This is a genomic window from Sanguibacter sp. TS_SC_8, from assembly GCF_055361235.1.
The window spans coordinates 2512886-2568804 of sequence record NZ_CM143955.1 but is presented as its reverse complement, the minus strand read 5'-3'; the positions used below and the strand labels follow the sequence as shown (position 1 = coordinate 2568804).

At 71.0% G+C, this 55919-nt stretch carries 52 protein-coding genes (1 of these 52 cut by a window edge); 26 read left to right on the top strand and 26 right to left on the bottom strand.

Annotated elements, in window-relative coordinates; translation table 11 throughout:
• Window positions 1–432, bottom strand: the 5' portion of a protein-coding gene (locus ACWA15_RS11685; RefSeq protein WP_464055430.1) for a MarR family winged helix-turn-helix transcriptional regulator. It extends 12 nt beyond the left edge of the window; only the first 432 of its 444 coding nucleotides appear in the window; the start codon lies at window positions 430–432; its stop codon lies off the left edge, out of view.
• Between the two features lie 64 nt (window positions 433–496).
• On the opposite strand from ACWA15_RS11685, the gene ACWA15_RS11680 reads away from it, so the two are divergent.
• The 3 genes from ACWA15_RS11680 to ACWA15_RS11670 all read left to right on the top strand — a co-directional run bounded on the left by ACWA15_RS11680 (window position 497) and on the right by ACWA15_RS11670 (window position 5245).
• Window positions 497–2743, top strand: coding sequence for an MMPL family transporter (locus ACWA15_RS11680; protein WP_464055428.1), 2247 nt, complete (start codon window positions 497–499; stop codon window positions 2741–2743).
• Window positions 2740–3804 (top strand): Gfo/Idh/MocA family protein, encoded by a 1065-nt coding sequence (locus tag ACWA15_RS11675; protein WP_464055427.1) that lies wholly within the window; start codon window positions 2740–2742, stop codon window positions 3802–3804. Before ACWA15_RS11680 ends, ACWA15_RS11675 begins: the two co-directional genes overlap by 4 nt.
• Before the next feature lie 85 nt (window positions 3805–3889).
• The gene (locus ACWA15_RS11670; RefSeq protein ID WP_464055426.1) at window positions 3890–5245 is read left to right on the top strand and encodes a hypothetical protein; all 1356 of its coding nucleotides are present in this window, start codon (window positions 3890–3892) and stop codon (window positions 5243–5245) included.
• A gap of 24 nt (window positions 5246–5269) precedes the next feature.
• On the opposite strand, the gene ACWA15_RS11665 is transcribed toward ACWA15_RS11670, so the two are convergent.
• From ACWA15_RS11665 to lpdA, 3 genes are all read right to left on the bottom strand, one after another.
• Window positions 5270–6196 carry a TIGR01777 family oxidoreductase gene (locus tag ACWA15_RS11665; protein ID WP_464055425.1) on the bottom strand — a complete coding sequence of 309 codons (927 nt, stop codon included), beginning with the start codon at window positions 6194–6196 and terminating at the stop codon, window positions 5270–5272.
• 119 nt (window positions 6197–6315) lie between these two features.
• Window positions 6316–8082 (bottom strand): 2-oxoglutarate dehydrogenase, E2 component, dihydrolipoamide succinyltransferase, encoded by a 1767-nt coding sequence (sucB, locus tag ACWA15_RS11660; RefSeq protein WP_464055424.1) that lies wholly within the window; start codon window positions 8080–8082, stop codon window positions 6316–6318.
• A 29-nt stretch (window positions 8083–8111) separates the two neighbouring features.
• Complete coding sequence (lpdA, locus tag ACWA15_RS11655) at window positions 8112–9497, bottom strand: dihydrolipoyl dehydrogenase (RefSeq protein WP_464055422.1); 1386 nt, start codon at window positions 9495–9497, stop codon at window positions 8112–8114.
• 166 nt (window positions 9498–9663) lie between these two features.
• Here lpdA and ACWA15_RS11650 point away from each other — a divergent pair, with 166 nt between their 5' ends.
• Window positions 9664–9999: an oxidoreductase gene (locus ACWA15_RS11650; RefSeq protein ID WP_464055420.1), complete on the top strand. Its 336-nt coding sequence runs from the start codon at window positions 9664–9666 to the stop codon at window positions 9997–9999.
• A gap of 32 nt (window positions 10000–10031) precedes the next feature.
• On the opposite strand, the gene ACWA15_RS11645 is transcribed toward ACWA15_RS11650, so the two are convergent.
• Window positions 10032–11513, bottom strand: coding sequence for a leucyl aminopeptidase (locus tag ACWA15_RS11645; RefSeq protein WP_464055418.1), 1482 nt, complete (start codon window positions 11511–11513; stop codon window positions 10032–10034).
• An 81-nt stretch (window positions 11514–11594) separates the two neighbouring features.
• Here ACWA15_RS11645 and ACWA15_RS11640 point away from each other — a divergent pair, with 81 nt between their 5' ends.
• From ACWA15_RS11640 to ACWA15_RS11625, 4 genes are read left to right on the top strand one after another with little or no spacing between them, the layout of a single operon-like run.
• Complete coding sequence (locus tag ACWA15_RS11640) at window positions 11595–11957, top strand: hypothetical protein (protein WP_464055416.1); 363 nt, start codon at window positions 11595–11597, stop codon at window positions 11955–11957.
• Window positions 11954–12421: a hypothetical protein gene (locus ACWA15_RS11635; RefSeq protein WP_464055415.1), complete on the top strand. Its 468-nt coding sequence runs from the start codon at window positions 11954–11956 to the stop codon at window positions 12419–12421. Before ACWA15_RS11640 ends, ACWA15_RS11635 begins: the two co-directional genes overlap by 4 nt.
• Window positions 12418–13446: a quinone-dependent dihydroorotate dehydrogenase gene (locus ACWA15_RS11630; protein WP_464055413.1), complete on the top strand. Its 1029-nt coding sequence runs from the start codon at window positions 12418–12420 to the stop codon at window positions 13444–13446. Before ACWA15_RS11635 ends, ACWA15_RS11630 begins: the two co-directional genes overlap by 4 nt.
• Complete coding sequence (locus tag ACWA15_RS11625; protein WP_464055411.1) at window positions 13443–13658, top strand: hypothetical protein; 216 nt, start codon at window positions 13443–13445, stop codon at window positions 13656–13658. The genes ACWA15_RS11630 and ACWA15_RS11625 overlap by 4 nt, the downstream gene beginning before the upstream one ends.
• 4 nt (window positions 13659–13662) lie before the next feature.
• On the opposite strand, the gene ACWA15_RS11620 is transcribed toward ACWA15_RS11625, so the two are convergent.
• A complete protein-coding gene (locus ACWA15_RS11620) occupies window positions 13663–14637 on the bottom strand; it encodes an AraC family transcriptional regulator (RefSeq protein ID WP_464055409.1) in 975 nt (324 codons plus the stop codon).
• A gap of 149 nt (window positions 14638–14786) precedes the next feature.
• On the opposite strand from ACWA15_RS11620, the gene ACWA15_RS11615 reads away from it, so the two are divergent.
• Complete coding sequence (locus ACWA15_RS11615; protein WP_464055407.1) at window positions 14787–15602, top strand: NAD(P)H-binding protein; 816 nt, start codon at window positions 14787–14789, stop codon at window positions 15600–15602.
• Between the two features lie 60 nt (window positions 15603–15662).
• On the opposite strand, the gene ACWA15_RS11610 is transcribed toward ACWA15_RS11615, so the two are convergent.
• Entirely contained in the window at window positions 15663–16679 is a 1017-nt protein-coding gene (locus ACWA15_RS11610; protein WP_464055406.1) for an aldo/keto reductase family protein, read from the bottom strand.
• Between the two features lie 40 nt (window positions 16680–16719).
• Window positions 16720–17319: a DUF3043 domain-containing protein gene (locus tag ACWA15_RS11605; RefSeq protein WP_464055404.1), complete on the bottom strand. Its 600-nt coding sequence runs from the start codon at window positions 17317–17319 to the stop codon at window positions 16720–16722.
• Window positions 17320–17372: 53 nt separating this feature from the next.
• Between ACWA15_RS11605 and ACWA15_RS11600 the strand changes: the two genes are divergently transcribed.
• Window positions 17373–18719 (top strand): M20/M25/M40 family metallo-hydrolase, encoded by a 1347-nt coding sequence (locus tag ACWA15_RS11600; protein ID WP_464055402.1) that lies wholly within the window; start codon window positions 17373–17375, stop codon window positions 18717–18719.
• A gap of 37 nt (window positions 18720–18756) precedes the next feature.
• On the opposite strand, the gene ACWA15_RS11595 is transcribed toward ACWA15_RS11600, so the two are convergent.
• The 3 genes from ACWA15_RS11595 to nadA form a co-directional block, all read right to left on the bottom strand.
• Window positions 18757–19284, bottom strand: coding sequence for an acyl-CoA thioesterase (locus tag ACWA15_RS11595; RefSeq protein WP_464055400.1), 528 nt, complete (start codon window positions 19282–19284; stop codon window positions 18757–18759).
• 51 nt (window positions 19285–19335) lie between these two features.
• Window positions 19336–19935, bottom strand: coding sequence for a DJ-1/PfpI family protein (locus tag ACWA15_RS11590; RefSeq protein ID WP_464055398.1), 600 nt, complete (start codon window positions 19933–19935; stop codon window positions 19336–19338).
• A gap of 76 nt (window positions 19936–20011) precedes the next feature.
• A complete protein-coding gene (gene nadA, locus ACWA15_RS11585) occupies window positions 20012–21214 on the bottom strand; it encodes a quinolinate synthase NadA (protein WP_464055397.1) in 1203 nt (400 codons plus the stop codon).
• Between the two features lie 63 nt (window positions 21215–21277).
• Here nadA and ACWA15_RS11580 point away from each other — a divergent pair, with 63 nt between their 5' ends.
• Window positions 21278–22456: a glycerate kinase gene (locus ACWA15_RS11580; protein WP_464055395.1), complete on the top strand. Its 1179-nt coding sequence runs from the start codon at window positions 21278–21280 to the stop codon at window positions 22454–22456.
• A 120-nt stretch (window positions 22457–22576) separates the two neighbouring features.
• Window positions 22577–22927: a HesB/IscA family protein gene (locus tag ACWA15_RS11575; RefSeq protein WP_093183881.1), complete on the top strand. Its 351-nt coding sequence runs from the start codon at window positions 22577–22579 to the stop codon at window positions 22925–22927.
• Between the two features lie 97 nt (window positions 22928–23024).
• Here ACWA15_RS11575 and ACWA15_RS11570 read toward each other — a convergent pair whose 3' ends face one another.
• On the bottom strand, window positions 23025–23276 hold the full coding sequence (locus tag ACWA15_RS11570) for a sulfurtransferase TusA family protein (protein ID WP_464055393.1): 252 nt from the start codon (window positions 23274–23276) through the stop codon (window positions 23025–23027).
• A gap of 30 nt (window positions 23277–23306) precedes the next feature.
• Complete coding sequence (locus ACWA15_RS11565) at window positions 23307–24509, bottom strand: cysteine desulfurase family protein (protein ID WP_464055391.1); 1203 nt, start codon at window positions 24507–24509, stop codon at window positions 23307–23309.
• A 262-nt stretch (window positions 24510–24771) separates the two neighbouring features.
• Here ACWA15_RS11565 and ctaC point away from each other — a divergent pair, with 262 nt between their 5' ends.
• The 3 genes from ctaC to ACWA15_RS11550 are packed head-to-tail and all read left to right on the top strand — an operon-like array spanning window position 24772 to window position 27835.
• The gene (gene ctaC / locus ACWA15_RS11560; RefSeq protein ID WP_464055389.1) at window positions 24772–25671 is read left to right on the top strand and encodes an aa3-type cytochrome oxidase subunit II; all 900 of its coding nucleotides are present in this window, start codon (window positions 24772–24774) and stop codon (window positions 25669–25671) included.
• Entirely contained in the window at window positions 25671–27440 is a 1770-nt protein-coding gene (gene ctaD, locus ACWA15_RS11555) for an aa3-type cytochrome oxidase subunit I (protein ID WP_464055388.1), read from the top strand. Before ctaC ends, ctaD begins: the two co-directional genes overlap by 1 nt.
• Entirely contained in the window at window positions 27437–27835 is a 399-nt protein-coding gene (locus ACWA15_RS11550) for a cytochrome c oxidase subunit 4 (RefSeq protein WP_464055387.1), read from the top strand. The genes ctaD and ACWA15_RS11550 overlap by 4 nt, the downstream gene beginning before the upstream one ends.
• Window positions 27836–28401: 566 nt before the next feature.
• Here ACWA15_RS11550 and ACWA15_RS11545 read toward each other — a convergent pair.
• The 5 genes from ACWA15_RS11545 to ctaE form a co-directional block, all read right to left on the bottom strand.
• Window positions 28402–29028 (bottom strand): superoxide dismutase, encoded by a 627-nt coding sequence (locus ACWA15_RS11545; protein ID WP_464055385.1) that lies wholly within the window; start codon window positions 29026–29028, stop codon window positions 28402–28404.
• A 127-nt stretch (window positions 29029–29155) separates the two neighbouring features.
• Complete coding sequence (gene qcrB / locus ACWA15_RS11540) at window positions 29156–30868, bottom strand: cytochrome bc1 complex cytochrome b subunit (RefSeq protein ID WP_464055384.1); 1713 nt, start codon at window positions 30866–30868, stop codon at window positions 29156–29158.
• Window positions 30865–31899: a cytochrome bc1 complex Rieske iron-sulfur subunit gene (qcrA, locus tag ACWA15_RS11535; protein WP_464055382.1), complete on the bottom strand. Its 1035-nt coding sequence runs from the start codon at window positions 31897–31899 to the stop codon at window positions 30865–30867. The genes qcrB and qcrA overlap by 4 nt, the downstream gene beginning before the upstream one ends.
• On the bottom strand, window positions 31896–32675 hold the full coding sequence (qcrC, locus tag ACWA15_RS11530; RefSeq protein ID WP_464055381.1) for a cytochrome bc1 complex diheme cytochrome c subunit: 780 nt from the start codon (window positions 32673–32675) through the stop codon (window positions 31896–31898). The genes qcrA and qcrC overlap by 4 nt, the downstream gene beginning before the upstream one ends.
• 62 nt (window positions 32676–32737) lie before the next feature.
• On the bottom strand, window positions 32738–33388 hold the full coding sequence (gene ctaE, locus ACWA15_RS11525; RefSeq protein WP_464055380.1) for an aa3-type cytochrome oxidase subunit III: 651 nt from the start codon (window positions 33386–33388) through the stop codon (window positions 32738–32740).
• A 252-nt stretch (window positions 33389–33640) separates the two neighbouring features.
• Here ctaE and ACWA15_RS11520 point away from each other — a divergent pair, with 252 nt between their 5' ends.
• Together ACWA15_RS11520 and trpD are read left to right on the top strand one after the other, a co-directional pair.
• Window positions 33641–34036 (top strand): response regulator transcription factor, encoded by a 396-nt coding sequence (locus tag ACWA15_RS11520; RefSeq protein WP_464055379.1) that lies wholly within the window; start codon window positions 33641–33643, stop codon window positions 34034–34036.
• Window positions 34033–35088: an anthranilate phosphoribosyltransferase gene (gene trpD, locus ACWA15_RS11515; protein WP_464055377.1), complete on the top strand. Its 1056-nt coding sequence runs from the start codon at window positions 34033–34035 to the stop codon at window positions 35086–35088. The genes ACWA15_RS11520 and trpD overlap by 4 nt, the downstream gene beginning before the upstream one ends.
• A 30-nt stretch (window positions 35089–35118) precedes the next feature.
• Here trpD and ACWA15_RS11510 read toward each other — a convergent pair whose 3' ends face one another.
• Genes ACWA15_RS11510 through ACWA15_RS11500 form a run of 3 tightly spaced genes read right to left on the bottom strand, consistent with a single transcriptional unit; the run spans window position 35119 to window position 39222 of the window.
• On the bottom strand, window positions 35119–35400 hold the full coding sequence (locus ACWA15_RS11510) for an Lrp/AsnC family transcriptional regulator (RefSeq protein WP_464055376.1): 282 nt from the start codon (window positions 35398–35400) through the stop codon (window positions 35119–35121).
• Entirely contained in the window at window positions 35379–37367 is a 1989-nt protein-coding gene (locus ACWA15_RS11505; RefSeq protein WP_464055374.1) for a DEDD exonuclease domain-containing protein, read from the bottom strand. Before ACWA15_RS11505 ends, ACWA15_RS11510 begins: the two co-directional genes overlap by 22 nt.
• Window positions 37368–37410: 43 nt before the next feature.
• On the bottom strand, window positions 37411–39222 hold the full coding sequence (locus tag ACWA15_RS11500) for an AMP-dependent synthetase/ligase (protein WP_464055372.1): 1812 nt from the start codon (window positions 39220–39222) through the stop codon (window positions 37411–37413).
• A 139-nt stretch (window positions 39223–39361) separates the two neighbouring features.
• Between ACWA15_RS11500 and ACWA15_RS11495 the strand changes: the two genes are divergently transcribed.
• Window positions 39362–40306: an ROK family glucokinase gene (locus ACWA15_RS11495; protein WP_464055371.1), complete on the top strand. Its 945-nt coding sequence runs from the start codon at window positions 39362–39364 to the stop codon at window positions 40304–40306.
• Window positions 40307–40334: 28 nt separating this feature from the next.
• Here ACWA15_RS11495 and ACWA15_RS11490 read toward each other — a convergent pair whose 3' ends face one another.
• Window positions 40335–40928, bottom strand: a complete 594-nt coding sequence (locus tag ACWA15_RS11490) for a hypothetical protein (RefSeq protein ID WP_464055370.1) — start codon at window positions 40926–40928, stop codon at window positions 40335–40337.
• Between the two features lie 74 nt (window positions 40929–41002).
• On the opposite strand from ACWA15_RS11490, the gene ACWA15_RS11485 reads away from it, so the two are divergent.
• From ACWA15_RS11485 to ACWA15_RS11475, 3 genes are all read left to right on the top strand, one after another.
• Window positions 41003–41782: a lysophospholipid acyltransferase family protein gene (locus ACWA15_RS11485; protein ID WP_464059490.1), complete on the top strand. Its 780-nt coding sequence runs from the start codon at window positions 41003–41005 to the stop codon at window positions 41780–41782.
• An 83-nt stretch (window positions 41783–41865) separates the two neighbouring features.
• On the top strand, window positions 41866–43089 hold the full coding sequence (locus ACWA15_RS11480) for a pyrophosphate--fructose-6-phosphate 1-phosphotransferase (protein ID WP_464055369.1): 1224 nt from the start codon (window positions 41866–41868) through the stop codon (window positions 43087–43089).
• Window positions 43086–44438 carry a class II 3-deoxy-7-phosphoheptulonate synthase gene (locus ACWA15_RS11475; protein ID WP_464055368.1) on the top strand — a complete coding sequence of 451 codons (1353 nt, stop codon included), beginning with the start codon at window positions 43086–43088 and terminating at the stop codon, window positions 44436–44438. The genes ACWA15_RS11480 and ACWA15_RS11475 overlap by 4 nt, the downstream gene beginning before the upstream one ends.
• A 92-nt stretch (window positions 44439–44530) precedes the next feature.
• On the opposite strand, the gene ACWA15_RS11470 is transcribed toward ACWA15_RS11475, so the two are convergent.
• Both ACWA15_RS11470 and ACWA15_RS11465 read right to left on the bottom strand, forming a co-directional pair.
• The gene (locus ACWA15_RS11470) at window positions 44531–46798 is read right to left on the bottom strand and encodes a Stk1 family PASTA domain-containing Ser/Thr kinase (RefSeq protein ID WP_464055367.1); all 2268 of its coding nucleotides are present in this window, start codon (window positions 46796–46798) and stop codon (window positions 44531–44533) included.
• Window positions 46799–46905: 107 nt separating this feature from the next.
• On the bottom strand, window positions 46906–47922 hold the full coding sequence (locus ACWA15_RS11465) for a lytic transglycosylase (protein ID WP_464055366.1): 1017 nt from the start codon (window positions 47920–47922) through the stop codon (window positions 46906–46908).
• A gap of 186 nt (window positions 47923–48108) precedes the next feature.
• Here ACWA15_RS11465 and ACWA15_RS11460 point away from each other — a divergent pair, with 186 nt between their 5' ends.
• Window positions 48109–48573, top strand: coding sequence for an Rv2175c family DNA-binding protein (locus tag ACWA15_RS11460; RefSeq protein WP_464055365.1), 465 nt, complete (start codon window positions 48109–48111; stop codon window positions 48571–48573).
• Between the two features lie 23 nt (window positions 48574–48596).
• Here ACWA15_RS11460 and ACWA15_RS11455 read toward each other — a convergent pair whose 3' ends face one another.
• Complete coding sequence (locus tag ACWA15_RS11455; RefSeq protein WP_464055364.1) at window positions 48597–49706, bottom strand: polyprenyl synthetase family protein; 1110 nt, start codon at window positions 49704–49706, stop codon at window positions 48597–48599.
• 128 nt (window positions 49707–49834) lie between these two features.
• Between ACWA15_RS11455 and ACWA15_RS11450 the strand changes: the two genes are divergently transcribed.
• The 3 genes from ACWA15_RS11450 (at window position 49835) to ACWA15_RS11440 (ending at window position 53271) form a co-directional block, all read left to right on the top strand.
• Window positions 49835–50968, top strand: coding sequence for a DUF4192 domain-containing protein (locus tag ACWA15_RS11450; protein ID WP_464055363.1), 1134 nt, complete (start codon window positions 49835–49837; stop codon window positions 50966–50968).
• Window positions 50969–51076: 108 nt separating this feature from the next.
• The gene (locus tag ACWA15_RS11445) at window positions 51077–51490 is read left to right on the top strand and encodes a universal stress protein (RefSeq protein WP_464055362.1); all 414 of its coding nucleotides are present in this window, start codon (window positions 51077–51079) and stop codon (window positions 51488–51490) included.
• A gap of 251 nt (window positions 51491–51741) precedes the next feature.
• On the top strand, window positions 51742–53271 hold the full coding sequence (locus ACWA15_RS11440) for an RNA polymerase sigma factor (RefSeq protein ID WP_464055361.1): 1530 nt from the start codon (window positions 51742–51744) through the stop codon (window positions 53269–53271).
• A gap of 82 nt (window positions 53272–53353) precedes the next feature.
• On the opposite strand, the gene ACWA15_RS11435 is transcribed toward ACWA15_RS11440, so the two are convergent.
• On the bottom strand, window positions 53354–53575 hold the full coding sequence (locus tag ACWA15_RS11435) for a DUF7455 domain-containing protein (protein WP_464055360.1): 222 nt from the start codon (window positions 53573–53575) through the stop codon (window positions 53354–53356).
• 143 nt (window positions 53576–53718) lie between these two features.
• Between ACWA15_RS11435 and ACWA15_RS11430 the strand changes: the two genes are divergently transcribed.
• Entirely contained in the window at window positions 53719–55848 is a 2130-nt protein-coding gene (locus ACWA15_RS11430) for a DNA gyrase/topoisomerase IV subunit B (RefSeq protein WP_464055358.1), read from the top strand.
• Window positions 55849–55919 lie beyond the last annotated feature (71 nt).

The window sequence follows — 55919 nt, the reverse complement described above, 5'->3', positions numbered from 1 at the left end:
GTGCGGATCGGCCGTGTTCGCGGTGACCATCGCCAGCAGGATCTCCCGGAGCTGGGTCACCTGCTCGGGGGTGAGCCCGTTGTGGGCGATGCGGTCCCCGACCTCGGGTTGGGCTGCGGCGAGGGCCGCAGTTCGGCCGGCGGTGGTGAGGTGGACCACGCGGCGTCGGGCGTCGTCGTCGTCCGACACGCGGGTGACGTACCCCAGGCGCTCGAGGCGTTCCAGGATCCTGCTCATGGTCTGCTCGGTGACCGAGGAGGCAGCGGCGAGCTCGCGCTGGGAGTGGTTGTTGCCGAGGAGGGCGAGCAGGACGGGCAGGCTGGCGTGGTTGAGGTCCCACGCCTCGAGGTGGGTGTTCCACCCCCGCTCCAGGCCGCGGGCGACGTGGGACAGCAGGCGCCCGGTCGGCCAGGTCGCGGGATCGTCGGCCATGTCACCTCCTGGTGCCGTGCGGTCGGGGTTGCATCACGACGCGATGTCATCAACAATACTCAGCATGCTGAGCAAAAGAGCGTCGGGAGTCATTCGTGGACTGGTCATTCTTGCAGTCCTCGGGATCTGGTTGGGCATCGCCGCCGTCGGTGGACAAGCCCAGGGCAAGCTGAGCTCCGTCCAGACCAACGACGCCGCGGCGTCGCTGCCCTCGAGCGCGGAGTCGACGCGGGCCGCCGAGCTCGCGGCAGGGTTCGTCTCGAACGAGTCGCTGCCCGGCCTGGTCGTCGTCACGTCTGCGAACGGGGGAGCGCTCACCCCGGACCAGCTGGCCGCGGTGGCCGCCTTCACCGAGACGATCGCCGCGATCCCCGTACCGGGCGCCGGCGCCGGGGACCCGCAGACCATCGGGGACACCCTCACCGGGCCGTCCGTCGTCGTGCCGTCCGAGGACGGCGAAGCCGCGCTCATCACGTTCTCCCTCGACTCCGCCCTCGCCGAGGAGCCGCTGGCCGACGGCGAGAGCCTCACCCCGACCGTCGTGGAGGCACTGCGCGCGGCGCTCGCCGCAGACCTCAGCGGCGCGGACCTCAACATCTGGGTGACCGGACCCGCCGGCTTCGTCGCCGACCTCGTGGTCGCGTTCGGTGGGATCGACACCGTGCTGCTGCTCGTCGCGCTCGTCGCGGTGCTCGTCATCCTGGGATTTGTCTACCGGTCGCCGATCCTGCCCTTCGTCGTCATCCTCACCGCGGTCTTCGCGCTCAGCCTGGCCGGCCTCGTCGTCTACCAGCTCGCGGCCGCGGGCACCCTCGTGCTCAACGGCCAGTCCCAGGGGATCTTGTCGATCCTCGTCGTCGGAGCGTCGGTCGACTACTCCCTCTTCATCGTCGCCCGGTACCGCGAAGAGCTCACCCGGGTCGCCCACCCCGCGACGGCGATGCGCCGGTCCGTGCGCGCCTCGATCGAGCCTGTCCTCGCCAGCGCGGGCACCGTCATCGCCGGGCTGCTCTGCCTCCTGCTCTCCGACCTCGCCTCCAACCGCAGCCTCGGCCCGGTCGCCGCGATCGGCATCGTCGCGGCCGTCCTCGCTGCCCTCACCCTCCTGCCGGCCATGCTGCTCATCGGCGGACGCCGCTCCCGCGGGGCGTTCTGGCCGAAGGTGCCCCACCTGCAGTCGCCCGAGCAGAGGGCGGTCTCGACCGACACGATCCCGACCACCGGGCTGTGGGCACGCACCGCCGCCTTCGTGGCCCGCTACGACCGCCGGGTGTGGGTCATCACCGCCCTGGCCCTCGCGGCGTGCGCGGCGTTCGTCCCCACCCTCAACGCCTCCGGCACGAGCCAGTCCTCGGTCTTCCTCACCCAGGTCGACTCCGTGGACGGCGAGAAGGTCCTCGCGGCGCACTTCGACGCCGGGAACGTCCAGCCCGCCACCGTGATCGCCCCCGAAGCCGACCTCGACGCGGTCGTCGCCGCGGCGCTCACGGTCGACGGAGTGGTGAGCGCCGCACCGATCACCGCGGACAGCGGGCAGGGGCAGCCCGGCGCTCCCTCCCAGAGCCCGCCCACCGTCATTGATGGGTCCGTGCGCATCGACGTGTCGACGGCGGCCGCGGCCGACACCCAGGCCGGTGTGGAGACCGTCGCGGACCTGCGCGAGGTCGTCCACGCCGTCTCACCCGACGCCCTCGTGGGCGGCGCGGCGGCCGAGAGCCTGGACACCCAGCGGGCCGGTACCCGCGACCTCCAGGTGATCGTCCCGGTGGTGCTCGCGGTGATCCTCGTCATCCTCATGCTGCTGCTGCGCTCCGTGCTCTCCGCGGTGCTCCTCATGGCCGCGAACGTGCTCTCCTTCGGCGCCGCCCTGGGTGTCTCGGCGCTCGTGTTCAACCACATCTTCGGCTTCGAAGGCGCCGACCCGACCGTTCCGCTCTACGCCTTCTGCTTCCTCGTGGCCCTCGGCGTCGACTACACGATCTTCCTCATGACGAGGGTCCGGGAGGAGACGCTCACCCACGGCACCCGGGACGGGGTGACGCGGGGCCTCACCGTGACCGGGTCCGTCATCACCTCGGCCGGGGTGGTGCTCGCCGCCACCTTCGCCGCCCTGGGCATCATCCCGCTGATCTTCCTCGCCCAGCTGGCCTTCATCGTGGCCTTCGGGGTGCTCGTGGACACGATCATCGTGCGGTCGCTGCTGGTCCCGGCCCTCGTGCACGACATCGGCGGGGCGGTGTGGTGGCCGTCCAAGCTCGACCGTGGAGCCCCAGAGCCGGCCGCCCAGGTGACCGATACCGTGGGGGTATGACGACCTCACCCGTGCCACCCGCCAACCACCGGCCACCGACAGGAGCCGGCCTGCGCGTCGGACTGGTCGGCTACGGGGGAGCCGGGCGCGGCATCCACGCCCGCCTCGTCCGTGCCGCGGGGTTCGCCGTCACCGTCGTGGTCACGCGCTCGCCCGAGCGTCGGGCGCAGGCGCAGGCCGACTGGCCAGGGGTGGTCCTCGTCGACGACCTGGACGAGCTGCTCGATGCCCGCGATGCCTACGACCTCGTGGTGCTGGCCAGCCCCACCCCGCTGCACGAGGAGCACGCGGCCCTCGTGCTCGGGGCGGGCGTGCCGCTGCTCCTCGACAAGCCGATCGCACTCTCCTCGAGCGGTGCCCAACGCCTGGTCGAGGTGGCCGACGCCGGCTCCGTCCCGTTCACGGTGTTCCAGAACCGGCGGTGGGACCCCGAGCAGCTCACCCTGCGCGCCGTGCTCGCCTCCGGTGAGATCGGTGAGGTCCACCGCTTCGAGAGGCGCTGGGAACGGTTCCGCCCGGTGCCCCTGGACCGGTGGAAGGAGAACGACCCCGAGGGTGGGGGACTGCTGCTGGACCTGGGCACGCACCTGGTCGACTCCGCGGTCCAGCTCTTCGGGCCGGTGGAGTCCGTGTACGCCGAGCTGCGTGCGCTGTCCACCCCGACCGAGGACGACGTCTTCCTCTCGCTGCGCCACGCCGGACCGGGCGCGGTGGTGAGCCACCTGTGGGGCGCCTCGGTCGTGGGTGCTCCCGGGCCGCGCACCCGGGTGCTCGGGTCGAGGGGCGCCTACGTGGTGACCACCTTCGAGAACGACGCCTCGCCCTTCGAGTTGATGGACTCCGGCGCGCCCGCCGGCAGCGAGGGCTGGATCGCGCGCGGGGCCGAGAGGACCTTCGTGCCGCGCGCCGACGGGGGGCACGAGGACTTCTACCCCGCGGTCGCCCGATGGCTCCACGAGGGCGCACCGGTGCCCGTCGACCCTCGTGACACCGTGCACACCGCCCGCGTCCTGGACGCTGCCCGCGCCAGCGCGACCACCGGCGCCCGCGTCGGGGTGTAGCCCGTCCCTGTGCAGCCCCGGCCCTGTGTAACTCCGGCCCTGTGGACAACCGCACCGGCGGGCACCGGAGCGGTGTGATGGAGGCATGGACGCCGAGCTCACACCCGAACGGCAGGACCGGCTCACCGAGGCCGGGTACGTGGTCGATACCACGCCCGGACAGGACACGGTCCGGGGCCGGTTGCGGGTGCGCGACGGCGCTGGGCACCCGTTCGACCTCGAGCTGGTGGCCCTGCCCGACGGCGCGCGCGAGGCCTTCGTCGCCCACCTGTCCCGATGGTTCACGATCATCGACTCCGACGTCGAGCGGCTCGTGGACGCACTCGACCTGGACGACGTGATCGGCTACCTCACGGCCCCCGCCGCACCCTCGACCCTCGAGACCTTCGTCGAGGCCGAGGGGAAGCTGGGCGCCGGGCACACGAGCACCATCCTCGTGACCCTGGGGCGCACGCTGGCCCGGTTGCACGCCCAGGGGGTCGAGTACGGTCCGATGGGGGCTCGGGACGTGCTCGTCGTCGACGGACGGGTCGTGCTCACCGTCCCCAAGCCGGACCCGGCCCGGCCGCCGACCCTGGCCTCCTCACCGCAGGAGGACGCCTACCACCTCGCTGCCCTCGCGGACTCGGTGATCGAGGACGTGCACGGCCCGGGGGCTCCGCTGCACCCACCCCCGGGACTGCGCGGGCTGGCCCGGCTCATCATCAGTGCGATGGGGGATGCCGCCGACCGCCCCGGGGTCGGCACCCTGGCCACGCTCAGCCACGACCTGGCTCCGTGCCTCCCGCTCGTCCCGCTCGAGCAGGTGGCCGCGCTGCCGGCCGCGTCCCCGCGGACGGGTGACGGCCGTCGGAGCCTGGACCGCCCCGCACCCCGGCGCAAGGCCTTCCGCGGCGGCACGCGCACCGTGGTGGTCCTCGTGATGTGCGCGGGGGTGGTGGGCCTGGGCGCCGCCGCCGTCGTGCACCGCTCGTCCGGCGCGCCGGCCTCCGCGGTGGAGATCGAGGAACCGGCGGCGATCGAGGAACCGGCGGCCGAGGACCCCGGCTCGGCGGCCACCCGGCTCACCCGCACGCGGATGGAGCGGGTGGTGACGCTGACCAACAGGAGCGCGCCGGCCGAGGACCGCTGGGCGGACGTGCTCCTGCCCGGGTCCGCCGCGCACACCCAGGCGAGCGACCTGGTCGCGCGGCTGCGGGCCGACGGGTCGCAGATCACCGGTCTGTCCGTCGAGACCGAGCCGCCCGTCGTCCGGGCGCAGGCGCCCGCGACCGCGCAGGTCGAGGTGACCTTCGCGGTCAGCGCCTACCGTCTGGTCTCGACCGGCGGCGGTGTGCAGGAGATCCCGGCCGGTGGGTCGAGGACCGCGGTCCTCGACCTCGTCCGCACCGAGGCGGGGTGGCTCGTGGCGGCCGTCAACGAGGTGGAGCCGGGCACTTGACGCGGAGCGCCGTCGTCGGCAGTGTCAGCCGGCCAGCCAGGCCGCGGCCGCATGGATCGTGGGGTGCTGGTAGGTGAACCCCGACGCCTCGAGGACGTCCGGGTGCACCCGCTGGGATCCGAGGATCTCGCCCGCGAAGCCGCCGAGCACCAGCTTGAGGGCGAAGCCGGGCACGCGCAGGACGGTCGGACGGTGGAAGGCGGCCCCCAGGGCCCGGGTCAGGTCCTTGTTGCGGGAGGGTGCCGGCGCGGTGAGGTTCACCGGCCCGCTGACGTCGGCGTCGAGCAGGTGCACGATCGCGGCGACCTCGTCGACCAGGGTGATCCAGCTCCAGAACTGACGGCCGGAGCCCAGCGGGCCGGCCACCCCGAGGCGCAGCAACGGCAGGAGCTTGCCCAGCGCGCCGCCGCCGTGGGCGAGCACGATCCCGGAGCGGATGGTCACCACCCGCACGCCCCCCTGGCGGGCAGGCTCAGCCGCGGCCTCCCACTCCCGCACGACGTCGGCGAGGAACCCGTGCCCCGGCTCGGACGTCTCGGTGAGCACCTCGTCGCCGCGGTCGCCGTAGAACCCGGTCGCCGAGGACTGGATGAGGACGGGCTGGATGCGTGAGGCGTCGGAGGGATCGCGCGCGTCCTGGGCCGCGGCCAGCTTCCGCGCGAGCAGGTCGGTCGTGCTCACCCGCGAGCTGCGGATGAGGTCACGGTGAGTCTTCGTCCAGCGGTGGTCGCCCACCCCGGTCCCGGCGAGGTTGATGACGGCGTCGACGTCGTCGAGGGTGCCGGCCGGGAGGAACCCGGCCGCGGGGTCCCAGGTGATCTCGTCGTCGGTGCGGGAGGTGCGGCGCACCAGCTGGCGCACGACGAAGCCGTGCGCCTTGAGGGCCGGAACCAGGGCTGAGCCGACCAGGCCGCTGCCACCTGCGACGACGACCGTGCGTGGGGATGTCATGGTGTCATCGTGCCACGGCTCGGCTCGGGTGGCCCCACCGTCCGGGCCCCACGCAGAGAGCCCGCGACCGGGGGTCGCGGGCTCTCTTTGCTGCTTTGCTGCTGTGAGGTCCTACCGGGTCAGAGACCGACCTCGGACTCGAACGCACCCTCTTCGATGCGGTTCTTGATGGCCATCAGGTAGCGCGACGCGTCGGCGCCGTCCACCAGGCGGTGGTCGTAGGACAGCGACAGGTAGCAGATCGAGCGGATCGCGATGACCTCGGCGCCGTCGGCGTCCTTGACCACGGCCGGACGCTTGACGATCGTGCCGGTCGCCAGGATCGCGGACGTGCCACCGGGGACGATCGGGGTGTCGATGAGCGCCCCACCGGACCCGGTGTTCGTGATCGTGAACGTCCCGCCGCTGAGCTCGTCGGGTGAGACCTTGTTCCCCCGGGTGCGCGTCGCCAGGTCGGCGATCTTGCGGGCGATCCCGGCCAGGTTGAGGTCGCCCGCATCGCGGATGACCGGAACCAGGAGGCCACGCTCGGTGTCGACGGCGATGCCGACGTTCTCCTGCGCGTGGTAGGTGATCGTGTCGCCCTCGAGCACGCCGTTGACCTTCGGGTGTGCCTTGAGCGCCTCGATCGCGGCCAGCGTGAAGAACGGCAGGAACGTGAGGTTCACGCCTTCACGAGCCTTGAAGCCGTCCTTCGCCTGCGTGCGCAGACGCGCCACGCGAGTGACGTCGACCTCGACGACGGTCGTCAGCTGCGCCTGGGAGTGCAGGGCGTCGACCATGCGCTCGGCGATGATCTTGCGCAGGCGGCTGGCCTTCTCGGTGGTCCCGCGGAGCGGGGACACCGGCGGGACGCTCGCACGGGCCGGAGCCGCTGCGGGTGCAGCGGGTGCCGTGGGCGCAGGAGCCGCAGCGGCCTTGGCCGCCTCGGCTGCTTCAGCGGCCTTGGCGGCGGCCTCGAGGACGTCCTCCTTGCGGACGCGTCCGCCGACTCCGCTACCGACGAGGGTGGAGACGTCGATGCCCTTCTCCGAGGCGAGCTTGCGCACGAGCGGAGTCAGGTACGAGCCGCCACCAGCAGCGGTGACCGCGGGGGCAGGGGCAGCTGCGGCGGGTGCCGGAGCGGCAGCTGCGGCGGGTGCCGGAGCAGCGGGTGCTGCGGCGGGTGCCGGAGCGGCAGGTGCCGGTGCTGCGGCGGGTGCCGGCTCCGCAGCGGGTGCCGGTGCCGCGGCCGGAGCAGCGGCGGGGGCGTCCGAGCCGATGATCGCCAGGACGGTGCCGACGGTGACCGTCTCGTCCTCCTGGACGAGGATCTGCTGGACGATTCCCGCCACAGGGGAGGGGACCTCCGTGTCGACCTTGTCGGTCGAGACCTCGAGCAGCGGCTCGTCGACCTCGACGGACTCGCCGACCTGCTTGAGCCAGCGGGTGACGGTGCCCTCGGTGACGGACTCACCGAGCGCGGGCAGCTTGATCTCTTCGCCGTCGCCGGCCGGAGCGGCCGGAGCCGCCTCGGGAGCGGCGGGCGCCTCGGGAGCTGCAGGCTCCTCGGCTGCCGGTGCCTCGGCTGCAGGCTCCTCAGCAGCGGGAGCCGCCTCGGCCGGTGCCTCGGCCGCGGGTGCCGCGGGCTCCTCGGGGGCCGAGCCGGCACCCGATCCGATCACGGCGAGGGTGGCGCCGACCTCGACGGTCTCGTCCTCCTCGACCAGGATCTGCTCGAGCACGCCGGCGAACGGCGACGGGATCTCGGTGTCGACCTTGTCGGTCGAGACCTCGAGCAAGGGCTCGTCAAGCTCGACCGTCTCGCCGATGGCCTTGAGCCAGCGGGTGACGGTGCCTTCGGTGACTGATTCGCCCAGTGCGGGCATCTGCACGTTGTCTGACATGACCTGTCCGGTCTCCTTCGATCGCTTGGTCAGTTGTGGGCGTGCAGGGGCTTGCCGGCCAGAGCCAGGAAAGCCTCTCCGAGTGCCTCGTTCTGAGTGGGGTGTGCGTGGACGAGTGCGGCGACATCCTCGGGGTAGGCCTCCCAGTTCACGATGAGCTGGCCCTCTCCGATGAGCTCACCGACGCGCGCGCCGATCATGTGGACGCCGACGACGGGGCCGTCCTTCTGACGGACGAGCTTGATGAAGCCCTGGGTCGCGAGGATCTTGCTCTTGCCGTTGCCGGCGAGGTTGTACTCGAGGGTCTCGACCGAGTCGTCGCCGTACTGCTCCTTGGCCTTGGCCTCGGTCAGTCCGACCGAGGCGATCTCGGGGTCGGAGTACGTCACGCGCGGGATGCCGGACTCGACGATGGGAGCCGGGTTGAGCCCGAGGATCTGCTCGGCGACGAAGATGCCCTGGGCGAAGCCGCGGTGGGCGAGCTGGAGCCCGGGGACGATGTCGCCCACGGCCCAGATGTTGCCCACGCCGGTGTGCAGCTTGTCGTCGGTGATGACGAAGCCGCGGTCGATGGTGATGCCCTGGGCCTCGAAGCCCAGGTCAGCGGTGCGAGCTCCACGGCCGACGGCGACGAGGAGGAGGTCCGCGTCGAAGGTCTTGCCCGACTCGAGGGTGACGTGCACGCCGGAGTCGTCCTGGGTGACGCCGGAGAACCGGTCACCGAGGTTGAAGGCGATGCCACGCTTGCGGAACGCGCGCTCGAGCGCCTTGCTCAGCGCCACGTCCTCGTTGGGGACCAGGTGCGGCAGGGCTTCGACGATGGTCACGTCGGCGCCGAAGGAGCGCCAGACGCTCGCGAACTCCGAGCCGATGACACCGCCGCCGAGCACGATGACGGACTGGGGGACGTAGGTGAGCGTGAGCGCCTGCTCCGACGTCAGGACCCGGCCGCCGATCTCCAGGCCGGGCAGCGAGCGGGAGTACGAGCCGGTCGCCAGGACGATGTTGCGTCCGGTGATCCGCTGGCCCCCGACCTCGATGGTGTCCTGGGCGACGAGCGTGCCCCAGCCCTCGAAGACGGTGATGGCGCGGGACTTGATGAGTCCCTGCAGGCCCTTGTACAGACCGGAGACGACGCCGTCCTTGTAGCTGTTCACCCCCGCCATGTCGATGCCCTTGAACTCGGACAGGACGCCGAAGTGGCTACCGTCGCGGGCGTTGTCGGCAAGCTCGGCGGCGTGCAGCAGGGCCTTGGTCGGTACGCAGCCGTAGTGCAGGCACGTCCCGCCAAGCTTGTCCGTCTCGATGAGGGCGACCTTCGAGCCGAGCTGAGCGGCGCGCAGTGCGGTGGCGTAACCTCCGCTGCCTCCGCCCAGGACGACGATGTCGAAATCGGTGCCGGGGGTCTCGGCCACGTGCAACTCCTTAGGCGCAATGGGTTTGGTACCTGCCCATCTTGTCATCAAGGTGGCCCGGTCCAAAGTACAAGTGTGCCGTATGGGCGCGTTGTCGGTGTGATGCTCGAGACATCCCGTCGCAGAGGCCCAGGAAACACGCAGGGGGACGATGTATTCTGCCCCCATGTCTCGACTGTCTCAGTTGTTCAGGCGACGTTCGACCCAGCCCGCCGGCGCGCCCTCGGGGTCTGGGGCGCGCCGCCGGGAGACCCAGGAGCATCTCGCCGAGTTCACCCGCACGCGGGTGAGCGTCGAGGCCTACATCGAACCGCCCGCGGTCGACCAGCCGACCACGATCCTCCTCATCGCCGCTGATGGGGAGTGGACCCGGCGTCGGGTCCCGGACGCGGTCGCGGCCCGCAGGATCGCCGCCGAGCTGTCCATCCCGGTCTACGACGTGAACTTCACCGGCTACCCCCAGCGCATGCGCGACTGGAACTCCGCCCAGCGCAAGCGCTGAGCGCCTGGGCTGGGCGGAGCCGGTCCGCGTCCCTACTTCTTCGCGGTGAAGGTCTCCAGGTAGCCGAGCATCGTGCGGACACCGACTCCGGTGCCGCCGACCGGGGTGTACCCGTGGGCGGACCCCTCGTTGAAGGACGGCCCGGCGATGTCCAGGTGAGCCCACGGCGTCTCGCCGGTGAACTCCTTGAGGAACAGCCCCGCCACGAGCATCCCGCCGAAGCGGTCCCCGATGTTGGCGATGTCGGCGACGGCGGAGTCCATGCTCGCGCGCAGCTCAGTGGGCAGCGGCATCGGCCAGAACTGCTCACCGGACGCACCGGCGGCGGCGGTGACCGCCGCGCGCACGTCGTCGGATCCCATGACCGCCGAGACACGGGTGCCCAGGGCGACCATCTGCGCGCCGGTCAGGGTGGCGATGTCGAGCATGACGTCGGGCTTCTCCTCGCCTGCGGCGACGAGACCGTCAGCGAGGACGAGCCGGCCCTCGGCGTCGGTGTTGAGGACCTCCACGGTGGTGCCGCCCCGGACGGTGATGACGTCGGAGGGCCGTTGCGCGGTGCCTGAGGGCATGTTCTCGGCGAGGCAGAGCCACCCGGTCACGGCGACCGGCAGGCCCAGCTTGGCGGCGGCGAGCACGGTGTGCAGGACGGCGGCCGCACCGGCCATGTCCGACTTCATCGCCTCCATGCCCTTGGCAGGCTTGATCGAGATGCCGCCCGAGTCGAAGGTGATGCCCTTACCCACGAGCGCGACCTTCGCGGACGGGCGGGCGGGGGAGTAGGACAGCTTGACCAGGCGCGGTCCGCGGGTCGAGCCGAGGCCCACGCCGAGCAGGCCGCCGTAGCCGCCGGCCGTGAGGGCCTTCTCGTCGAGGACGGTGACCTTGACGCTGGTGCTCTTGGCGGCGGCCTTGGCGATCTCGGCGAAGGCCGCGGGGAACAGGTCGTTGGGCGCGGTGTTGACCAGGTCACGGGTGGCGTGCACGGCGGCCGCGACGACGCGGGCCCGCTCACCGGCGGCCTTGACGCGGGTCTGGCCGGCCAGCGGGGTCGCGATGGTGACGGAGGTCAGCGGGGTGCCGGCCGTCGCCGCGTCGCCGGTGCGGTAGGTGCGGAAGGCGTAGGCCCCGAGCAGGGCGCCCTCGGCGACCGCCGCGACGTCGTGCTCCTCGGCGGCGGGCAGTGCGATGACCGCCGAGCCCACACCGCCCAGGGTGCGGGTGGCGGCGCCGGCCGCGCGGCGCAGCGCCTCGGGGGTGAGGGACGCGAGGGCGCCGAGCCCGGTCAGCACGATGATCTTGGCGTTCATCCCGGTCCCACCCGGGATCCGGGTGACGGTGTCCGGGGCGCCGGTCACGCCCAGCAGGGTGAGGTCGATGTTCTTGCGGACAGCTTCGGGGAGGGCGTCGCTCGGGCTGAGCGCGGGACCCGCCGGGGTCGCCGCGACGCCGATGACGAGCGCGTCCGTGGTGAGGCTGGACAGGTCTTTGCTGGTGAAGGAGAGGATTGTCACAGGTCGATGATATCCCCGCCGCCGCGTCCGACCAGGGGACCTCGCGCACTCCCGGCCCCGCCGAGCGGTAATCTCGTGCCTGTGCTCGCACCCCTGACCTACCTCATCATGGCCGCGGCGACCGCCCAGGCGGCGTGGGCGGTGTGGTTCGTGATCACGGACCGCGCGGTCGTCCTGCGCCAGCTCTGGGGCGGCGCCGTCGTCGAGGCGCTGCTGGGGATCCAGGTGCTCGTGGCCGCGTGGATGCTGTGGACGGGGGACCACGACATCGCGGTCGGGGAGTTCTGGGGCTACCTCGTGACCGTCCTCATCATCCTGCCCTTCGCGGCCGCCTGGGCCTTCGCCGAGCGGACCCGGTGGAGCTCGGTCGTCATGGCCGTCGCGGCGGTCACGGTGGTGTTCCTGGAATGGCGGCTCGTGCAGATCTGGACCCGGACAGGATGAGCCTCGTGACCCCTGGACCCGCCCCCACGAACGCCGGCTTCGGGCGGCTGCTCGTCCTCGTCTACGCGATCCTCGCCCTCGCCGCGACCGTGCGGGCCCTCTACCAGCTCCTCGCGCACGGCGACCAGGCCCCGCTCGCCTACGCGCTGTCGCTGCTCGCGGGGATCGTCTACATCGTCGCCACGATCGCGCTGGCCCGCACCGGGCCGGGGTGGCGCACCGTGGCCTGGGTCGCCTGCTCCTTCGAGCTGGTCGGCGTGCTCGCGGTCGGGATCGCCACGATCGTCGACGCCGACGCGTTCCCCGAGAGCACGGTGTGGTCCTCCTTCGGTCAGGGCTACGGCTACGTCCCGCTCGTCCTGCCGGTCGTCGGCCTCACCTGGCTGTGGCGCACCCGCGGCGCCGGCCCGCGATCCACCACCTCCGTCCCACCCCCATCTCCAAGGAGCCCGGCACCCTCATGATCTACCGCTTCGTCTTCAGCACGTTCTTCGCCCGGATGGACCCGGAGCAGGCGCACGCCCTCGTCTTCCGGCTGATCTCGGTGGTCGGGCGGATCCCGGTGCTCAGCGGGATCATCCAGGGCGCGCTCGCCCCGTACCTGCGCGAGGGCGGCGTCACGGTCTTCGGCCGCCGGGTCCCGGCGCCCTTCGGCCTGGCGGGAGGCTTCGACAAGAACGCCGAGGCGGTCCGCGGCCTGACGATGCTCGGCTTCGGCTTCATCGAGATCGGGACCGTGACCGCCCACCCCCAGCCGGGCAACGAGAAGCCGCGGATGTGGCGTGAGATCCCGCTCGGCGGGGTGCGCAACCGGATGGGCTTCAACAACGAGGGCGCCGCGGCGGCCGCCGACCGGCTGCGCGTGCTGCGCGCGACGACGTCCGGCCGGGCGATCTTCGTGGGGGCGAACATCGGCAAGACGAAGGTCACCCCCGCCGCAGAGGCTGCCGGTGACTACGCGACGAGCGCCAGCCTCCTCGCCCCGTGGGCCGACTACCTCGTGGTCAACGTCTCCTCCCCGAACACCCCGGGTCTGCGGGACCTGCAGTCCGTCGACGCGCTGCGTCCCATCCTCGTCGCCGTCCGCGAGGCGGCCGACCGCGCGACCGAGGCTGCCGGGCGGCCGCGGATCCCGTTGCTCGTCAAGATCGCCCCCGACCTGGCCGACGACGACGTCGACGCGGTCGCCGACCTCGCCCTCGAGCTGGGCCTGGACGGCGTGGTCGCGGTGAACACGACGATCAGACACGACCTCGGCGAGGGTGGGCTCTCCGGCCGGCCGCTGCTGCCCCGCGGGCTGGACGTCGTGCGCCGCCTGCGCGCGCGCCTGGGGGAAGGCCCTGTGATCATCGGAGTCGGGGGGATCACCACCCCGGCCGACGCCCGTGCCTACCTCGACGCCGGCGCGAACCTCACGCAGGGGTACACGGCATTCATCTACGAGGGCCCGTTCTGGGCCGCTCGGATCAACAAGGAGCTCAGCCGATGATCCCTCCCCAGTGGCTGTGGGAGTACCGCGATGCATCCGGGTCGGTCCTGACCGAGCCGGTGAGCCCCGTCTTCACCAACCAGTACGACGCCGAGCAGTGGCTCGGCCAGACCTGGCGCGAGCTCTCCGCCGCGAGCGTGACCAGCGCCGTGGTGCTGCACTCCGGGGCGCCGGCCGCCCCGCCGGTGGTGCTCTCGACCCAGGTGGGGTGACGGATCAGGGCCGGCGGAGCGCGGACTCTGGCTGCGGTGTGCGGCGGGCCTGGCCCGGGGTCATGCCGTGGTGGCGTTTGAAGGCACGGCTGAAGGCCGCCTCCGACCCGTAGCCGACCCGGGAGGACACCGTCGCGATCGGCAGGTCGGTCCGCACGAGCTCCGCGCGGGCCTGCTCGAGGCGCCAGCTCGCCAGATAGGCCATCGGAGGGGTGCCGACGAGCGCCATGAACCTCTCCGCGAACGCGGACCGGGACAGGTTGACGTCGGCGGCGAGCTCGGCGATCGTCCAGCTGCGCGCGGCGTCGGCGTGCATGCGCGCGAGGGCGCGTCCCACGTGGTGGTCGCCGAGCGCCGTGAGCCATCCGTGCTCCGGCACCCGCCCGTGCGTCAACCACCACCGGATCACCTGGACCACGAGGACGTCCGCGAGGCGGGTCATCATCGTCTCCCCGCCGGGCAGGGTCGTCGTCGCCTCGCGCGCGAGCAGGCGAAGGACCGCACTGAACGCACTCGCCTCGTCGTCGGCCCACCCGTCGACCACGATCACGTCCGGCAGCTCGGCGACCAGCCGACGGGTGAGGACGTCATCCGTGCGCAGCACGGCGTAGGCGACCCGGGTCGGCGCGCCGCCACCGCCGAACCGCATCCGTTCGTAGCGGTCGCTGACCTGGTCGGCGGGCAGATCGAAGAGCGGCACGGTCGGTGCGCTCTCGTCGCTGAACATGATGTGGGTGCGACCGCGGGTGAGCAGCGCGGCGCTCCCGGCCGTCAGCGGGTAGTGCGTCCCGTCGACCTCGAGCACGCAGGACCCGGACAGGACGACCGGGAGCGTGAGAAAGCCGGGAAGGGCAGGCAGCTCGACCGCCCACGGTGCGGTGGCGTCCGCCCGGCAGTACAGCGCACCCGTCAGATGGAGCATGTGCAGCGCATCGCCCAGGGGATCGGGTTCCCCGACGACGCCGCGTGGATTGACCATGCGTCCACGATCCCATGCCGACATGCCGTTCGTCGCCAGGTCTGGACGATCAGCACAGAGACGTGGTGCTGCGGAGATTGTCGCTCCGGCTGAGCCGCTCGATGCTGGAGATGCCGGTGAGGACGGACCTCCCGGCGGAGGAGGCTCTCATGGACACCCAGCTGACCACCCAGACCATCGCCGTCATCGGCGCCACCGGCAAGACCGGCAGCCGGATCGCGGACCGGCTCGAACGGGACGGGCACTCCGTGCGACGGCTGTCCCGCGCGACCACCCCGGCCTTCGACTGGACCCGCCCCCAGGACTGGCCCGCCGCGCTCGACGGGGTCGGGCGTCTGTACATCGCGTTCGTCCCCGACCTCGCCGTCGCCGGCTCCGCCGGCGCGATCCGGGGCCTGGTCGACGTCGCGCGCTCAGCGGGGGTCGAGCGCGTCGTCCTGCTCTCCGGGCGCGGGGAGGACGGGGCCCGCGCCGCCGAGGACATCGTGCGCGGGTCGGCCATCCCGTCCACGATCGTGCGCGCGTCCTGGTTCAGCCAGAACTTCACCGAAGGGATGCTCGCCGCGTCGGTGGCCGCCGGGTACGTCGCCATCCCGGCCGGTGACCGGCGCGAACCTTTCGTCGACGTCGATGACATCGCCGACGTCGCGGTCGCGGCGCTCACCGGCGACGGGCACGCGGGCCGGGTCTACGAGGTGACCGGTCCCGAGCTGCTCGGATTCGCCGACGCCGCCGAGCTGCTCACGGAGTCCTCGGGGCGCCCCGTGGCCTACCTGCCCGTCGAGCTCGACGAGTTCCACGCGGCGATCACGGCGGAGTTCGGTCCGGAGGCGGCGGACATGCTGACCGACCTGTGCCGGGAGGTGTTCGACGGACGCAACGAGAGCCTCACCGACGGGGTGCTCGAGGCGCTGGGGCGCCCGCCGCGGTCGCTGCGGGACGTCCTCGCCGAGGCGGCCGGGTAGCGCCGGGGCCACCACGCACAGAGGTGCCCGACGCCGCGGCGTCGGGCACCTCTGCACACCTCAGACCGGTCGAGAGGCCGGGGCGCCCTCGGCCGTCTTGGCCGGGTCGCGCTCGACGACGCCACCGAGGATCGTGTCGATCCGGGTGAGCAGCTCGGCCGGGATGACGACGCCGGACGCCTTGACGTTCTCGGCGACCTGCTCAGGGTGCGAGGCCCCGATGAGCGCGGCGGCGACGTTGGGGTTCTGCAGCACCCAGGCGACCGCGAGCTGGGCGAGGGACAGGTCCAGCTCCTGAGCGACCGGGGTGAGCTGCTGCACCCGCTCGAGCACGTCGTCGCGCAGGAAGCGCTTGATGAAGGTGGCGCCGCCGCCCTTGGTGTCGGTCGCGCGCGAGCCCTCGGGCAGCGTCGCCCCGGGGGTGTACTTGCCGGTGAGGACGCCCTGGGCGACCGGGGACCAGACGATCTGGGAGATGCCCAGCTCGGCGGAGGTGGGGACGACCTCGTCCTCGATGACCCGCCACAGCATGGAGTACTGCGGCTGGGAGGCGATGAGCTGGAAGCCGAGCTCGGTGGACAGGGCGTGCCCGGCCCGGATCTGCTCGGCCGTCCACTCGCTCACCCCGATGTAGAGGGCCTTGCCCTGGCGCACGATGTCGGCGAAGGCCTGCATCGTCTCCTCGAGCGGCGTCTCGGTGTCGTAGCGGTGCGCCTGGTACAGGTCGACGTAGTCGGTGCCCAACCGGGTCAGGGAGCCGTTGATGGACTCCATGATGTGCTTGCGGGACAGGCCCGTGTCGTTGGGGCCGCCCGGACCGGTCGGCCAGTAGACCTTCGTGAAGATCTCCAGGCCCGCCCGGCGCTGCCCCTTGAGGGCGTCGCCCAGCACCTGCTCGGCCTTCGTGTTCGCGTAGACGTCCGCGGTGTCGAAGCTCGTGATGCCCGCGTCGAGGGCGGCGTGCACGCACTTCGTCGCGGTCTCGTTCTCGACCTGCGAGCCGTGGGTGAGCCAGTTGCCGTAGGTGATCTCGGAGATCTTCAGACCGGAGTTGCCGAGGTATCGATAGTTGACCATCGGTCCACTCTAACCGCGACTCCGGCGGCGACCTGCGGGGTCAGGACGGGTACTGGCCGTGCTTGACCATCGGCTTGGGCAGGCGGGCCCGGCGGATCTGGAAGGCGCGCATGACCGCGTACATCAGCGTCCCGCGGATCACGGCGGCCGCGCCGAACTTCGCCACGAGGCGCTTCTTGAGCATCCGCCACATGATCGCGGAGTCGATGATCGCGACGAGCACGACGATGTAGACCGCGAGGATGGCCACCAGCGCGAGGCCGGGCGCCTGGTTGGCGACGAAGGTCATCATGAGGAAGAACGCGGCGACGAAGAGGAAGTACTCGGCGACGTTGCGGCGAGCGTCGACGTAGTCACGGACGTAGCGGCGCAGGGCTCCGCGGTCGCGCGGGGGCAGGTTCTTCTCGTCCCCGGACTTCATCGCCTGGTACTCCAGGTCGCGGGACTCCTTCTGCTTGGCCCGGGCGGCCTTCGCCGCGGCGCGGCGGTCGTCCGGGACCAGCGGGCGCTTGTTCGCGGCCTCGGAGACCTTCCGCTTGGGCGTGGGGCGCCCCTTGCTGCTCGGCTGCTCGATCGCCGCGGCGGCGGCGATCGGGTCGACAGCGGATTCGACGTCTGAGGACTTCTTCCGTGAGAACACAAGCCCATGCTAATCGACGGCGAGGGTCACCCGGAGCGCGATACGGTGCTGGGATGAGCGATCCTCTCGACCTCCGCGCCCGTGTCAGCCAGCTCTTCCCCGCCCTGCGGGACGACCTGGAGGCTCTGGTCCGCATCCCCAGCGTCTCCGCGCCCGCCTTCGACCAGTCTCAGGTGACGATCAGCGCCGAGGCGGTGGCCGAGCTGCTGCGCGGCGCCGGGCTCGACGACGTCCAGATCCTCACCGCCGGCGGCAGCCGCCCCGCGGTCATCGCCCGTCGCGCGGCACCCGCGGGCGCCCCGACGGTCCTGCTCTACGCCCACCACGACGTCCAGCCGCCCGGAGACCTGGCCGACTGGGCGAGCGACCCCTTCCTCCCGGTCGAGCGCGAGGGCCGCCTCTACGGGCGCGGCGCGGCCGACGACAAGGCCGGGATCATCGCGCACCTGGGTGCGCTGCGGACCCTGGGGGAGGACCTCGCCGTCGGGGTGACGGTCTTCGTCGAGGGCGAGGAGGAGATCGGCTCGCCGTTCTTCGCCGACTTCCTCGCCACCCACACCGAGCTGCTGCGCGCCGACGTCATCGTCGTGGCCGACTCCGCCAACTGGAAGGTCGGCGTCCCGGGCCTGACCACCTCCCTGCGCGGGCTGGTCGACTGCGAGGTCGAGCTCACGACCGGGTGCCACGCGGTCCACTCCGGCATGTTCGGCGGCCCGGTCCTGGACGCGATCACCCTGCTCTCCCGGCTCATCGCCACGCTGCACGACGACGCCGGCGACGTCGCGGTCGCCGGCCTCGCCCACGCCCCGGACCCCTCGGTCGACTACGACGAGGCGGACTTCCGCGCCGACTCCGGGGTCCTGGACTCTGTCGTGCTCGCCGGCACCGGGCCGATCTCGGCGCGCCTGTGGACCCGGCCGGCGCTGTCGGTCATCGGCTTCGACGCCCCCAGCGTCGCCCTGTCCTCGAACACCATCACCCCCAAGGCCACCGCGAAGCTCTCGCTGCGGATCGCCGCCGGGCAGGACCCGGCCGCAGCGCTGGCCGCGCTGCGCACGCACCTGGAGTCCCATGCGCCCTTCGGCGCGCAGGTCGTGGTGCGCGACGGCGAGCTGGGCCGCCCCTTCCAGGCGCCGGTGGACTCCGCTGCCATGCGGGCCGCCCGGGCCGCCTTCGAGCAGGCCTGGGGCACGCCCCCGGTCGACATCGGTATCGGCGGGTCCATCCCGTTCATCGCCGACCTGCTCGAGGTGTTCCCGGACGCCGCGATCCTCGTCACGGGGGTGGAAGACCCCGACTCCCGGGCGCACGGCGCGAACGAGTCGGTGCACCTGGGCGAGCTGGAGAAGGTCGTCCTGGCCGAGGCGCTGCTGCTCGCCGCGCTGGCTGAGCAGGGCTGACCCTGGCTGGTCAGGGCCCACCCCGCCCGCCGGTGGTTCAGGTGCGGTGCGCGACGTCGACCGCGCGTGCCCAAGCATCGACGTCGTCGGGCAGGACGGGGCTGGTGAGGTGGCCGCCCAGCAGGGCGGCGACCTCCGGGGCGGGGACCCGGGACCCGTCCTTGGCCAGGAACCGGCCCGCCACCAGGCCGCGGGCGGACAGCCTCCCACGGCTGGTGATGACCTGCTCGAGGTAGACGACCCGCGGGTCCCAGCCCAGCACCCGGCTGGTCACCTCGACCGGCTGGAACAGGGTGAGGGATCGCTTGTACGTCATCGTCGAGGCCGCCACCACCGGGTACCAGCCGCGCTCGCCTAGCGGCTTCGAGCCGCCGCAGTCGGCGATGAGGTTGCTGCGGGCGGCGTCCATGAGATTGAGGTACACCGCGTTGTTCATGTGCAGGTAGATGTCGAGGTCGCCCGGTCGGACCCGGGTGCGGGTCACCGACGGGTCGAGGATCGAGTGCCCCGGGATCGGGCGACGGGGGCGGAAGGTGGCCAGGGCAAGCTGGATCTGACGGGTCACCGCATCACGTTACTACGAGTAGCTCCGGGGGCCGCCGGGTGCGCGGGCCTCTCACCAGGACGGTGGCGGGGTGTAGTCCAGCGTCCGGGCCGTGGTCTCGGCGGCTGCCCGGCTGTCCAGGCGGGCGACGAGTCGCAGCGCGGCGTCCAGGCCCGCGACGGACCCCGCGGTCGTGATGAGGTCCCCGTCGTCGACGAAGCGCGCGCGGGTGTCCACCAGCGCGCTCGGCTCGGTCGTGGCGAGCAGGTCGAGGCTCCCCGGGTGGGTCGTGCACGCGCGCCCGGCGAGCAGCCCCGCCGCGGCCAGGACCAGCGCCCCGGAGGACACCCCGACGATGAGAGGCACGGTGGCGCGCTGGTCACGGACCCAGGCGAGGTGCTCGGAGCTGCTCATCCGGAGGAGGGCGCCGGGCCCGCCGGGGTAGAGCAGCACGTGCAGCGCCCCGAGCTCGTCGCCGGCCACGTCAGGGACCATGAGCAGGCCACCGGCCAGGCGCACACCCGCGCCGTCGTCGGAGAACGTGACGACGTCGGGCCGGGAGCTGGCCGCTTCCGCCCAGCAGGTGAGCACCGTGTAGGGGCCGACCACGTCGAGCTCGTCGGCGCCGTCGAAGACGTACACGCCGAGACGGAGGGGTCGTTCCGTGCTCACGAAGCCTCCCGGGGTCACGCGTCCGGGGGCGGCTCACGTCGGTCGGCGGACCGCCCCTCACGTCCCAACGTACCGCTCAGAGTCCGGGGAGCGCGAGCATCTGGTCGAGGGCGACCCGGGCCCAGTGGGCGTCGTCGCTGTCGACGACGATCTGGTTGGTCACGCGTCCGGCGACGAGGGACTCCATGATCCACACGAGGTGCGGCAGGTCGATCCGGTTCATCGTCGAGCAGAAGCACACCGTGGAGTCGAGGTAGTGCACGTTCTTGTCCGGGTGGGCCGCGGCGACCCGGCGGACAAGGTTGAGCTCGGTGCCGATGGCCCACGAGGACCCCGGCTCGGCGTTCTTGAGCATCGTGATGATGTACTCGGTCGATCCGACGAAGTCGGCCGCGGCGACGACCTCGTTCTTGCACTCGGGGTGGACCAGGACGTTGATCCCGGGGACCGCGGCGCGGATGTCGGTGACGTTGCGCTCGGAGAACCGGCCGTGCACCGAGCAGTGCCCGCGCCACAGGATCATCCGGGCGTCGCGCAGCTCCTCGGTGGTCAACCCGCCGCCGGGCTTGCGCGGGTCGAAGACGACGCAGTCCGCCGCGGTGAAGCCGAGCTTGATCATCGCGGTGTTGCGCCCCAGGTGCTGGTCGGGCATGAAGAGGACCTTGCCGGTCCCCTCGACCCCGCCCACCTGGTCGAAGGCCCACCGCAGTGCCACCTCGGCGTTGGAGGAGGTGCACACGGTCCCGGCGTGGCGTCCGGTGAACGCCTTGATCGCGGCGGTCGAGTTCATGTACGTGACCGGGAGGGTGATGTCGGCGATCCCGGCGTCGGTGAGCACGTCCCAGCACTCCTCGACCTGGTCGATCGCGGCCATGTCGGCCATCGAGCAGCCGGCGGCGAGGTCGGGGAGGATGACCTGCTGGGCGTCGGTGGTGAGGATGTCGGCGCTCTCGGCCATGAAGTGCACACCGCAGAAGATGATGAACTCGGCCTCGGGCCGGGCCGCGGCCTCCCGCGCGAGCTTGAAGGAGTCGCCGGTGACGTCGGCGAAGTCGATGACCTCGTCGCGCTGGTAGTGGTGGCCGAGGATGAACGCGCGGTCGCCCAGGGCGGCGCGCGCCACCCGGGCCCGGGCGACCAGGTCGGGATCGCTCGCTGCGGGAAGGTCGCCGGTGCACTCCACGCCCCGCTCGGACGACAGGTCTTTGTTCTGTCCCAGGAGCAGCAGCGCCGGTGAGGCGGACGGTTCGGTGAAGGACGAGTTCAACAGTGTGCTCACCGGCCCATGATCTCACAGGGCCACCCGTGCCAATCGGGAACGACGGTAGGTGAAGATGGGTCCATGCATGTACTCCTCGCCCCTGACCGGTTCACCACCGCGGACGCCTCTGGTGCCGATGGTCTGCGCCGGATCGGTGCGGCGCTGGCGGCCGGGTGGCGCCGCGGCGCCGCGCACGACACGGTCGACCTGTGTGCCCTGTCCGACGGTGGACCGGGCTTCACCGCGCTCCTCGCCCAGGCCTGTGGTTGGGCACCGCCCGACGCCGACGGCGTGCTGCTGGCGTCCCCGGGCAGCACCGCCTACGTCGACTCCTCCCTCGGCCTCGCCGCGCACCCCCAGGACGGGTCCGCGGCCGTGGCGGCACAGATCGAGAGTGCGATCGCCGCGGGGGCGACCCGCGTCGTCGTCGGGCTGGGAGCGCCCGCTGACCTGCCCGGCCTGCCCGACGCCGGGGCCGGGCTGCTGACCGCCCTCGGGGTGCGCGGCCTCGTCGGGGATGCTCCCCGACCGGACGGGCTCGCCGAGGTGCTCGATCGGCTGCGCGGGGTCGACCTGATCGCGGCGACGGCCATCGACATCCCCTTGCTCGGCCTGCACGGGGCGAGCGCCGGCGCGGCGGACGCCGCCACCACCACCCGCGAGGCGGCCCAGCTGCGCGAACGCGAGATCGGGCAGCTCGCCGAGGTCCTGTGGCAGGCGCGGGAGCGTGGACGGGCCGGGGAGCACGCCGGACCAGCGGGGCTCCTCGCCCTGGCGCCGACCCCCGGGACTCCGGGGGCCTCGGCGCGGGCCCGCGACCTCACCGGGCTGCCCGGGGCGGGGGCCGGGGGTGGGCTGGGTTTCGCGCTCGCCCTGCTCGGGGCCAGGCTGCTGCCCGGCGCCACGGTCTACGCCCAGGTGGTCGGCCTCGCGGCCCGCACCCGGGCCGCGGACCTGGTCGTCACGGCCCGGGGTGACCTCGACGGCGCGTCCTTCCACGGGTCGGGGGTCGAGCAGGCGGCGCTGGCCGCCAGCGGCTACGGCATCGCGTGCGTGGCGCTGGCCGAGCGCACCATGATGAACCGCCGCGAGCTGGCGGCCGTGGGGCTCAGCGCGTCCTACCCGCTGCGGTCCGAGGGCGCAGGGCCCGATCACGACGGGAACCCCGGGCTGGTGGAGCGGGCGGGCGCGGTCGCGGAACGGGTGGCGCGGTCCTGGTCGCCGTCGTGGTCGCGGGAGGGCGGCCGGGCGAGGGCTTAGGCTGGGGGAACAAAACCCGACGACGCGTGGTTGCTGATGAGCGTGGGCTGTGACGCCAGTTGCATCCATGACGAGACACCGACTGTTCGTCACGAGCTTTCTTCACTGTGGGGAGACACCATGAGCGAGACCACCGAGACTGCAACCCACGGCGTGCTGCTGTCTGACTTTGCCGGCCAAAAGATCCGCGCCCTGCTCGAGCAGGAGGGGCGCGACGACCTGCGTCTGCGCGTCGCTGTCCAGCCCGGCGGCTGCTCCGGCCTGATCTACCAGCTGTACTTCGACGAGCGTGTGCTCGAGGGCGACGCCCTGCGTGACTACGACGGCGTCGAGGTCGTCGTGGACAAGATGAGCGTCCCCTACCTCGAGGGCGCGACGATCGACTTCGCGGACACGATCGAGAAGCAGGGCTTCACGATCGACAACCCGAACGCCGGCGAAGGCTGTGCCTGCGGCGGGTCCTTCGCCTGAGCATCACCCACCCGATCGGGTGGCGGGACGAGCGGGATTCGGGGTGCTGGTCACCCGGGGTCCCGCTCGTGCCATGTCCGGGGGCCGGCCGGGCCGGTCAGCCGCCGATGCGGACCGTGATCGCCTGGAACGGACCGTCGGGGTCATCGACGACGGTCGATTCTTCGATGGCGTGGCCGCGCATCCTGGCCCATGCCGGCACGTCGTAGACGGCGGCGGGGTCGGTCGACCACACGGTGAGGCGCTCCCCGACGGTGAGGGACTGCGCCCGGCGGGCCAGCCGGATCACCGGGATCGGGCAGCGCAGCCCGCGTGCGTCGACGACCGCCGCCGGAGCCTCGCCCGTCACAGCGACTCCACCTTCACAGCGACTCCACGTTCACAGCGACTCCACCCCGAGCACGGCCCGGACCCGGGCAACCGCGCCGGGGAGCGCGGCGAGGAAGCGCTCCACGTCGGCGAGCGTCGTCGTGCGGTCCACCCCGATGCGCACGTTCCCGTGCGTGAGCACGCCCATCGCCGCGAGCACGTGACTGGGCTCGAGGGCGCTCGACGTGCACGCCGATCCTGATCCGACCGCGAAGCCTGCCTTGTCGAGCTCGGACACCAGCGCCTCGCCGTCGACGAACAGGCAGGAGAAGGTCGCCACGTGGGGGAGCCGGTCGAGCGGGTCGCCGACCACCGCGACGTCGGGCACGAGCTGGGGGACCCGGGTCCGGATGAGGTCGACGAGCGCGCGGCGCCGGGTGTCCTGGGCGGACCGGTCCTCGAGGCAGGCCTGGAGGGCGACCGCGGCGGCGAAGGCCGCAGGGACGGAGATGCCGCCGGGGAACCATGAGTCGGAGTCCTCGGGCCAGTCGGCCGCGGACCGGACGCCGCGGCGCACCACGAGCACGCCGACGCCACTCGGCCCGCCCCAGTCCGCGCTGTCCGCGGCGAGCAGGTCCCAGCTGGCGGGGACCTCGACGTGCCCGAGCGCCGCGCCCGCGTCGACGAGGAGCGGGACGCCCGCTGCGCGGGCCGCGTGATGGACGGCCTCGATCGGCTGCAGGGTGCCCACCTCCCCGTTGGAGTGCTGGAGGGCGGCCAGGGCCACCCCGGGTGAGGCGATCGCCCGGGTGAAGTCGTCGGCGTCGACCCGGCCGAGGGTGTCGACGCCGACGATCTCGTGGCGAGCACCGTCCGGGCCGCGCGCAGCGACGAAGGCGGCGGCGTTGAGGACGGCCGCCCGTTCGACCGCCGAGGTGACCACGGTCGTCCCGGTCCGGCGTCGGCCCATCGCGACCGCGCGGACCGCTGCGTGCAGCGCCGCGACGTGCGACGGGGCGAAGTGGACCTCCTCGGTGCGGGCCCCGACCGCCGAGGCGACCGCCTCGCGGGCCCCCCAGGACAGCGCGGCGGCCCGTCGGGACTCTGAGTGCAGGCGGTGCGGGTCGGCCCAGCCCTCGGCCAGGGCCTGGTCGAAGGCCTGGCGCGCGAGGGGATGGAGGCGGGCGCTGCCGCCGGCGTCCAGGTGCACCCGGCCGGGCGGCGCGGGGGAGGGAGCGGAGGTGCTGGCGGGAGAGGTTCCGGGATCGACCACCCACACACGGTAGCGCGGGCGCGGCGTCGGCCGTCTCGGCGCCGGAGGGAGGGACAAACGTCCCTTTCGGTCCGAGGTTCATGACAGACCCGAGAACGGTGTTAGCAAGTTGTCGAGGTGCCACATTTCTCACACTCGACAGGCGTGCTCAGGGCCCGTTCTGTGCCTAACCCGCGATACGCTTCTTGCTATCGAGGACGAAGGTCCTGTGTGCTGTCCGCGCTCGGGTAGTGAGCAGGACGTGAAGTGAAAGGCCCCACCTTTGCGCTCGGAACGCCCCACCCCCAGTCGGAAGACGACCGGACGGCTCGTCGTAGCTGCCGCCGTCGTCAGCCTCGCCGTGTCCGGATGTTCTCCCGAAGCCCAGCGTGGCTTCCTCCCGGGATTCACCGACGGCCCCGTCACCAACCAGACGGACCGGATCACAGACATGTGGGTCGGTTCGTGGATCGCGGCCCTGATCGTCGGCATCATCACCTGGGGCCTCATGCTCTGGTGCGTGGTGGCCTACCGCAAGCGCAAGAGTGACAAGACGCTGCCGATCCAGACCCGCTACCACCTCCCCCTCGAGATCATGTACACGATCGTGCCGATCGTCATGGTCGGCGTCCTGTTCTTCTTCACCCAGCGCGACATCACCGAGATCCGCGCGACCGACGCGGAGCCGGACGTCACGATCCAGGTGATCGGCAAGCAGTGGAGCTGGGACTTCAACTACCTCGACTCCGACGTCTACGAGACCGGCCAGCACGCGGTCGACGTCGGCGGCCTCACCACGGACCTGGGTGCCCCCGGGACCAACGAGTCGTTCCCGACCCTCTACCTCCCGGTCGACCAGGTCGTGGAGTTCCAGCTCGAGTCGCGTGACGTCATCCACTCCTTCTGGATCCCCGCCTTCATCGACAAGATGGACATGATCCCGTTCCGGACGAACGTCTGGCAGGTCACGCCGACCCGCGAGGGAATCTACGCGGGCAAGTGCGCCGAGCTGTGCGGTGAGTTCCACTCCGGGATGCTCTTCAACGTCAAGGTCGTCTCCCAGGAGGAGTACGACGCGCACATGGCCGAGCTCGCGGAGCTGGGTCAGACCGGATCCCTCGGGCTCGACCTCAACCGTCAACAACACGAGGCAGCCACTGCCTCCACGGAGGGTGAGCACTGATGGCCAGCGCAGTAGCTGTGGTCCCCGGGCTGGCGCCCTCGCGCCAGACTCTGGGCCGGACCGTGATCAAGTGGGTCACGTCGACCGACCACAAGACGATCGGGTACATGTACCTGATCACCTCGTTCATCTTCTTCTGCATCGGCGGCCTGATGGCCCTGGTGATCCGTGCCGAGCTCTTCGAGCCGGGCATCCAGATCGTCCAGAGCAACGAGCAGTACAATCAGCTCTTCACCATGCACGGCACGATCATGCTGCTGCTGTTCGCGACACCGCTCTTCGCTGGCTTCGCCAACGTGATCATGCCGCTGCAGATCGGTGCGCCCGACGTCGCCTTCCCGCGGCTGAACATGTTCGCCTACTGGCTCTACCTCTTCGGTGGCCTCATCGCCTCGGCAGGCTTCTTCACCCCCCAGGGTGCGGCCTCCTTCGGGTGGTTCGCCTACGCGCCGCTGTCGAACACGACGTTCAGCCCCGGCCTGGGCGGTGACCTGTGGGTGTTCGGACTCGCGATGACCGGGTTCGGGACCATCCTCGGTGCGGTCAACTTCATCACCACGATCATCACTATGCGCGCGCCCGGCATGACGATGTTCCGGATGCCGATCTTCACCTGGAACACCCTCGTCACGAGCATGCTCGTGCTGATGGCCTTCCCGCCGCTGGCCGCCGCGCTGTTCGCGCTGGGCGCCGATCGGCGTCTGGGCGCGCAGATCTTCAACCCCGAGAACGGTGGGGCGATCCTCTGGCAGCACCTGTTCTGGTTCTTCGGTCACCCCGAGGTGTACATCATCGCGATCCCGTTCTTCGGGATCGTCAGCGAGATCCTGCCGGTGTTCAGCCGCAAGCCGATCTTCGGCTACAAGGGTCTCGTCTACGCGACGATCGCGATCGCCGCCCTCTCGGTCACCGTGTGGGCGCACCACATGTACGTCACGGGCGCGGTGCTGCTGCCGTTCTTCTCCTTCATGACGATGCTCATCGCCGTCCCCACAGGCGTGAAGTTCTTCAACTGGATCGGCACGATGTGGCGGGGCAAGCTCACCTTCGAGACGCCGATGCTGTGGTCGATCGGCTTCCTGGTCACCTTCCTCTTCGGCGGGCTCACCGGGGTCATCCTGTCCAGCCCGGTGATGGACTTCCACGTCTCGGACTCCTACTTCGTCGTGGCGCACTTCCACTACGTGGTCTTCGGGACCGTGGTGTTCGCGATGTTCGCCGGCTTCTACTTCTGGTGGCCCAAGTTCACCGGGCGCATGCTCAACGAGCGCCTCGGCAAGCTGCACTTCTGGTTGCTGTTCATCGGCTTCCACATGACCTTCCTCATCCAGCACTGGCTCGGTGTGGCCGGCATGCCCCGTCGGTACGCCGACTACATGCCCCAGGAAGGGTTCACCTGGATGAACCAGGTGTCGACGATCGGCGCCTTCCTGCTGGCCGCCTCGACCCTGCCGTTCCTGTGGAACGTCTACGTCACGTGGCGCAACGCGCCGATGGTGACCGTTGACGACCCGTGGGGCTACGGCGGATCGCTCGAGTGGGCCACGTCCTGCCCGCCGCCCCGCCACAACTTCACCTCGCTCCCGCGGATCCGATCCGAGCGACCTGCCTTCGACCTGCACCACCCGGAGGTCGCAGCGATGGACATCCACGGCGCGGAGGAGAAGCACCTCGACCACGTCTTCGGCCAGGCAGACCATCGCGGGGAGCAGTCGGCCGCAGCCCAGCGCCTCATCGACAACGCCAACGACAAGGGGAACACCCGATGAAGATCGAGGCCAGACTCTTCACCTTCCTCGCCCCGTTCTTCCTCGTGGTGGCGCTCGCCTACGGGTGGCTCAGCTCCTGGGAGCCGGTCGGAACCGTCACCCTCGTGCTGCTCGTGGGTCTCGTCGCCATGGTGGGCTGGTACCTCATGGCGACCGCGAAGCGGATCGACACGCGACCTGAGGACGACCCCTACGGGGAGATCGAGCAGGGCGCAGGCGAGCAGGGCGTGTACGCCCCGTGGAGCTGGTGGCCGCTGGCCATCGCCTCCGGTGCTGCGGTCTCCTTCCTCGGCCTGGCTGTCGGCTGGTGGGTGTTCGGGATCGGCGCAGTCCTCTCGATCCTCGCTCTCATCGGTTGGGTCTTCGAGTTCTCCCGCGGACAGCACGCGCACTGACCCGAGCACGCCCGAGCACTGCAGAACGGCGGTGGGACGCAGGCCAACAGCCTGCGTCCCCCCGCCGTTCTGCGTTCCCGCCCCACGCCCGGCGCCCCAGGCCCCACTCCGGCGCCCCAGGCCCGGCGCCCCACGCCCGGCGCCCGCCCGCCCGTTGCCGGTCCACCCGGCCCCCGGCGCTCGTCCGCCGCCGGTCCGCCCGGCCCCCGTCGTGGCCCTCCTCGCCGAGCTCGTGAACCGCTCGCTGAACTCGTGAGCCACGGCGCTTCCCTCGCCCGTGGGGGCCCTCGCTCACGAGTTCGGCGGGGCGCTCACGAGGTGGGGGTCGGCTGCGAGGGCCGTCGCTCACGAGCTCGGACGAGGGCTGGGCGCACAGAAGCGCCCTGTGCGGCTTCGCCGGGCGCTGACCGCCCTCGTGGAGGGCCAGTCGCGTCGGGAGGTCGCACAGGGCGCTTGAGGCATCCTGATGACCGTTCCGTGGGGAACGGATAGGGAGATCACGCAGCGATCACGCAGCGATCACGCAGCGATCATGCAGCGATCACGCAGCGTGATCCGGCAGAGAATCAGGCGGGGAGGATGAGTCCGGCCGTCTGCGTGCGCGCGCGCGTGAAGCGGGCGTCGGCGTCGGCCCAGTTGACGATGTTCCACCAGGCCGCGACGTAGTCGGCGCGGACGTTCTGGTAGTCGAGGTAGTACGCGTGCTCCCAGACGTCCAGGAGGACGATCGGGGTCAGACCCATCGGGATGTTGCCCTGCTGGTCGTAGAGCTGGACGATGATGAGCTTGGAGCCGAGGGAGTCCCAGGCCAGGATGGCCCAGCCGGATCCCTGCACGCCGGCGGCGACAGCGCCGAAGTGCTTCTTGAAGGCGTCGAAGGAACCGAAGTCCTCGGAGATCGCCGCGGCCAGGTCACCGGTCGGCTCGCCGCCGCCCTCGGGGGAGAGGTTCGTCCAGAAGGCGGAGTGGTTGACGTGCCCACCGAGGTTGAACGCCAGGTTCTTCTCGTGCAGGTTGACGGCTGCGAAGTCGCCGTTCTCGCGTGCCTCGGCGAGCTTGTCGAGCGCGGTGTTGGCGCCGGTGACGTAGGCCTGGTGGTGCTTGGAGTGGTGCAGCTCCATGATCCGGCCAGAGATGTGGGGCTCAAGTGCTCCGTAGTCGTAGCCGAGCTCAGGCAGTGTGTAGACAGCCATGTTCGATCTCCTCGAGGTATCTCGCAACCGTGATGTCGCGACGTCTATGAAAAGCGGATGGCCCGCGCCGATGTTCCCACAGGGTGGAAGACATCGTCGCAGGCCATCACACAACTCTGCAGCACGATCAGTGCTTGTGCCCAGTGCCGTCCGCGTCGTGGGCAGTCAACGACGACCCGCCGTCGCCAGCCGCGGTGAGCTGCTCCGCCGGGGTGTGGGTCTCGATCTGGTCGTGCTCACCGTGGGAGTGAGCGGCGGCCAGCTCGGCCGGGGTGACCGGCTCCACACGGTCCTCGAAGAAGAACCGGGACAGCTTCTGCAGACCCTGGTCCTTCTTGAAGCCCTTGCGACGGACCCCGCGGGAGTCCTCCCGCGGTGCGATCTCGAGGGGCTTGTGCGCGTCGTAGTTGACCCGCAGCCACCGCTCCTGCTCGTTGAGCGGCTTGTGCACCTCGATGTACTCACCGTCGGCGAACCGGACGATGCGGCCTGTCTCGTGGCCGTGCAGGACCAGCTCTCGGTCCTTGCGCTGCAGGCCGAGGCAGATCCGCTTGGTGATCCAGAAGGCGAGCACCGGTGCGACGAACAGCGCGATGCGGAACGTCCAGGTGATCGCGTTGATCGACAGGGAGAAGTGCGTCGCGATGAGGTCGTTCGAGCCGGCCAGGGCCAGGATGATGAACGCCGTGAGGAACGCGACACCCAGTCCGGTGCGGGTCGGGACGTTGCGCGGGCGGTCGAGCACGTGGTGCTCACGCTTGTCCTTGGTCGCTGCCGCCTCGACGAAGGGGTACACCGCGAGGAACGTGAACAGCAGCCCCGGGATGACCACCGCGGGGATGAGCACGTTGAGCGAGAGCGTGAAGCCACCGATCACGTACTCGGTCTGGCCGGGCATGAGACGCAACGCACCCTCGAGGAAGAGCATGTACCAGTCCGGCTGGGCACCTGCACCGACGGGGGAGGGGTCGTAGGGCCCGTAGTTCCACACGTTGTTGATCGACATCGTGGCGCCCATGAACGCGATCACGCCGAAGACGATGAAGAAGAACCCACCGGCCTTGGCCGCGTAGACGGGGAACAGCGGGAAGCCGACGACGTTGTTGTCCGTGCGTCCGCCACCGGGGTACTGGGTGTGCTTGTGCAGGACGACGAAGAGCAGGTGCAACCCGATGAGCGCGAGGATCAGCGCCGGCACGACGAGGATGTGCATGGTGAACAGGCGCGGGATGATGTCCTCGCCGGGGAACTCCCCGCCGAAGACCATGTAGGACATGTATGCGCCGACGAGCGGGATCGCCTTGATGACGCCGTCGGTGATGCGCAGACCGTTGCCGGAGAGCACGTCGTCGGGCAGGGAGTAGCCGGTGAAGCCGGCGGCCAGGCCCAAGATCATGAGGATGAAGCCGACCATCCAGTTGATCTCACGCGGCTTGCGGAACGCCCCGGTGAAGAACACCCGCATCATGTGCGTGACGATCGCCGCCATGAACAGCAACGCCGCCCAGTGGTGGACCTGGCGCATCAGCAGCCCGCCACGGACCTCGAAGGAGAGCCGGAGGGTGGAGTTGAACGCCTCGGAGACGAGCTGGCCCTTCATCGTCGAGAGCGGGCCGTCGTACTCGACGAGCCCCATCGACGGGACGAAGAACATCGTGAGGAACACGCCCGAGATGAGCAGCACCACGAAGGAGAAGAGGGCGATCTCCCCGAGCAGGAAGGACCAGTGGTCCGGGAAGATCTTGCGGGCGTAGCCCTTGACCACGGTGCCGATGCCGGTGCGCTGGTCGAGGTAGTCGACGGCACCGCCTATGGGGCTGTGTGCTTGTGTGGTGCTCATTTCAGGCGCTCCCAGTAGCTCGGGCCCACAGGCTCGTCGAAGTCGTCCTGTGCGACGAGGTAGCCCTCGTCGTCGACCATGATCGGTAGCTGCGGCAGCGGCCGCTTCGCCGGGCCGAAGACGACCTTCGCTCCGTCAGCCACGTCGAAGGTCGACTGGTGGCAGGGGCACAGGAGGTGGTGCGTCTGCTGCTCGTACAGGGCGACGGGGCAGCCGACGTGGGTGCAGATCTTGGAGTAGGCGACGATGCCGTCGTAGGACCAGGACTTGCGTTCCTCGGACTCGATGAGGTCCGCGGGGTCGAGCCGGACCACGAGCACGACGGCCTTGGCCTTCTCGGTGATCCAGTGGTGGGTCGCGCGGTGCTCGGCGGAGACCTCGGGGATGACGTGGACGGCCGAGCCGATCGTCACGTCCGAGGCCTTGATCGGGCGCCCGGTGGGGTCGCTCGTGAGGCGCGTGCCCTTCTTCCAGATCGTGTGCTTGAACTTCGAGATGTCCCAGTCGTTGCCGACCGAGCTGATCAGGGGCACCACGATGGTCAGCGGGAAGAGTGCGAGGGCCGTCACGATCGCCCCCTGCAGGACCGGGCGACGGGCGATGCCGGAGTCCTCGGCGACGTCCTTGAGAGCCGTGAGGGCTGCCGTGCGGACCTCGTCGGTGCTGCGCTGGGCGTGGCGCTCTTCGGTCTTCTCGTGGTCGGACATGAGGGTCTTGGCCCAGTGCACGGCCGCGAGGCCGATGCCCATGAGCGCGAAGAAGAGGCCCAAGCCGAGCGCGAAGTTCGCGTTGCGGACGCTCGCTGTGGTGCCTTCGGGGCGGATCATGAAGTACGCGACGAGCATCCCGACGGTGCCGAGGATGGAGATCACGAAGAGGATGACGACCTGGGTCTCGGCCCGCTTGGCGGCCTTGGGGTCCTTGTCTGCCATCCGCAGCTTGTGCTCGGGGACACCCGGGTCGGGGAACCGCTCCAGGTCGGTCGAGCCGCCCGTGGTGGTGACGTCTGCTGAGTTCTTGTTGTCGCTCATGACGACTTGGCTCCGATCCACACGGCGCACCCGATGAGCGTGCCGATTCCGACGACCCAGATCCACAGGCCTTCGCTGACGGGGCCGAGGCCACCGAGGTCGAGGCCGCCGGCTGATCCTTCACGCTGCTCGACGAGGTAGGCGATGACGTCGCGCTTCTCCTCGGGAGTGATCGTGGCGTCGTTGAAGACGGGCATGGACTGCGGGCCGGTGAGCATGGCCTCGTAGATGTGCGTCGGAGTGGTCTCCCAGAGGGCGGGTGCGTACTTGCCCTCGGAGAGCGCGCCGCCGGCGCCCACGGCGTTGTGGCACATGGCGCAGTTGGTGCGGAAGATCGCGGCACCGGAGGACGGGTCGCCCAGCGTGGCATCGACCTGCTCGGCCGTCGGCGTGGACGGGCCAGGGCCGAGGGAGGCGACGTAGGCGGCGAGCTGCCGGGTCTGCTCCGCGTCGAACTGGGCCGGCTTGGCCGGCGCCTGGGGCGCGTTCATCTGCATGGGCATGCGCCCCGTGCCGACCTGGAAGCTGACGGAGGCGGATCCGACGCCGATGAGCGACGGGACCTCGTCCCGGCCCGCAGCGTCCACGCCGTGGCAGGTCGCGCAGTTGGCCTGGAAGAGTTTCTCGCCGGCGGCGATGTCGTCGGCTGCTGCGGTGTCAGCGCTGGCCGACGTGGGGGCCAGCGCGGCGTACAGGCCGCCGGTCACCAACAGCGCCAGCAGCATCAGCACGACCGGTGTCAACCGGTGGTGTCGGCGGGCGGCGAGTGCCTTCACGGATGGATCCTCGTCTCGCAAGTGGGGGGGGAGCGGTGGGGGAGCAGGGGAGGTGGAGCGGGTCACTGGAGGAAGTAGATGACGCCGAAGAGGGCGATCCACACGACGTCGACGAAGTGCCAGTAGTACGACACGACGATCGCGGTGGTGGCCTCGTGGTGCCCGAAGTTCTTCGCGGTGAAGGACCGGCCGAGCAGGAACAGGAAGGCGACGAGCCCGCCGACCACGTGCAGGCCGTGGAAGCCGGTCGCGAGGAAGAAGACGGAGCCGTAGGGGCTGGAGGAGATCGTGAGCCCGGCTTCGACGAGCTCGGAGTACTCGTAGATCTGGCCGGCGACGAAGAACGACCCCATGAGGTACGTCAGGGTGATCCACTCGTTCATGCCCCAGCGGTTGATCTGGAAGATCGACCCGGTGCGTCGGGGCTGGAGCCGCTCGGCGGCCCAGACACCCATCTGGCATGTCACCGATGACAGGACCAGGACGCAGGTGTTGATCAAGGCGAAGCTCAGGACCAGATGCTCGGTCCCCTCGCTCCACTGGTCAGCAGGGATCGTCGCACGGACGGTGAAGTACATCGCGAAGAGACCCGCGAAGAACATGAGTTCACTCGCGAGCCACACGATGGTTCCGACCGAAACGGGGTTCGGTCGGTTCACACTCACGTGGAGTTGGGCGTTGGGCGCAGCCGTTGCAGTCGACACGTTAATCATTATGGCCGATGTTGGCGCGAGTTTGGGTCCTAAGACCCACCCTTTCACAGGGTTGAATCTCACAATGACGGGAGAACCGCGGTTCCGGGGGTCCCCTCATGACGAAACACCAGCAACTGTCACGAAAACAGGGGTGCTCTCGTGCCAAGATGCTCCTAGGTGCGAACCTGCCCGCCCGTGGTGCCGTCGATGACGCCCGCGCCGGTGACAGGCGCGCAGGCCCGTCCGTCTCCCCTGATCGCGAGGATGCTCATGCCCACCATTCTTCTCTACAGCGACGACCGCACGGTGCGCGAGGAGGTGCGCAGCGCCGTCGGGCACGTGGACGGCGCCGGAGAGGCCATCGAGTGGGTCGACGTCGCGACCTATGACGAGGTGGTCAAGCGGGCCGACGCCGGCGGCCTCGACATGTACGTGCTCGACGGCGAGGCGGACAAGGTCGGCGGGATGGGCATCTGCCGTCAGCTCAAGAACGAGATCTTCAACTGCCCGCCCGTGCTGCTGCTCACCGGCCGCCCCCAGGACGCCTGGTTGGCCTCCTGGTCGTTGGCCGACGCCGCGGTGCCGCGCCCGCTCGACCCGCTCGAGCTCCAGAAGGCCGTGCGGTCCATCCTCGCCGAGACGCTCCACCAGGGCGCGGGGCTGTGACCGGCCGGTCGGGCGGGTACACCTGGCCAGACCTCACCGCGGCGCTCATCGGAGGTGAGGACCTCACTGCGGAGCAGACCGCCTGGGCCATGGACACTGTCATGTCCGGGTCGGCGACGCCGATCCAGCTGGCCGGGTTCCTCGTGGCGCTGCGCGCCAAGGGCGAGACCATCGCCGAGCTGGCCGGTCTGGCCGACTCGATGCTCGCCCACGCCGCCCCGCTGGCGGTGTCCGGGGACACCGTCGACATCGTGGGGACCGGCGGCGACCGGGCGCACACGGTGAACATCTCGACGATGGCCGCGATCGTGCTCGCCGGTGCCGGTCTCAAGGTGGTCAAGCACGGGAACCGGGCGGCGTCGTCGTCCTCGGGGTCGGCCGACGTGCTCGAGGAGCTGGGGATCCGGTTGGACCAGCCCGCCGCGCGGGTGGGTCAGATCGCCGAGGAGGTGGGCATCACCTTCGCCTTCGCGAACGTCTTCCACTCCTCCATGCGTCACGCCGCGCCCGCTCGCAGCGGGCTGGGCCTGCCGACGGCGTTCAACTTCCTCGGGCCGCTGACCAACCCCGCGCAGCCGCGGGCCACGGCGGTCGGCGTCGCCGACGTCCGGATGGCCCCGCTGGTGGCCGGGGTGTTCGCCGGCCGCGGCACCCAGGCTCTCGTCTTCCGCGGGCTGGACGGGCTCGACGAGCTCGCCGCGTCGTCACCGGCCGACATCTGGGAGGTGCGCGACGGAGTCGTCACCCAGCACCTGCTCGACCCGGTCGCCGACCTGGGGCTTGCTCCGATCACGATCGAGGACCTGCGCGGGGCGGACGCCGCCTACAACGCCGGGGTCGCCCGGGCGCTGCTCGACGGCGTCCGTGGACCGGTCCGGGAGACCGTGCTGCTCAACGCCGCGGCCGCGATGGTCGCCGACGCGAGCCTGCCGGGGACCGCGGACGGCTCGCTGGCGGACCGCCTGGTCGCCGGGATGGCCCACGCCGCCCGCTCGATCGACTCCGGCGCGGCCCGCGACGTGCTGGAACGCTGGGCCGCCGCGGCCAGCTGAGGGCGGGCCCGGTGGTCAGTCCTCGAGTGGTCAGTCCTCGAGGCCGAGGGCGAAGGCCGCGTCGAGGTCCTTGCTCGAGAACTCCCGGAACGCGAGGTAGGTCCGGGTGCGCCGGACGCCGGGAACCTTGCTGATCTTGTCCGCGATGATGTCGGCGAAGTCGTTGTGGTCCTCGACGTGCACCATGGCGATGAGGTCGACCTCGCCGGTCACCGAGTACACCGCCGACACGCCGGGCACCTCGGCGATGGCCGTCGCGGCCTCCGGGATGAGCGCCTGGTCGGTGTCGATCATGACGATGGCGGTGGGCATGGTGTGCTCCTCAACGGGTCGAACGTGCTCAGGACGCCCGCGCGGCCGGTGGGCTGACCCCAGTATGACGGTTCCGGATCGGGGACGTGAGCGGGGGTGGGAGCGGGGGTGGGGGCGGTGGCAGGAGCAGACCGCGAGACGACCTCGGCGGTCGAGGTGTTCACCACGTGGCGCTCGGCTCCGCGGACCGGACAGGTCTGCGGGTCGGTGACCTCGACGAGGCGGACCCCATCCCCGGCCAGCCACTCGATGATCAGGGCGCTCTCCTCCGGGTGGCACGCGGGCGCAGGCCATGACGGCGACGCGACGTGCTCGGCGGAGGCCACGGCCGAGGCGACCGTGGCGAGCGGGTCGCCGGTGCGCGCGCACAGGGCGGTCGCGGCGAGCCGGCCGTGGCGCACCACGACGATCTCCCACCCCCCGCTCGACGGGCGGGCCGCGACGAGCTGGGCGCACACGCTCAACGGCGCCAGGCGCTGTGCCCGGGCCGCGCCCGAGAGGTAGGCCTCGAGCCGATCCCGGTCCGCGGCGGCGTCCTCGAAGCGTTCGTCGCGGACCAGGGCGGCGATGCGCTGGGCGAGGGCGTCCACGACCGGACCGGCGTCGCCGGCCATCGTCGCGCGCAGGGCGTCGATGACGTCGGGATAGCTCCCCGGGTGCGCGGGGCGACGGTCCGGGGGGAGGCACGGCGCGCTGCAGCGGCCCATCTCGGCGAGCACGCACGCGGTCGCGGTCGCCGGTGGGACGACCGGCAGCCGGCCCCCGCACTGGCGCACCGGGTGGGCGGCCTGCAGGGCCTCCACGGCGGCCACCGCGCGCGATCGGGAGGTGAAGGGCCCGATGTGCGGTTCACGGCCCTGGTGGCGCTCCTGCACCGTCGCCGCCGACTCCCGTACGACGGTCAGCCGCGGATGGGCCTCCGCGGTGAGCCGCACCCAGTGCATGCGTTCGGGGTGCTTGGACCGCTGGTTGTACCTCGGTGCGTGCTCGGTGATCATCCGCAGCTCACGCACCCGCGACTCCAGCTCGGTCGCGCACGCGATGGCCCGGACGGAGGAGGTCAACCGGATCATCTCGATCATCCGGCGCCGCTTCTCCGACGCCGTGAAGTAGCTGCGGACCCGCGTGCGCACATGCGTCGACGTCCCGACGTAGAGCACCTCGTCGCCGGGGCCGATGAACATGTACACCCCGGGGCCCTCGGGGAGGCCGTCGGCCAGGTGGCGCCGGCGACGGATGTCGGGCGGGACGGGGTCGCTCGCCCCGGCCAGGTCCTCCAGGGTGGTGACCCCGAGCGGGGCGAGCCGCTCGAAGAGCGCGTGCATGACGTCGACGGTCGCCCGGGCGTCGGACAGCGCACGGTGGTCGGGGGTGATCGTGGCCCGGAACAGGGCCGCCAGGGTCCCCAGCTTGTGGTTGGGTGCCTCGTCCCGGGTGACCACCCGGCGGGCCAGCGGCACGGTGTCCAGCACCTGGTTCCCGGGCCAGGCCAGGTCCATCCCGGCGGCGGCCGCGCGCAGGAAGGAGATGTCGAAGGGCGCATTGTGGGCCACGAGCACGGTGCCCCGGGCGAACTCGAGGAAGGAGGGCAGCACGGCCTCGATCCGCGGCGCGGTCGCGACCATGGAGCTGGTGATCCCGGTGAGCCGGGAGATGAAGGAGGGGACCGGGGTGCCCGGGTTGACCAGGGTCTGGAACTCCCCGACCACCTCGCCGCCACGGACCTTCACCGCGCCGATCTCGGTGATGGCGCTGTCCTTGGGTGACCCGCCCGTCGTCTCGAGGTCGACGACGACGAAGGTGACCTCGCGCAGCGGGGTGCCCAGCTCGTCGAGGGCGAGCTGGACCGGGCGCCCGGTCCCGAACGGCATGCCGTCCGGGACGCTCGGGCGGGTGAGCCGGCGACCCGCGTCCCGGGCACCGGGGGCGGGTCGCTGCTCGTGGGCCGCTGACCGAGGAGACATCATGCAGCGAGGATATGCCGCGCCACCGACATGCCCGTCCCGGTGCTCAGTCGACGTGGCTGACGTCGGAGTAGATCGCCGCGATCTCCGGTGCGAAGTCCTTGATCACGAGCGCACGCTTGACCTTGAGCGAGGGGGTCAGGTAGTCGTTGGCGATCGTGAAGTCGGTCGTCAGGACGGAGAACTTGCGGATCGACTCGGCCCGGGAGACGGCGCGGTTGGTGCGCTGCACGGCAGCGTCGAGGGAGGTGAGCACGTCCGGGTCGGTGCTTGCCTCCTCGACCGTCATCGCCGCCTTGCCGTGCGTGGACAGCCAGCCGGGCAGGCCCTCGGGGTCGAGGGTGATGAGCGCACCGATGAACGGCTGCCCGTCACCGACCACGACCACCTGGCTGATCAGGGGGTGCGACCGCAGGCGGTCCTCGAGGACCGCCGGTGCGACGTTCTTGCCGCCGGCGGTGACGATGATCTCCTTCTTGCGGCCGGTGATCGTCAGGTACCCGTCGGCGTCGATCGTGCCGATGTCCCCCGAGAGGAACCAGCCGTCGTCGAAGGCGGCCTCGGTCGCGGCGGGGTTGTTCCGGTAGCCGCGGAAGACGTGCGGTCCCTGGATGAGGATCTCACCGTCCTCGGTGAGCTTGAAGGCGTGGCCGGGGAGCGGGGGACCGACGGTGCCGATCTTCCCGGTCTCAGGGAGGTTGACGCTCGTCGGCGCGGTCGTCTCGGTCAGGCCGTAGCCCTCCAGGACCACCAGGCCCACCCCGCGGTAGAAGTGCCCGAGGCGTTCCCCCAGCGCCGCGCCGCCGGAGACGGCGTAGCGCGCCTCGCCGCCGAGTGCGGCGCGGATCTTCTTGAGCACGAGCGCGTCGGCGACCTTGTGCTGCAGGCGCAGACCGATCCCCGGGCCCCCGGGGGCGTCCTGGGCCCGGGAGTAGGCGATCGCCGTCGCGGCGGCCCAGTGGAAGATCTTCACCTTCCCGGCCGCGGCCGCCTTCTGCTCGGAGGAGTTGTAGACCTTCTCGAAGACCCGGGGGACGGACAGGATGTAGGTCGGGTGGAAGGTGCCCAGGTCCTCGATGAGCGTCTTGGTGTCCGGGGTGTGACCCAGGACCGACCCGGCCGGGACCACGAGGACGTGGATGAAGCGGGCGAAGACGTGGGCGAGCGGCATGAACAGCAGAGTGCGACGTCGGCCGTAGGTGAGGACATCGGAGAGGCGTTCGCTCGCGTTGACGGTCACCGAGTAGAAGTTCTCGTGGGTCAGCTCGGCGCCCTTGGGGCGCCCCGTGGTCCCCGACGTGTAGATGACCGTGGCGACGTCGGCGAGGACGGCGAGGGTGCGGCGTCGGGCGATCTCGGCGTCGGGGACGTCAGTGCCGGCCAGGACGAGGGCATCCATCCCTCCCTCGTCGATGATGTGGACGGTGTCCAGAGCGGGCACCGCGGCGCGGACCTCCGCGACCGTCGTGGCGTGCTCGGGGGACTCCACGACGAGAAGCCGGACGGCGGAGTCGGTGAGGATCCACTCGACCTGCTCGGCGCTGGAGGTCTCGTAGAGCGGGACGGTCACGGCCCCGGCCGCCCAGATCGCCCAGTCCAGCAGCGACCACTCGTACCGGGTCCGGGACATGATGCCGATGGAGTCACCAGGGTTGATGCCCTGCGCCACGAAGCCCTTGGCGACGGCGACGACCTGCGCGTCGAACTCTCTCGCGGTGATCGGGACCCAGGTCCCGGACGCGTCCTTACGTTCCATGAGAGGTTTGTCGCCCATGGTCGCTACCCGTGCGGCAAGAAGATCGTTGAGATTCTTGCTCGGATCCACGGTGATCAGGGCGGGTGTGCGGTGCTCGTCCATTCTGGCTCCAGTGACAGTGGTCGATGGTGGGTAGACCTTACCCAGAGAACGGTGTGCAGGCGCGCACTGTGGGTGAGTAGGCTGCAGGCGAGTCGCACGCGTTGTGCGCACACTACGAGGTGAGGCAGGAAACGGATTCATGTACGCCATCGGGGTCGACATCGGCGGGACCAAGATCGCGGCCGGCGTGGTCGACGAGCACGGGAACATCCTCGCCCAGACGCGAGTCAGCACCGAGCCCGACGACGCCTCCAGCATCGACCGGGCCATCTCCGACGTCTACCGCGAGCTGTCCAAGGAGTACGAGGTCGGTGCGATCGGCCTCGCCGCCGCCGGGTTCGTCAGCCCGGACCGCACCTCGGTGCTGTTCGCCCCGAACATCGCCTGGCGCAACTACCCGATCGCGGACCGCGTGGCCGCGCTCATCGGCACGGACGTGCCGATCGTCGTAGAGAACGACGCCAACGCCGCCGGCTGGGCTGAGTTCCGCTTCGGCGTCGCGCAGCAGGCCAGCGACATGCTCATGCTCACCGTCGGTACCGGGTTGGGCGGCGCCATCGTGGTGGACAACCAGCTGGTCCGCGGTCGCTGGGGCGTCGCGGCCGAGGTGGGCCACATGCGCGTGGTGCCCAGCGGGCACTACTGCGGCTGCGGCCACGAGGGCTGCTGGGAGCAGTACGCCTCCGGCTCCGCGCTCGTGCGTGACGCCAGGGCTGCCGCGATCGCCCGCCCGCGTGAGGCAGCCCCGCTCCTCGACCTGGCCGAGGGCCAGGTCGACAAGATCACCGGCCCTCTCGTCACGCTCGCGGCCCAGTCCGGTGACCCGCTCTCGATCGAGCTGCTCGCCGAGCTCGGTCGCTGGATCGGGGAGGGCGCGGCCTCCGTCGCCGCCCTGCTCGACCCCGAGCTCATCGTCATCGGTGGCGGCGTGGGGGCAGCCGGCGACCTGCTGCTCAAGCCCGCCCGTGAGGCCTACGCCTCGGCCCTGCCCGCACGGGGGCACCGCCCCGAGGCGCGGATCGAGCTGGCCGCGCTGGGCAACGAGGCAGGCATCGTCGGCGCAGCCGACCTGGCCCGCGGCTAGCCCGACCGACCCGGACCGACCCGGACGCTCAGACGACGGCACCGCCGGATCCGGGGCCGTCGTCGTGACCGCCGGGCAACCGCCAGACGAGCACCCCGAGCCCGGTGAGGAAGACCGCCGAGAGCACGAGGAACACCTCGGACGGGACGAAGGTCCAGAACACCACGGCGACGATCGCGGCCAGGGGAGCGGCGACCACGGCGAACCAGCCGAGGTTGCGCATCCGGTCGGCGCTGAGGATGGGCCCGGGCTCGGGTGGGACGAAACCTTCCTCGGCGTCCTCGAGCGCCTCAGCCTCCGGGCTCCGGCGCCACGCGCGAGGGTCGGAGGTCACTGGCGCGGGCTCGTTGACCCAGGGCGCCACCGGAAAATCGAAGGTCGGAGCGGTCCCGGGGATGGATGGTGTTCGTCCCGTGTGCGGATTCGTGGAAAGATCGGAGAGTTCCGCGACGATCAGCTGCCACGCGGCCTCCGTCTGGACCGGGTCTGACAGGTCCGGTGGGGGAGTCGGCTCGGCAGGGACGTCAGGTGCGTGCTCGACGGGCTCGACGGGCTCGACCGAGTCGGCTGAGTCGGCTGAGCCGTCGGCGAGGCTGTCTGGGTCATCGGTGGTTCCTGGCATGGTGATCACTCTAGAGTCGGATGAGAGTCCCGCGAATGCGAGGCGCATGAGGAGGCGGGTTGTTCTACTGGCTGATGAAGCGTGTCCTGGTCGGACCACTGCTTCGACTCATGTTCCGCCCGTGGGTCCGCGGGCTCGAGAACATCCCCGGGGAGGGGCCCGCCATCGTGGCGAGCAACCACCTCGCCGTCATCGACTCCTTCGTCCTCCCGCTCGTGATGACCCGCGAGATCGTCTTCATCGGGAAGTCCGAGTACTTCACCGGGACGGGCCTCAAGGGCCGGCTGACCGCAGGCTTCATGCGCGGGGTCGGCACCATCCCGGTGGATCGCTCCGGTGGCAAGGCCAGTGAGGGCGCGCTGCGCACGGGCCTGAAACGGCTCACCGACGGCGACCTCTTCGGCATCTACCCCGAGGGCACCCGCAGCCCCGACGGACGCCTCTACCGCGGCAAGACCGGCGTCGCGCGCCTGGCCCTGGAGTCGGGCGCCCCGGTCGTGCCCGTCGCGATGATCGGCACCGACAAGGCCCAGCCGATCGGCAAGCGGCTGCCCAAGCCCATGCGCATCGGCATCGTCGTCGGCGAGCCGCTCGACTTCAGCCGGTACCAGGGCATGGAGAACGACCGGTTCATCCTGCGGGCGGTGACCGACGAGATCATGTACGCGCTCATGAGCCTGTCCGGCCAGGAGTATGTCGACATCTACGCCGCGACCCAGAAGGCCCGCCTCGCCGCCGGCGTCAAAGCGTCCGAGACCGGCGCCCCTGCACCGAGCGCACCCGGAGGCCGCCCGGCCCCGGACGTCCAGGTGCCGGAACCCCCCCAGGAGACCCCAGATCCGTCAGTAGACTGAGATCTGATCACCCGAACGATTCAGCGCCCTCCGCCTGCGTGCCCAGAGCACGCCAGGGGTGGGCCCAATGAGAGGTTGTCTCAATGACGGTCCGTCGCGTCGCGCTCCTCACGGCAGGTGGCTTCGCCCCGTGTCTCTCCTCCGCCGTCGGCGGTCTCATCGAGCGGTACACCGAGCTTGCCCCCGAGATCGAGATCATCGCCTACCAGCACGGCTACCACGGCCTGCTGACCGGCAACAAGATCGTGATCGACGACGAGGTGCGCAAGAACGCCGGGATCCTGCACCGCTTCGGCGGCTCCCCGATCGGCAACAGCCGCGTGAAGCTGACCAACGCCGCGGACTGCGTCAAGCGCGGCCTCGTCGCCGAGGGTGAGAACCCGCTCACGGTCGCCGCGGAGCGGCTCAAGGCCGACGGCGTCGACGTGCTGCACACGATCGGCGGGGACGACACCAACACCACCGCGGCCGACCTCGCCGCGTACCTCGAGGAGAACGGGTACCACCTCACGGTCGTGGGGCTGCCCAAGACGATCGACAACGACGTCATCCCGATCAAGCAGTCCCTGGGCGCGTGGACCGCGGCCGAGGAAGCGGCGGACTTCGCCAAGAACGTCATCGGCGAGCACCGCTCCGGACCGCGCATGCTCATCGTGCACGAGGTCATGGGCCGGCACTGCGGCTGGCTGACCGCCGCCTCCGCCGCCTCCTACCGCACGTGGCTGGACGCCCAGGAGTGGGTCCCCGGGATCGGCCTGACGAAGGAGCGGTGGGACATCCACGCGGTGTTCGTCCCCGAGCTCGCCCTCGACATCGAGGCCGAGGCCAAGCGCCTGCGCACGGTCATGGACGAGGTCGGCAACGTCAACATCTTCCTCTCCGAGGGCGCTGGCATGCACGAGATCGTGGCCCAGCTCGAGGCGGCCGGCGAGACGGTCGGTCGTGACCCCTTCGGTCACGTCAAGCTCGACACGATCAACCCCGGCGCCTGGTTCGCCAAGCAGTTCGCCGAGCTCCTCGGCGCCGAGAAGACCATGGTCCAGAAGTCCGGGTACTACTCGCGCGCGGCCGCGGCCAACGCCGAGGACCTGCGCCTCATCAAGTCGATGACCGACTTCGCGGTCGAGTCCGCCTTCCGCGGGGAGTCCGGCGTCGTCGGGCACGACGAGGAGGACGGCGACCGTCTCAAGGCGATCGCGTTCCCGCGGATCGCCGGCGGCAAGGCCTTCGACGTGACCGTGCCGTGGTTCGGCGAGCTCCTGAGCGAGATCGGCCAGCCACTGGTTCCCGCGCCCGCGCACTCATGACCATCGCCGTCGATCCGGAGATCGCGGCGGGGCTCGACCACTTCCGGACGCTCGTCGCCGGCCAGCAGCCGGTCTGGCCGGACGCCGGCCACCTGCGCACGGTCACCGACACCCTCGGCGGCGTCCCCCCGCTCGTCGTCCCGACCCAGCTCGAGACGCTCACCGAGCGTCTCGCGGCTGCCGGTCGGGGCGAGGCGTTCCTGCTCCAGGGCGGGGACTGCGCCGAGACCTTCGCCGAGGCGAACGCGGACCGGGTGCGCAACAAGGTCCGCACCATCCTGCAGATGGCCGTGGTGCTCACCCACGGCGCGAGCATGCCCGTCGTCAAGATGGGCCGGATGGCCGGGCAGTACGCCAAGCCGCGCAGCTCCAACGACGAGACGCGCGGTTCCGTGACGCTGCCCGCGTACCGCGGTGACATGGTCAACGGGCACGCCTTCACCCCGCAGGACCGCATCCCCGACCCCGAGCGGCTGCTGCGGGGATACAACATCTCCGCGGCGACGCTCAACGTCGTGCGGGCGCTGACGACGGGCGGGTTCGCGGACCTGCGCCAGGTGCACGAGTGGAACCGGGGGTTCATGACGAACCCCGCGTACGCCCGCTACGAGCGCACGGCCACCGAGATCGACCGGGCCATCCGCTTCATGGCGGCCTGCGGCACGGACTTCGAGGCCCTGCGCACGGTCGAGTTCTACGTCAGCCACGAGGCGCTGCTGCTCGACTACGAGCGGGCGCTGACCCGCGTCTCCGCGCAGTCCGGCCTGCCCTACGACTCCTCGGGGCACTTCCTGTGGATCGGGGAGCGGACCCGGGGGATCGACGGCGCGCACGTGGACTTCCTGTCCCGGATCTCCAACCCGATCGGCGTCAAGCTCGGCCCGACGACGACGGCCGACGACGCCCTCGCCCTCCAGGACAAGCTCAACCCTGACGGTGTGCCGGGCCGGCTGACGTTCATCACCCGGATGGGCGCCGCCAAGATCCGCGAGGCGCTGCCCCCGCTGGTCGAGAAGGTGACCGCCGTGGGTGGTCCCGTCACCTGGGTCACCGACCCGATGCACGGGAACACCATCACGTCGGACTCCGGGTACAAGACGCGCCGCCTCGAGGACGTGCTCGACGAGGTCCGGGGCTTCTTCGAGGTGCACCGCGGGGTGGGCTCGGTCCCGGGCGGCCTGCACGTCGAGCTCACCGGTGACGACGTCACCGAGGTGCTCGGGGGCAGCGAGGAGATCGACGACGCCGGCCTCGCGCTGCGCTACGAGACCCTCGTCGACCCGCGCCTGAACCACCAGCAGTCCCTCGAGATGGCCTTCCAGGTCGCCGAGATGCTGCAGGGACGCTGACTGCAGGGACCCTGACTGCGCGGCCCGACGGCGCAGCACGCCGCGAGCCCCGGCCCACCTCTGGTGGACCGGGGCTCGCGGCGTTCGAGGCTCTAGAGCTCGAGGGTGATCGAGGACCCCTTGCGCAGCTCGGTGCCGGGTGCCTCGCTCTGGCTGCGGACCTCGTTGCCGAAGAAGCCCATGTAGTACTTGACCTTGACCTGGAACCCGGCGTCCTCGAGGATCTGCTGGGCCTCGACCACCGGCTTGAGCAGGACGTCGGGCACCACCACGAAGGGCTTGCCGAGCGAGATCACCAGGGCGACCCCGTCGCCGCGGAAGGCCTGGGAACCGGACTCGAGGCTCTGGGAGATCACCCGGCCCTCGGGCACCGTCTCGCTGTACTCCTCGGTCGTGGTGACGGCGAGGTCGAGGGGATCCAGGCGGACCTTCGCGTCGTCCAGGCTGAGCAGGGAGACCTGAGGCACCGTGACGGGCTGCGGTCCCTTAGAGACGGCCAGGACGATCGGTGCGTTGTGCGGCAGCGAGGCGCCCTCGGTGACGGAGACGCTCATGACCGTGTCCGCCGGGATGGTCGTGTTCCACGCCGACGTCGTCGAGATCTGGGTGAAGCCCGCGCCCTTGAGCAACGCCTCGGAGTCGGCGAGGGGGATCCCGGTCAGCGCCGGCGGGACGGTGAAGTGCTCGATCCCCTGGGAGACGGTGAGCGTGACGGTGCCGTCCTTGCGGATCTTCGCGCCCTCGCCCGGGTCGGCTGAGATGACGGTGCCTGCGGGCACGGTGTCGCTGAACGCGTCGACGGGGTCCACCGACAGGCTCGCGGCGTCGAGCGCGGTGGTCGCGTCGGCGACCGGGACCTCGGCCAGACCGACCGGGACGACGGTGTAGGCGCCAGGCCCGGCGGTCGCCCACCAGTAGGCGCCTCCGCCCAGGGCGCCTAGCAGCAGCAGGAGGGAGACGATCCAGAGGACCAGCCGGCGGCGCCGGCGCGGTCCGGCGGCCGCGGCGAGCCGCTCCGCCTCGACGGCAGCGGCGAGCTCGGCCGCCTCCGGGGTGCCGGCCATGTGGGCGCGGGCTGACCCGAGGGAGAGGGCGATCGTCGATCCGGAGGACCCGATGCTCAGTGCCTGGGTAAGGTGCTGCGCCGAGTCTGTGGCCGGGCCGGAGGAGGATCCCGGTTCGGCCGTCGCGTCCAGGAGCGCGGCGATGTCCGGGTAGAGCGGCGGGGCGGCGACCACCGCGACGAGGCGGGACGGAAGCTGGTCGGCGTCGGGATCGGCGTCGTCAGGGGTGACGGCGCTGTCCGTGACGTCGGCGCTGTCGCCCTCGACGGGCGTGGCACGGTCGGCGTCGGCGATCACGTCGGCCTCGGCGCCGTCGTCGGCGCCCAGGAGGGCGGTGGGGTCCGACGCCGCGTCGTCGCCGAGGTCGGCGTCGTCGGAGTCGTCGCCGTGGTCGACGGGTGCCACCACCGGGCGGTCCGCGCGACGGTCCAGGACGTCGTCGGAGAGCGTGGCCAGGAGCCGGCGCAGGTAGGCCAGGGCCGTGGGCGCGTCGGTGGGACGGTCGTCGGGTTCGCGGGCCGCGAAGGCGCAGATGAGCTCGTCGATCTCGACCGGCAGCCAGGGGGCGACCACCGACGGGGCCGGGATGTCGTTGTTGACGTGCATGAAGGCCACCTGGATGGGGGTGGCGCCCACGAAGGGCTGGGACCCGATGAGCATCTCGTAGGCCATCACGCCCACGGCGTAGATGTCCGTGCGGGTGTCGCAGGTGCCCTTGGCGATGAGCTCGGGGCCGAGGTAGGCGACGGTTCCCAGGATGGTCCCGGTGGTGGTCGAGGTGACCTCGGTGACCGCGCGGGCGAGGCCGAAGTCGGCAACCTTGACCCGGCCGTCGCTGGCCAGCAGGATGTTCTCCGGCTTGATGTCGCGGTGCACGAGGCTCTGGCGGTGTGCGGCAGCCAGGGCGTCGAGCACGTCGTCGACGATGCTCAGGCAGGCGCGGACCGTCATCGGGCCCTCGTCCTGCAACCGGCGGCGCAGGTTCGTCCCGTCGACGTACTCCATCGTCAGGTAGCTGGTCTCGCCGTCCACACCCTGGTCGTAGACCGCGACCAGGCCCGGGTGGGTCAGGCGGGCGGCGGCCCTGGCCTCGCGGCGGAACCGGTAGACGAAGTCCGCCCCGGACGCGCCGTCGGCGAGGTGGGGGTGCATGATCTTGAGCGCCACCTCGCGATCGAGGCGCCGATCGGTCGCGAGGTAGACCGTGGCCATCCCGCCGCGAGCGATGCGTGAGACCACCTTGTAGCGCCCGTCGACCAGTTGGCCGACGAGTGAATCAGTCAGAGTGGTTGCCACGCTGCGATTCTAGTGGGCGACGTGGGCGGAATCGGGGATGTGCGCGATCTCGACGCACCCTCTCCACACCAGCGGGGGGCTCAGCAGGGGCAGCGAGGGGGCCGGTGTCACTGCTGAGCGGCCAAGGTGCGGACATTCGCGACGTAGCGCCGGGTGTCGTCGAACATCCCGTTGTTGCGGACCGACGTCTGGCCCTGGTAGTACCCCGCGATGGCGTCGTCGAGCGACGGGCTGGTCGCCACCAGACGCCCGAGGATCGCAACGCCGGCGGTCACGTTGTCCTGGGCGTCGAGCAGGTTGAGGTCGTACCCGACGAGGTCGGAGGCCCAGTCCCCGGAGGTCGGGATGACCTGCATGGTGCCGATCGCGTTGGCGGGGGACACTGCGCGCTGGTCGAACCCGGACTCCTGGGTGGCGATCGCGAGGGCGAGGCTGGGGTCGACGCCGTGGGCGAGCGCGGTCGCGGAGACCATGGCGCGCATCTGGTCCTTGGTCGGCACGGAGGTGGCCAGCAGAGCTGCCTTGTTCTGGTTCGCCGCCGAGACGACGTCGCGGGAGTACGTGCGCCCGGCGAAGGTGTCCCCGACCAGCGGGGTCGCCGGGGTCGCCGTGGTGCCCGAGGTGTTCGCCGTGGGAGCCGCAGCGCTGGACCCGATGGTCAGCGTCTGCCCGATCCGGATGAGGGCGGCGGGGCCGAGGTTGTTCGAGGAGATGATCGACGACGACGTCGTGGCGTAGCGCAGGGCGAGGGCGGAGACGGTGTCACCGGCGACGACGCGGTGCGTGGCCGGCGTCTGGGCGAGAGCGGCGCTCGAGGTCGCCGCTGCGGTGCTCGAGGTGGGGATGACCAGGCGTTGACCGGCGCGGATCCGGTACTGGGCGTCGAGGTTGTTGGCGGTGCGGATGGCCGCGGGAGACGCGCCGGTCTGGGCGGAGATGCCCGACACGGTGTCGCCGGAGACGACGTCGTAGGACTCGTCGGCGGCGGAGGACGACGCGGCTGCCACGATCGAGGCGGCGGCCAGGGCGAGGCCCGTGGTGCCGTAGCGCAGGGCGGAGCGACCGATGCGGTTCCGGGACGCGGCGGGAGCCGCAGGTGAAGCGGCGCTGCTTGAGGCGGGCATGGCGCATCCGATCTGTTGGCGAGTCCGTCGATCAGGGTCGTCCGAGCCGACGGCGTCGACGACTCGAGTGACCAGTGTGGCAGAAGTTACTAGCGATGATGAAGTGACTGCTGGTGCTCAACGACCTTAAGTCAGGATTGTCCGAGGTGATCGCTGAGACCGGTCCGGGAGCCGTAGGCTGGTCCGGTGACCACTCCAGAACAGCAGCCGCAGCCCGACCCGGCTGAAGCCCTCCAGACCGCTCGGATCGACTCCCTCGTGGGGGACTGGGTGACCGTCCCCGCCGTCGCAGAGCGCCTCGGGACCAAGGTGACGTCGGTGCGCAGCGCGCTCACCGACCGCCGGATCGTGGGCATGAAGCGCGGAGAGCGCAACATCTTCTCCGTCCCCGAGCAGTTCCTCATCCCCCTGCACCTCTCCAACCCCGCCGACCGCAAGCCGGTCCAGGTGCCCGAGGGAGAGACGGAGCAGATCATCATCCTGCCCGCGCTCAAGGGCACGATCATCCAGCTGGCCGACGTCGGGTACACCGACGTCGAGATCATCGAGTGGCTCTTCACTGTCGAAGGTGCTCTCGGTGAGACTCCCATGGCTGCCCTGCGGACCGGGCGCAAGAGCGCGGTCCGACGCGCGGCGCAGGGCCTGGGCTGAGGCTCGCGGCTCGGGCCTGACGCTCAGGCCTGACGCTCGACGGCGGCGCGGGCGAGCAGGACGAGCGTCTCCGAGGCGGGCTCGGGCAGGCGCGCGGCGTCGAGCGCCTCGAAGGCCTGCGCGCTCAGACCCGTGATGAGGTCTTCGATCTCCTCGACCGCGCCCGAGGAGCGGATGACCTCCTGGACGTGGACGACCTCGCCGGGGGTGAGGTCGGGGCGCCCCAGCGCGGCGGTCACCTCGGCCCGCGCGCCGGGGGCCAGCGCCCGCAGGGTCCGGATGATCAGCAGGGTGCGCTTGCCCTCGCGCAGGTCGTCGCCGGCCGGTTTGCCGGTCGTCGCCGGGTCGCCGAAGACCCCGAGCAGGTCGTCACGCAGCTGGAAGGCTTCCCCGAGCGGCAGACCGAAGGCCGAGCAGGCGGTGAGCTGCTCGGCGGTGGCGCCGGCGAGTGTCGCGCCGAGCAGGATCGGGCATTCGACGCTGTACCGCGCGGTCTTGGACCGGATGATCTCCCGGGCGCGTCGCTCGTCCGCGTCGAAGTCCCCGTCCCACGGCTGCATCTGGGCGTGGATGTCGAGGTACTGCCCCACGGTCACCTCCGTGCGCATCCGGGTGAAGAGCGCCCGGGCCGGCTGCGACCGGTCGGGCGCGATGTCGGCGACCGCCCGGAGGAACTCGTCCTCGCTCGAGATGAGGCTCAGGTCACCGAGCAGGATCGCGGTGGACAACCCGAACTGCTCTGCGTCCCCGGGCCACCCGGCGTCGAGGTGGCGACGCGCGAAGGCCCGGTGCGCCGTCGGCTCGCCCCGCCGGGTGTCTGACTTGTCCATGACGTCGTCATGGAAGAGCGCGGCGGCCTGGAAGAGCTCCAGGGCGGCGCCGACCCCGATGATGTTGGCCAGCTCGGGGGAGTCCGGCGCCCCGCCGTGCGAGCGCCACGACCAGTAGGAGAACGCCGCACGCAGACGCTTGCCCCCGCGCAGCATCCGCCCCCAGGCGTCCACCAGAGGCGCGGCGTCGACGCTGATCTCGGCCAGGATCCGGCTCTGGTCGTCCAGCACCAGCGCGAGCCGGCTGTCGATCTGGTGGCGCAGGTCTTCGCGGTCGACCAGCGACGCGGGGGAGGCAGGCATGGGTCGAGCGTAGAGGGGTTCGCCCGTGTTCGGGAATCACGTCCCCCACAGGGGCGCCCCGCGACGCGGTGTGCACAGTCCGACGACGGCGCGCCCCGCCCGGCCGGGGCCGCGGCGCAGCCTGAGGCATGACTCCGACACTGCGCGTTCGTGAACCCCAAGAACTGCTCGCCCTCATCCCCTTCCAGCTGGGCTTCCAGCCGCGCGAGAGCGTCGTCCTGGTGTGCCTGCGTGGCGCGCGGCGCCAGGTGGGCCTGGTCATGCGGGTGGACCTGGCAGAGTTCTCCCGCCCCGGCGACGGACGCCGGCGCGCCCGGAGCATGGTCTCCCACGTCGTGGCCGACGGCGGCCGGGACGCCGTGCTGGTGGTGTACACCGACTCCCCGGTCCCACCCCTCCCACCCCTCCCGCCCGGCCCGGCAGGCCCGGCAGGCACCTCGGCGGCGTGGCGCGCCGTCGGGCACGTGCGTGAGGCGGCCGAGGCGGTCCTGGGGCCGGTCGACGCCTGGGTGGTCGCCCAGACCGGGTACTCCGCCCTCGGCTGCACCGACCCCCGGTGCTGCCCGCCGGGCGGGCGACCGCTCACCGACCTGCTGTCCACGGTCGTCGGCGCCGAGATGGTGCTCTCCGGGGCCGTCGTCATGGCGAACCGCGACGAGCTCGGCTGGATCCCGCCCGCACCGGACCCGGACCGGCGTCGGGCAGGCGCGGCGGCGAGCCGGTGGCGCCGACGGGCGCAGGACCTCGCGCCCGCGCCGCTGACCGGGTGGCGCCAGGGCGGCCTGGCGGCGTGGCGCGCTGCCCTGGCCGGGGAGGTGTCAGCCGCCCGGCTGGGGCGGCTCGAGGCGGCGCTGGACGACATCGCGGTCCGGGACACGATCCTGCTCTCGCTCATCCCCGGGGCCGGTGACCTGCCCGAGAGGTTCCTCGAGGACTCCGGTGGCCCCGGGACCGACTCGGCGATCGGCCAGGCGATGGCCGCGATCGTCGACCCACGGGTGGGGGTGCCACCCGAGGACGACCTGTCCAGCGCCGCCCAGCGGGCGCTCGAGGGGGTGGTGGCCCACGGGCGGGACGGGCGCCAGGCACCCGCGCTCACCCTCCTCGCGCTGCTGTCCTGGTGGCGGGGGAGCGCGACGCGGGCCGGGGTGCTCCTGGAGCGGGCCCGGGTCTGCGACCCGAACTACCGCCTGGCGGGGCTGCTCGACCAGGCCCTCGAGGCGGGGATGGCGCCGGGATGGGTCCGGCGTCCGGACGTCTGAGGGGCGACGGCGCGGGTCCTCCCCGATCTGACGACAGCCCCGCTCTCGGGTAGTTTCAGACCTGCAGGCGTCCGTCGTGGACGTGCACGGCTGAGGTTCGGAGGACTGATGACTGTTGTTGTGGGCTATCTCGCCACGGTTGAAGGACGGCAAGGACTCGTCGCCGCGGTCGAGGAGGCACGACGCAGGACCACCGACCTCGTCGTCGTCGTGACCGAGAAGGCCGCCACCTCCGCCCCGGACGCGGTCGAGGAGCGCGACGTCGAGCTCGAGGTGCTGGCCCGCTCAGCGCAGCAGGACGGTGTCGTCGTCGACATCCGGGTGCTGGGTGACCGCCGCGACGTGGCCGAGGACCTCATCGCGGTCGCGGAGGAGGTCTCGGCAGACGTCATCGTCATCGGTCTGCGACGCCGCAGCCCCGTCGGCAAGCTCATCCTGGGCTCGAACGCCCAGCGCATCCTGCTCGGCAGCCCGTGCCCGGTCCTCGCGGTCAAGCCCCACCGTGCCGCGGTCGCCGGGTAAGGAATCTTTCGCGCGCGCGGCTCGTTGACACCGACGAGCCGGTACGTGCCGGCTCGGGTGAGCGGCCGGTCGCCGACAGCGACGGATCTCACCCTTGAACACCGGTACCGGATCGCCGAAACACCCCGTAGCGGGCGTGGATCAGCACGGCGGTGAGTATAATGGTGGTCTCCGGCAGCTGAGATGAGTCGCTCTCGACCATCGCTGAAGTCAGCCGAAATCTGCCTCCCTGAGATGCCGAAAGGTCGTTTGTGGCGCCCATCTCTGAGAATCTCGCGCTTCCCCGCGAATTCGAGCACCCAGCACTGCAAGAACTCATCCGTCGTGGGGCAACCCACGGTCGTGTCGACGCGGAGAGCTTCCGTGACGCCTGTGAGAAGGCCGAGGTCGCTGATGCGAAGCGCCTCAAGACCGTCTTTCGCGCCCTCGTCGCAGCGGGAGTGGACGTCGACCTCCCGACCGTGACGGTCGCCGCTGCTGCCACCACCCGGTCCACGAGCGCGACCGCGCGGGCCGTCAAGCCCAAGACCGCGGCGAAGAAGGCCGAGCCGGTGACCACCCGCCAGGCGGGCACACCGGCCGGCGCCACCGCGGACACGGTCGCCGCCGACGAGACCGCCGCCGCCGGAGCACCGGCCGCCAAGCGCGCCCCGCGCAAGCCGGCCGCGGCGAAGGCCGCCCCGGTCAAGCGCACCCGCCGCAAGGCCTCCGACGACGCCGAGGAGACCGAGTCGGTCGAAGAGGCCGAGGAGACCGACGGCGAGGCCGCCGGTGCCAAGAAGGCCACCGAAGAGGTCGACGAGTCACGCGGCTACGTCTACTCCGACGCCGACGACGACGACGCTCCTGCTCAGCAGGTCGTCACCGCGGGCGCGACGGCGGACCCGGTCAAGGACTACCTCAAGCAGATCGGCAAGGTCGCCCTCCTCAACGCCGAGCAGGAGGTCGACCTCGCCAAGCGGATCGAGGCCGGTCTCTTCGCCGACGAGCGCCTCGCCTCCGGCACGAAGTTCGAGGCCAAGGCCCGCCGTGAGCTCGAATGGATCGCCGGTGACGGGCGCAGGGCCAAGAACCACCTGCTGGAGGCCAACCTCCGCCTCGTGGTCTCCCTGGCCAAGCGGTACACCGGCCGCGGCATGCTCTTCCTGGACCTCATCCAGGAGGGCAACCTCGGGCTCATCCGCGCGGTCGAGAAGTTCGACTACACCAAGGGCTACAAGTTCTCCACGTACGCCACCTGGTGGATCCGCCAGGCCATCACCCGCGCCATGGCTGACCAGGCCCGCACCATCCGTATCCCGGTGCACATGGTCGAGGTCATCAACAAGCTCGCCCGCGTGCAGCGTCAGATGCTTCAGGACCTGGGCCGCGAGCCCACTCCCGAGGAGCTGGCCAAGGAGCTCGACATGACCCCGGAGAAGGTCGTCGAGGTCCAGAAGTACGGCCGCGAGCCGATCTCCCTGCACACCCCGCTCGGTGAGGACGGCGACAGCGAGTTCGGAGACCTCATCGAGGACTCCGAGGCGGTCGTCCCGGCGGACGCGGTGAGCTTCACCCTCCTGCAGGAGCAGCTGCACCAGGTGCTCGACACGCTCTCCGAGCGGGAGGCCGGCGTCGTCTCGATGAGGTTCGGCCTCACCGACGGTCAGCCCAAGACCCTCGACGAGATCGGCAAGGTCTACGGCGTCACGCGGGAGCGGATCCGTCAGATCGAGTCCAAGACGATGTCCAAGCTGCGTCACCCCAGCCGGTCCCAGGTCCTGCGCGACTACCTGGACTGAGCCGCCCTGAGGGCGAACGAGAACGGGCCCGACCCCCTGAGGGGGTCGGGCCCGTCGTGTCTGTGTCGGGAGCGTCCAGCGGTCAGCCGCGGGTGGCCGCGCCGGCGCCGTGCTCGGCGAGGAGGCGGTCGGTCTCGTCCTGCACGTGGGTGGCCACGGGCGTGAACGCCTCGGAGTGAGCGCGCGCGTGGTGCGCGCAGAAGAAGAGCTCCCCGGCGGGGAGCAGCACTCGTACGTAGGCCTGAGCGCCGCAGCGGTCGCAGCGGTCGGCCACGGTCAGGGCTTCAGTCGTTGTAGTAGTCACATGAATATGTAACCATCCCCGGTGCCTTTCGATACCACCGGACGGGGAGGGTTCGCTCCCCGCGTATTCCCTGTGCCGTCGCCGCGCCGTCGCCGCCCGTCGTGGTGCTGGTCTTGTCAGTGACACCGATTACGATCGGGAACGTGACGACCGCATCAGCAGAATCCAGCTACACCGCCCGGCACCTCTCCGTCCTGGAGGGGCTCGACGCGGTGCGCAAGCGACCCGGCATGTACATCGGGTCGACGGACTCCCGCGGTCTCATGCACTGCCTGTGGGAGATCATCGACAACTCCGTCGACGAGGCGCTCGCCGGGCACTGCACGACGATCGGCATCGTGCTGCACGCCGACACCTCCGTCACCGTCACCGACGACGGGCGCGGCATCCCGGTCGACGTCGAGCCCAAGACCGGGCTGACCGGCGTCGAGGTCGTCTACACCAAGCTGCACGCCGGCGGGAAGTTCGGCGGCGGTTCCTACACCGCCTCGGGCGGGCTGCACGGCGTGGGTGCCTCCGTCGTCAACGCCCTCTCCTCCCGCCTCGACGTCGAGGTCGACCGCGCGAGCAAGGTGCACCGGATGACCTTCCGCCGCGGGGAGCCGGGCCTGTTCGACGACGCCGCAGGGCACCCCAGCCCCGAGTCGCCCTTCACCCCCTTCACCGACACCTCCGAGCTGGTGATCGTCGGCAAGGTCAAGCGCGGCCAGACCGGCACCCGGGTGCGCTACTGGGCCGACCGTCAGGTCTTCCCCAAGACGGCGGTCTTCTCCTACGACGAGCTCGTCACCCGGGTCCGTCAGACGACGTTCCTCGTGCCCGGGCTGACCATCACGGTCCGGGACGAGCGCGGGGTCCCGGGCACCCCGGGGGAGGACGGCCCGCACTCGGAGACGTTCGTGCACCACGGCGGGACGGTCGACTTCGTCGAGTTCCTCGCCCCCGACGCGCCCGTGACCGCGACCTGGCACATGACCGGGGCGAGCACCTTCAAGGAGACCGTCCCGGTCCTGGACGAGCGCGGCCACCTCGTCTCCCAGGAGGTCACCCGTGACTGCGAGGTGGACATCGCGCTGCGCTGGGGGACCGGCTACGACACCGAGCTGCGGTCCTTCGTCAACATCATCTCCACCCCCAAGGGCGGGGCCCACCTGGCCGGCTTCGAGGCCGGCCTGCTCAAGGTCATGCGCAAGGCGGTCGAGACGAACGCCCGCCGGCTCAAGGTGTCGCTCAGGGACACGGCCGAGCGGATCGAGAAGGACGACGTGATGGCCGGCCTCACCGCCGTCCTCACCGTACGCCTGGCCGAGCCGCAGTTCGAAGGCCAGACCAAGGAGGTGCTGGGCACCGCTCCGGTGCGCGCGATCGTGGCGCGCGTCGTCGAGCAGGAGATCACCGCGCTGTTCTCCTCGCCCAAGCGGGACGACAAGACCCAGGCCTCCCTGCTCCTGGACAAGGTGGTCGCGGAGATGCGCGCGCGGCTGTCCGCGCGCAAGCAGAAGGAGATCTCCCGGCGCAAGAACGCCCTCGAGACGAGCTCGCTGCCGACCAAGCTGGCCGACTGTCGCAGCGACGACGTCGAGCGCTCCGAGCTGTTCATCGTCGAGGGGGACAGCGCCCTGGGCACGGCGAAGCTGGCCCGCAGCTCCGACTTCCAGGCGCTGCTGCCCATCCGCGGGAAGATCCTCAACGTCCAGAAGGCCTCGGTCTCGGACATGCTGCGCAACGCCGAGTGCGCCGCGATCATCCAGGTGCTCGGGGCCGGGTCGGGCCGGTCCTTCGACCTGTCTGCCGCGCGCTACGGCAAGGTCGTCCTCATGACCGACGCCGACGTGGACGGTGCGCACATCCGCACGCTGCTGCTCACCCTCTTCTTCCGGTACATGCGACCCCTCGTCGACGCCGGGCGCATCTACGCCGCCGTCCCCCCGCTGCACCGGGTCGAGGTGATCGGGGCGGGGTCGCGCAAGAACGAGTACATCTACACCTACTCCGAAGCCGAGCTCGCGACAGTGCTGAAGAAGCTCGACCGCAGCGGCAAGCGCTACAAGGACGACATCCAGCGCTACAAGGGCCTCGGTGAGATGGACGCCGACCAGCTGGCCGAGACGACGATGGACCCTCGCTTCCGCACCTTGCGCCGGGTGACCGCCGAGCACGCGGTCGAGGCCGAGCGGGTCTTCGAGCTGCTGATGGGGTCCGACGTGGCACCGCGCAAGGACTTCATCATCGCGGGGGCGGAGAACCTCGACCGCGGCCGGATCGACGCCTGAGCCGCTCCTGGGTTCTGAGTGGTGTCACCGGCAGGTTTCGCGCAGGCAACAAGTCGGGAAAATCACGGGTG

What these genes read in the sequence shown, in the direction of transcription:
- ACWA15_RS11680 (WP_464055428.1), top strand. Translation starts at nt 497, where the DNA reads ATGCTGAGCAAAAGAGCGTCGGGAGTCATTCGTGGACTGGTCATTCTT.
- ACWA15_RS11675 (WP_464055427.1), top strand. Translation starts at nt 2,740, where the DNA reads ATGACGACCTCACCCGTGCCACCCGCCAACCACCGGCCACCGACAGGA.
- ACWA15_RS11670 (WP_464055426.1), top strand. Translation starts at nt 3,890, where the DNA reads ATGGACGCCGAGCTCACACCCGAACGGCAGGACCGGCTCACCGAGGCC.
- ACWA15_RS11665 (WP_464055425.1), bottom strand. Translation starts at nt 6,196, where the DNA reads ATGACATCCCCACGCACGGTCGTCGTCGCAGGTGGCAGCGGCCTGGTC.
- sucB (WP_464055424.1), bottom strand. Translation starts at nt 8,082, where the DNA reads ATGTCAGACAACGTGCAGATGCCCGCACTGGGCGAATCAGTCACCGAA.
- ACWA15_RS11650 (WP_464055420.1), top strand. Translation starts at nt 9,664, where the DNA reads ATGTCTCGACTGTCTCAGTTGTTCAGGCGACGTTCGACCCAGCCCGCC.
- ACWA15_RS11635 (WP_464055415.1), top strand. Translation starts at nt 11,954, where the DNA reads ATGAGCCTCGTGACCCCTGGACCCGCCCCCACGAACGCCGGCTTCGGG.
- ACWA15_RS11630 (WP_464055413.1), top strand. Translation starts at nt 12,418, where the DNA reads ATGATCTACCGCTTCGTCTTCAGCACGTTCTTCGCCCGGATGGACCCG.
- ACWA15_RS11625 (WP_464055411.1), top strand. Translation starts at nt 13,443, where the DNA reads ATGATCCCTCCCCAGTGGCTGTGGGAGTACCGCGATGCATCCGGGTCG.
- ACWA15_RS11620 (WP_464055409.1), bottom strand. Translation starts at nt 14,637, where the DNA reads ATGGTCAATCCACGCGGCGTCGTCGGGGAACCCGATCCCCTGGGCGAT.
- ACWA15_RS11615 (WP_464055407.1), top strand. Translation starts at nt 14,787, where the DNA reads ATGGACACCCAGCTGACCACCCAGACCATCGCCGTCATCGGCGCCACC.
- ACWA15_RS11610 (WP_464055406.1), bottom strand. Translation starts at nt 16,679, where the DNA reads ATGGTCAACTATCGATACCTCGGCAACTCCGGTCTGAAGATCTCCGAG.
- ACWA15_RS11600 (WP_464055402.1), top strand. Translation starts at nt 17,373, where the DNA reads ATGAGCGATCCTCTCGACCTCCGCGCCCGTGTCAGCCAGCTCTTCCCC.
- ACWA15_RS11580 (WP_464055395.1), top strand. Translation starts at nt 21,278, where the DNA reads ATGCATGTACTCCTCGCCCCTGACCGGTTCACCACCGCGGACGCCTCT.
- ACWA15_RS11575 (WP_093183881.1), top strand. Translation starts at nt 22,577, where the DNA reads ATGAGCGAGACCACCGAGACTGCAACCCACGGCGTGCTGCTGTCTGAC.
- ctaD (WP_464055388.1), top strand. Translation starts at nt 25,671, where the DNA reads ATGGCCAGCGCAGTAGCTGTGGTCCCCGGGCTGGCGCCCTCGCGCCAG.
- ACWA15_RS11550 (WP_464055387.1), top strand. Translation starts at nt 27,437, where the DNA reads ATGAAGATCGAGGCCAGACTCTTCACCTTCCTCGCCCCGTTCTTCCTC.
- ACWA15_RS11545 (WP_464055385.1), bottom strand. Translation starts at nt 29,028, where the DNA reads ATGGCTGTCTACACACTGCCTGAGCTCGGCTACGACTACGGAGCACTT.
- qcrB (WP_464055384.1), bottom strand. Translation starts at nt 30,868, where the DNA reads ATGAGCACCACACAAGCACACAGCCCCATAGGCGGTGCCGTCGACTAC.
- qcrA (WP_464055382.1), bottom strand. Translation starts at nt 31,899, where the DNA reads ATGAGCGACAACAAGAACTCAGCAGACGTCACCACCACGGGCGGCTCG.
- ctaE (WP_464055380.1), bottom strand. Translation starts at nt 33,388, where the DNA reads ATGATTAACGTGTCGACTGCAACGGCTGCGCCCAACGCCCAACTCCAC.
- ACWA15_RS11520 (WP_464055379.1), top strand. Translation starts at nt 33,641, where the DNA reads ATGCCCACCATTCTTCTCTACAGCGACGACCGCACGGTGCGCGAGGAG.
- ACWA15_RS11510 (WP_464055376.1), bottom strand. Translation starts at nt 35,400, where the DNA reads ATGCCCACCGCCATCGTCATGATCGACACCGACCAGGCGCTCATCCCG.
- ACWA15_RS11505 (WP_464055374.1), bottom strand. Translation starts at nt 37,367, where the DNA reads ATGATGTCTCCTCGGTCAGCGGCCCACGAGCAGCGACCCGCCCCCGGT.
- ACWA15_RS11500 (WP_464055372.1), bottom strand. Translation starts at nt 39,222, where the DNA reads ATGGACGAGCACCGCACACCCGCCCTGATCACCGTGGATCCGAGCAAG.
- ACWA15_RS11495 (WP_464055371.1), top strand. Translation starts at nt 39,362, where the DNA reads ATGTACGCCATCGGGGTCGACATCGGCGGGACCAAGATCGCGGCCGGC.
- ACWA15_RS11490 (WP_464055370.1), bottom strand. Translation starts at nt 40,928, where the DNA reads ATGCCAGGAACCACCGATGACCCAGACAGCCTCGCCGACGGCTCAGCC.
- ACWA15_RS11485 (WP_464059490.1), top strand. Translation starts at nt 41,003, where the DNA reads ATGAAGCGTGTCCTGGTCGGACCACTGCTTCGACTCATGTTCCGCCCG.
- ACWA15_RS11480 (WP_464055369.1), top strand. Translation starts at nt 41,866, where the DNA reads ATGACGGTCCGTCGCGTCGCGCTCCTCACGGCAGGTGGCTTCGCCCCG.
- ACWA15_RS11475 (WP_464055368.1), top strand. Translation starts at nt 43,086, where the DNA reads ATGACCATCGCCGTCGATCCGGAGATCGCGGCGGGGCTCGACCACTTC.
- ACWA15_RS11465 (WP_464055366.1), bottom strand. Translation starts at nt 47,922, where the DNA reads ATGCCCGCCTCAAGCAGCGCCGCTTCACCTGCGGCTCCCGCCGCGTCC.
- ACWA15_RS11455 (WP_464055364.1), bottom strand. Translation starts at nt 49,706, where the DNA reads ATGCCTGCCTCCCCCGCGTCGCTGGTCGACCGCGAAGACCTGCGCCAC.
- ACWA15_RS11450 (WP_464055363.1), top strand. Translation starts at nt 49,835, where the DNA reads ATGACTCCGACACTGCGCGTTCGTGAACCCCAAGAACTGCTCGCCCTC.
- ACWA15_RS11445 (WP_464055362.1), top strand. Translation starts at nt 51,077, where the DNA reads ATGACTGTTGTTGTGGGCTATCTCGCCACGGTTGAAGGACGGCAAGGA.